25 protein-coding genes are annotated in these 41,173 nt (G+C 41.9%); 10 read left to right on the top strand and 15 right to left on the bottom strand.

All coding sequences use genetic code 11. The features are described 5' to 3' along the window. From RMY27_RS29710 to RMY27_RS29700, 3 genes are all read right to left on the bottom strand, one after another. The coding region (locus tag RMY27_RS29710; protein WP_322668427.1) for an AAA-like domain-containing protein at positions 1 to 3,534 on the bottom strand (3,534 nt) is incomplete at its 3' end. A gap of 124 nt (positions 3,535 to 3,658) precedes the next feature. After that, complete coding sequence (locus tag RMY27_RS29705; protein ID WP_322668426.1) at positions 3,659 to 4,291, bottom strand: type I restriction enzyme HsdR N-terminal domain-containing protein; 633 nt, start codon at positions 4,289 to 4,291, stop codon at positions 3,659 to 3,661. A gap of 294 nt (positions 4,292 to 4,585) precedes the next feature. Further along, on the bottom strand, positions 4,586 to 6,226 hold the full coding sequence (locus RMY27_RS29700) for an AAA-like domain-containing protein (RefSeq protein WP_322668425.1): 1,641 nt from the start codon (positions 6,224 to 6,226) through the stop codon (positions 4,586 to 4,588). Positions 6,227 to 6,325: 99 nt separating this feature from the next. Between RMY27_RS29700 and RMY27_RS29695 the strand changes: the two genes are divergently transcribed. Beyond that, complete coding sequence (locus RMY27_RS29695) at positions 6,326 to 6,628, top strand: hypothetical protein (RefSeq protein ID WP_322668424.1); 303 nt, start codon at positions 6,326 to 6,328, stop codon at positions 6,626 to 6,628. Positions 6,629 to 6,719: 91 nt separating this feature from the next. Here RMY27_RS29695 and RMY27_RS29690 read toward each other — a convergent pair whose 3' ends face one another. Next, positions 6,720 to 7,778: a serine/threonine-protein kinase gene (locus RMY27_RS29690; RefSeq protein WP_322668428.1), complete on the bottom strand. Its 1,059-nt coding sequence runs from the start codon at positions 7,776 to 7,778 to the stop codon at positions 6,720 to 6,722. A 128-nt stretch (positions 7,779 to 7,906) separates the two neighbouring features. Further along, the gene (locus RMY27_RS29685) at positions 7,907 to 8,800 is read right to left on the bottom strand and encodes an alpha/beta fold hydrolase (protein ID WP_322668423.1); all 894 of its coding nucleotides are present in this window, start codon (positions 8,798 to 8,800) and stop codon (positions 7,907 to 7,909) included. Positions 8,801 to 9,057: 257 nt separating this feature from the next. Between RMY27_RS29685 and RMY27_RS29680 the strand changes: the two genes are divergently transcribed. Further along, positions 9,058 to 10,743 (top strand): S-layer homology domain-containing protein, encoded by a 1,686-nt coding sequence (locus tag RMY27_RS29680; protein WP_322668422.1) that lies wholly within the window; start codon positions 9,058 to 9,060, stop codon positions 10,741 to 10,743. A 7-nt stretch (positions 10,744 to 10,750) separates the two neighbouring features. Here the strand turns inward: RMY27_RS29680 and RMY27_RS29675 are convergent, their stop codons facing one another. After that, positions 10,751 to 11,188, bottom strand: a complete 438-nt coding sequence (locus tag RMY27_RS29675; protein ID WP_322668421.1) for a VOC family protein — start codon at positions 11,186 to 11,188, stop codon at positions 10,751 to 10,753. A 110-nt stretch (positions 11,189 to 11,298) separates the two neighbouring features. Between RMY27_RS29675 and RMY27_RS29670 the strand changes: the two genes are divergently transcribed. Beyond that, complete coding sequence (locus RMY27_RS29670) at positions 11,299 to 12,078, top strand: MBL fold metallo-hydrolase (protein ID WP_322668420.1); 780 nt, start codon at positions 11,299 to 11,301, stop codon at positions 12,076 to 12,078. A 90-nt stretch (positions 12,079 to 12,168) separates the two neighbouring features. Here RMY27_RS29670 and RMY27_RS29665 read toward each other — a convergent pair whose 3' ends face one another. Then, entirely contained in the window at positions 12,169 to 13,194 is a 1,026-nt protein-coding gene (locus RMY27_RS29665; RefSeq protein WP_322668419.1) for a mechanosensitive ion channel family protein, read from the bottom strand. A gap of 107 nt (positions 13,195 to 13,301) precedes the next feature. Between RMY27_RS29665 and RMY27_RS29660 the strand changes: the two genes are divergently transcribed. Next, positions 13,302 to 14,219 carry a histone deacetylase gene (locus RMY27_RS29660; RefSeq protein ID WP_322668418.1) on the top strand — a complete coding sequence of 306 codons (918 nt, stop codon included), beginning with the start codon at positions 13,302 to 13,304 and terminating at the stop codon, positions 14,217 to 14,219. Positions 14,220 to 14,350: 131 nt separating this feature from the next. Here the strand turns inward: RMY27_RS29660 and RMY27_RS29655 are convergent, their stop codons facing one another. The 3 genes from RMY27_RS29655 to RMY27_RS29645 all read right to left on the bottom strand — a co-directional run bounded on the left by RMY27_RS29655 (position 14,351) and on the right by RMY27_RS29645 (position 26,789). Further along, positions 14,351 to 19,069: a non-ribosomal peptide synthetase gene (locus RMY27_RS29655; protein ID WP_322668417.1), complete on the bottom strand. Its 4,719-nt coding sequence runs from the start codon at positions 19,067 to 19,069 to the stop codon at positions 14,351 to 14,353. A gap of 293 nt (positions 19,070 to 19,362) precedes the next feature. Continuing rightward, entirely contained in the window at positions 19,363 to 22,635 is a 3,273-nt protein-coding gene (locus RMY27_RS29650) for an amino acid adenylation domain-containing protein (protein WP_322668416.1), read from the bottom strand. Positions 22,636 to 22,643: 8 nt separating this feature from the next. Then, entirely contained in the window at positions 22,644 to 26,789 is a 4,146-nt protein-coding gene (locus tag RMY27_RS29645) for an amino acid adenylation domain-containing protein (RefSeq protein WP_322668415.1), read from the bottom strand. Between the two features lie 539 nt (positions 26,790 to 27,328). On the opposite strand from RMY27_RS29645, the gene recR reads away from it, so the two are divergent. Continuing rightward, on the top strand, positions 27,329 to 27,886 hold the full coding sequence (gene recR, locus RMY27_RS29640; RefSeq protein WP_322638705.1) for a recombination mediator RecR: 558 nt from the start codon (positions 27,329 to 27,331) through the stop codon (positions 27,884 to 27,886). 35 nt (positions 27,887 to 27,921) lie between these two features. Here the strand turns inward: recR and RMY27_RS29635 are convergent, their stop codons facing one another. Both RMY27_RS29635 and RMY27_RS29630 read right to left on the bottom strand, forming a co-directional pair. Next, on the bottom strand, positions 27,922 to 28,494 hold the full coding sequence (locus tag RMY27_RS29635; protein ID WP_094347476.1) for a prolyl hydroxylase family protein: 573 nt from the start codon (positions 28,492 to 28,494) through the stop codon (positions 27,922 to 27,924). Between the two features lie 97 nt (positions 28,495 to 28,591). Further along, positions 28,592 to 31,834, bottom strand: coding sequence for a PAS domain-containing protein (locus RMY27_RS29630; protein WP_322668414.1), 3,243 nt, complete (start codon positions 31,832 to 31,834; stop codon positions 28,592 to 28,594). A 229-nt stretch (positions 31,835 to 32,063) separates the two neighbouring features. Between RMY27_RS29630 and RMY27_RS29625 the strand changes: the two genes are divergently transcribed. Then, the gene (locus RMY27_RS29625; RefSeq protein WP_322668413.1) at positions 32,064 to 32,270 is read left to right on the top strand and encodes a hypothetical protein; all 207 of its coding nucleotides are present in this window, start codon (positions 32,064 to 32,066) and stop codon (positions 32,268 to 32,270) included. Here the strand turns inward: RMY27_RS29625 and RMY27_RS29620 are convergent. Then, positions 32,255 to 34,204: an amino acid transporter gene (locus RMY27_RS29620; protein WP_322668412.1), complete on the bottom strand. Its 1,950-nt coding sequence runs from the start codon at positions 34,202 to 34,204 to the stop codon at positions 32,255 to 32,257. The genes RMY27_RS29625 and RMY27_RS29620 overlap by 16 nt on opposite strands. A gap of 479 nt (positions 34,205 to 34,683) precedes the next feature. On the opposite strand from RMY27_RS29620, the gene RMY27_RS29615 reads away from it, so the two are divergent. Together RMY27_RS29615 and RMY27_RS29610 are read left to right on the top strand one after the other, a co-directional pair. Then, complete coding sequence (locus RMY27_RS29615) at positions 34,684 to 34,869, top strand: hypothetical protein (protein ID WP_322668411.1); 186 nt, start codon at positions 34,684 to 34,686, stop codon at positions 34,867 to 34,869. Then, positions 34,862 to 35,683 (top strand): Rpn family recombination-promoting nuclease/putative transposase, encoded by an 822-nt coding sequence (locus RMY27_RS29610; protein ID WP_322668410.1) that lies wholly within the window; start codon positions 34,862 to 34,864, stop codon positions 35,681 to 35,683. Before RMY27_RS29615 ends, RMY27_RS29610 begins: the two co-directional genes overlap by 8 nt. A gap of 63 nt (positions 35,684 to 35,746) precedes the next feature. Here the strand turns inward: RMY27_RS29610 and RMY27_RS29605 are convergent, their stop codons facing one another. After that, positions 35,747 to 36,823: a PIN/TRAM domain-containing protein gene (locus RMY27_RS29605; protein WP_322668409.1), complete on the bottom strand. Its 1,077-nt coding sequence runs from the start codon at positions 36,821 to 36,823 to the stop codon at positions 35,747 to 35,749. 405 nt (positions 36,824 to 37,228) lie between these two features. Here RMY27_RS29605 and hemW point away from each other — a divergent pair, with 405 nt between their 5' ends. Next, positions 37,229 to 38,410 (top strand): radical SAM family heme chaperone HemW, encoded by a 1,182-nt coding sequence (gene hemW / locus RMY27_RS29600; RefSeq protein ID WP_322668408.1) that lies wholly within the window; start codon positions 37,229 to 37,231, stop codon positions 38,408 to 38,410. Positions 38,411 to 38,420: 10 nt separating this feature from the next. Next, positions 38,421 to 39,308, top strand: a complete 888-nt coding sequence (locus RMY27_RS29595; RefSeq protein WP_322668407.1) for a UTP--glucose-1-phosphate uridylyltransferase — start codon at positions 38,421 to 38,423, stop codon at positions 39,306 to 39,308. A gap of 245 nt (positions 39,309 to 39,553) precedes the next feature. Here RMY27_RS29595 and RMY27_RS29590 read toward each other — a convergent pair whose 3' ends face one another. After that, a complete protein-coding gene (locus RMY27_RS29590; RefSeq protein WP_322668406.1) occupies positions 39,554 to 40,948 on the bottom strand; it encodes a hypothetical protein in 1,395 nt (464 codons plus the stop codon). Between the last annotated feature and the right edge of the window lie 225 nt (positions 40,949 to 41,173).

Raw genomic sequence — 41,173 nt, 5'->3', positions numbered from 1 at the left:
GCTGAAGACGACGCTGTTGACCGAATTGCTATGCCCAGTCAGGGTGGAAATCTCTTTGCCCGTGTCCCGATTCCACAATTTGATGGTGTTGTCAGCACTGGCGGAAGCTAAAGTTTTGCCATCCGGGCTGAAGACGACGCTGGTGACCAAACTTCTATGGCCACTCAGGGTGGTAATTTCTTTGCCCGTCTCCCGATTCCACAATTTGATGGTTTTGTCATGACTTGCGGAAGCTAAAGTTTTGCCATCCGGGCTGAAGACGACGCTGATGACCGAACTTCTATGGCCACTCAGGGTGGAAATTTCTTTGCCCGTGTCCCAATTCCACAATTTGATGGTGTTGTCACCACTGGCAGAAGCTAAAGTTTTGCCATCCGGACTGAAGACAACGCTATGGCCACTCAGGGTGGAAATTTCTTTGCCCGTGTCCCAATTCCACAATTTGATGGTGTTGTCACGATTGGCGGAAGCTAAAGTTTTGCCATCCGGGCTTAAGACGACGCTGATGACCGAATCGCTATACCCACTGAGGGTGGTAATTTCTTTGCCTGTGTCCCGATTCCACAATTTGATGGTCTTGTCAGCACTGGCGGAAGCTAAAGTTTTGCCATCCGGGCTGAAGACGACGCTGATGACCAAATCGCTATGCCCACTGAGGGTGGAAATCTCTTTGCCTGTGTCTCGATTCCACAATTTGATGGTCTTGTCAGCACTGGCGGAAGCTAAAGTTTTGCCATCCGGGCTGAAGACGACGCTGATGACCAAATCGCTATGCCCACTGAGGGTGGAAATTTCTTTGCCTGTGTCCCGATTCCACAATTTGATGGTCTTGTCAAAACTGGCGGAAGCTAAAGTTTTGCCATCCGGGCTGAAGACAATGCTGAAGACCGAATCGCTATGCCCACTGAGGGTGGAAATTTCTTTGTCTGTGTCCCGATTCCACAATTTGATGGTCTTGTCACGACTGGCGGAAGCTAAAGTTTTGCCATCCGGGCTGAAGACAATGCTGTTGACTGAACTGCTATGCCCACTGAGGGTGGAAATTTCTTTGCCTGTGTCCCGATTCCACAATTTGATGGTGTTGTCACGATTGGCGGAAGCTAAAGTTTTGCCATCTGGGCTGAAGACGACGCTGAAGACCGAATCGCTATACCCACTGAGGGTGGAAATTTCTTTGCCTGTGTCCCGATTCCACAATTTGATGGTCTTGTCAAAACTGGCGGAAGCTAAAGTTTTGCCATCCGGGCTGAAGACGACGCTGATGACCAAATCGCTATGCCCACTGAGGGTGGAAATTTCTTTGCCTGTGTCCCGATTCCACAATTTGATGGTCTTGTCAAAACTGGCGGAAGCTAAAGTTTTGCCATCCGGGCTGAAGACGACGCTGATGACCGGAGCGCTATGCCCTTCGAGGCGATTTTGTTCACGAATGTTTAGCAGAATAGTCTGTAAACTAAACAAAGGGCTGTAAGCGGGATATTCTGCTAAAGATTGTTTATCCTTGACCAGAGTTTTTAGTTCTTCCGCACTCTGCACTGCTAACAGCAGCCCCTCTATTTGCCTTGAAGGTACAAACTCCCGCAATGCAGCAGTTCCGTCTTGTTCCAATCGCGTAACCGTTAAAGCAACTTTTCTGTCTGCATCTGCCTTTTTTAGTTCCTCAAGAGAAGTTTTACGGGCATTGACAGCCGCATTTAAATCAATTTGAGCTTTTTGTAATTGTTGTCGCGCCTGCTGTTGTTCTTGCCTTGCCCGATTTAATTCTGCAACAGCTTTTTCACGCTGCTGTTGTGCTTCTTGTCGTTGTCGAATTGCTTGGTTTGCCTGTCCTTCAGCTTGACTAGCTTTTGCGCTAGCTGCTACCACTTTGTTTTGAGCTAGTTTCAGGTTTTGCTGTGCCTGATTCACTTTGTCATTTGCAACATTCAGTTTTGAAGTTGCGTTACTAAGATTCCGTTTTACCTGTGCAGCTTGTTCGGATATTTTTTTATTGTCTGCCGATATTTGCTGATTATCTTGCTTAGTTGCTACGGTTTCTGTTTTTGCTTTTATTAATTCTGTTTGGGCATTATCTCTTTCTGCCTTTGCTGTTCCTGCTTGTCCCAATTGATATTGAGCAAATATTAATGATGCAACAGCCCCCAGCACAGTCAGTCCTAACACCAAAGAACCAATACGAATTCGTTGATTAGCTTTGTGGTTCGCCTCTGCTAATACTTGCTTTGCCTGTTCCTCTGCTTCCAACCTTTTCTGCACATCGCGCTTTTCTAACTCTTGGCTAGCAGCTAAAAACTGATAGTCTAAGTCACTTAAACTTTTACCTACTGCCCATTCTTGGGCATCATGCAAAGTCTTTCCCCGCAACAAGCGCGACTCATCTTGACGTTCCGACTCAGCCCAGGCATTAAATGTATCGGAGTATGGACGCAAGTTTGCTAAAATCTTTTCGCACCATTCCTGCTTAAACACCTCTGCGTAAATCCGGTTATAAATTCGCAGCTTCCCATCCCGCTTCACCACCAAACCCGTCAGCCGCAATTCCGTTTGTTCAACACTATCATCAGTTGCTATCTCTCCCTGCTGCAAAATCTGCTGATACAACCCCAACAATCGTCCAGTCCTCTGTTCTCCACTCTGCAAAATTCTGTCTCGAATCGTCTTCAAATGCTCCGGCTCATCTTGCGTCTCCCAATTCTTAATAATCCCCTCGCGTACCAACTCTTCCACCCAGTCCGCATCCCCTAGTCCCCAGTTTCTAGTCTCCAGTCCCCCCTGCACCAGTAACTTACAAACTTTTTGTGTCAAAAACGGCTGTCCTCCTGTCCAGTCCAGCACCACTTGCATCAATTCTTGAGAATCACCCAGTTCTGCCAATCCCTGTGCCAAGGGTTGCGCCTCTTGGAGTTGAAAGCCAGTTAAATCAATTGCCTGTCCAATATTAAAAGGTGTCCGGCGTTTGTCTTGAATCAAGTCTGAAGGCGTAGACACCCCAATCAAAGCAAAGGTGAGGCGATTATATTCAGGATGGTCTGCTCGTCGGTTATAGCAATCGCGGATAACTGCAAAAAAGTCATCTAAGTTGAATGAAAGACTCAAAACGCTATCAATTTCATCAATAAAAATAACAATCTTTTCAGTAATTGTTTTTAGTAAAATTGTTTCAATAAACTTGCTCAAGCGCTGTACTGGTGAAAGCAACCCGTTATCAGTCCACCAAGTATCTAAATCAAAAGTCGTATAAATATTCAAACTTCCCACCAGAGTATCAATCACCCCGGCATACCACTGTTCTGGGGTAATATCTGCCGTCCCAATAGCTGTAATATCAACAACAGCACAAGCAAATCCCTCAGTTTGCAAACGCTGCATTACCTGCACCCGCAAGCTAGATTTCCCCATCTGCCGGGAATTGAGTACATAACAAAAATCCCCAGCCTTCAAGCCTTCATAGAGGTCATGGTCAGCTTGCCGTCTAACATAAGTTAGGGCATTTTTAGGCAGACTACCACCGACTTGATACTGGTATTGAGTCATAAACAATTAAAAATTCAGCGCGAGTTAAACAAACCTCTCCCTGCCTTGAACTAAAGTTCAAGTCTGTCCCTCTCCGAATCGGAGAGGGACGGTTTTGCGTAGTAAAACCAGGGAGAGGTCATAATTACAAATTACTAATTAAACGAGCTAGATGTTTTAACACTTTTACGACAGTATATAAGTCATCCCCACGATTAAGCGACAGTGTATAAGATAAGGCATATCTCGGTGTACTCTGTTTAGTCAACTTAATAAATTGAAATTCACTACCATTGGTGATAAACCCAAAAACAGGTTTAGCCGAAGTTGCATCTGCCAACATATAAGCCAATGCTTGTGGAATTGCTGGCACTAAGGAGTAATCTGCTCGTTTCGCCTCAATTACGAGAACCCAAAGTGGAGGATGAAACACCAAAATATCAATACGTCCTCTAATAATTGTGCCTTCGTCTTCAGAAGAAATTTTTACCTCTTCTTCCGACGCAATGTAAAAAGGCGGTTGATAAAAACCTGCTAGACGCAATAGTGGAGATAGCACCACCATTTTGACTACAGGTTCTAAAATAGGATATTTCGATAGATGAAAATATTCTGTCTTGACTTCGTTGAGAGATTGCTTTTCTAAATCACTCAACTCAGGTAAATCTTGCTGCCACTCTGAAAAAAACTGTTCGTCGTCTGCAAGGTGTAAACCAAATTCATCGATGAGTTGGGCTAAGGTGATATCTTTATCTCTTCCTTGAATAAGTTGAACCATTGTTGAACCTTTTTGTTATAGCGATTCAAAAAATGTTTGCGATAGATTACCCCACCCTAACCCTCCCCGTATGTATTGGGGAGGGAACTAGATTCTCTTGTTTCCCCCCAATGCATCGGGGGGATTAAGGGGGGTAATTCGACTTGTGTGTACACCGTTAGCCTTAATAAGGGGAGATTAACGGGGGATACCTGGATAAGCGGAGGGTTTTGTCTATGTGTCGCATTCTTTTTTCAAATTGGTATTAAATGGTAATTGTAGAGAAAAGTTCTATTGCACTCCTAATGTACTTTCTTAATTTTTAATTCCCAAGCGATGCCCAAAATATTGACGATACAATTTACACAGTGGCACTACTTCATTGCCTTGAAACTTAACTAACCCCATACTGCGGAGTTTAAACGCTTCATTTGTGCCTACATCCACGGCGCGATTTGCTGTCATTGCTTGTTTAACCGCCGTTAGCAATTCTGTATCTTCTTGCAAGTTCAGCCAGTGGCGGCGCAGATGGTCACTATAAGGCCCTTCCTCGGTTGCCGCCATTTTTTGCAGATTTTCCAGCGTCATCCGACCACGGGCAATTTCATAAAGCGCTACCCGCACTAAATAAGGATGACCACCGACGAGTGTCATTAATTCTTCAATTTGTGAATCAGACCAATTGAGTCCGTGACGCTGTACCAAGTCTTGTACTTGTATTTGATGTAAGTCTGGTAACTCAATGGGTAAGCCGACATTAAAAGGCGACTGATTAATATTGAGCGGAATATAAACTTCCTTAGAATGCACAATTACCAACCGGAGATTTTTCCAAACTGTCTCATTCTTTGACCGCTCATGCCAAGCTCGTAGCAATCCAAAAAAGTCAGCAGCAATTATCGGATGCTTAAAGACTTCATCGACTTCATCCAAACCTATAGCTACAGGGCTATTAATGGCGGGTAATAAATACCGTTGAAAGTAATTTGTACATTTATTCTTGCTACCTAAAACACCTTTCCAATACTCATCTAATTTATCGGGTAGATTCAATTCGTAGGTAATGCTGGCGCAGAACCACTGCAAAAACTGATCTAAATTAGCGAGAAATTCTGCATCGGCTGACTGGAAATTTACAGGTGCTATCTGATAGCCATGTTGACTAGCATGATGGAGAACCCGCGACATGAGCGAAGTTTTGCCCATCTGCCGGGGAGCTTTGATGCGAATTAAGGCCCCTGGTTGAAGAATCGTTTCATAACAGTCTACCTCAATAAGCGATCGCTCGACATAGAAAGCAGAGTTTAGAGATACCTGCCCTTCTGGATTTTCTAAGGAGACTGCTGATTTTATATCGGTATCTGGAATCGTTTCGTTAGTAGAGTTAGCACCTTGGAGATTGTTCCGACTTTTCAGCACTGGGGTGGAAGACTCTGGAATACTTTCTAAATCAATAGCGCTACAGCCAAACTCATAAGCATCCTCATAAGACCTGTCAGCGCCTAGTGCATCATAAAAGCCTACCGCAAATTTAATTGCCGCCCTGTCCCCAATTGCCCGATTCATCCCAACTACGCAGTTAATGTGTTGGTAAATAGCCTCAGCTTGCACCTCGCTATAGCAGGCATTTAATAAGATACACTCAATTTTGTCTTTAAATAATTTAAATAGCCTTGCCAGTGACTCCGTACTCACCAGCTGCATTTGCCCTGTATTATTTTCTAAGGCTAAACCTTGATTTCCACCCCCATGCCCAGAAAAATGGATGATATGAGGATTATGATCTAAAAGCGCACGCCGCAAATCGTCAGGCCGCACCGCCCATTTAGTAATCAGTTCAAACTTATCTCGGCTGCGAGAGCGTTGCAACCCTTCCTGAATTTCCCTTACTTCTTCATCCAAGCGGAGTTTGTCTGTCGTTGTGGGATTAGCTGACACAATCAGGATTTTTTTCACAGCGCTATCAACTATTGAGTGCAGTCTTCTGGCTTAGATGTAGTTTACTACAGCAGATAACTACACAATTACTGATAGTGCATTACCGTTAACGAGTATTTGAACTGGATTAATCCACCTTTTATCTCCGTTGACGAGTATTTGAACTGGATGAATCCACCTTTTATCTCCGTTAACGAGTATTTGAACTGGATGAATCCACCTTTTATCTCCGTTGACGAGTGTTTGAACTGGATGAATCCACCTTTTATCTCCGTTGACGAGTATTTGAACTGGATTAATCCACCTTTTATCTCCGTTGACGAGTGTTTGAACTGGATGAATCCACCTTTTATCTCCGTTGACGAGTATTGGATACTCATGCAAATTCCAGCAATTTTTACAAGCGTGGAATACACATAATTTTAGGGACACAATATATTGTGTCCCTATGCGTGTAGTCTATTCAATTGAAAACCGTTGTAACTCTAAGCCAGATGCAACCTAATTAATCTTAATTTCCGATTTTTTCTTGGCAATCTGAGCTTAAATCAAAACTTTGACATTCTCTAGCTTCCGACAATTGCCTAACCGTATTACCAGGCTGATAACTTATCAAAGTTCCTGCAACCGCAGTCAGTGTAACAACAGTAGCTAGTCCCAGCAAAGTGGCTCGTTTTCTAGGTTTGATTGTACTGATGAAATTATCTAACCCAGTCGCACTACCAACAACCTCAATTGTCCCAAGTGCTTTTAAAGCAATAGCCGCATTAGCATAGCGGCGTTTTCGGTTACGTTCCACCATTTTCATCAACCACCATCGGAAACGCGGACTAATTTGAGGAACTAATTGCTGGAAATTAAAGCGATAGTTATCATCAATTAATTTGCCAATCTCAACAGAACGGGTATTAGTAAGTAAGCAAATTAGTGTTGCTCCTAAACTATATAAATCTGATGCCTCAGTCAGGGAATGACCAAACTGTTCCTCTGGTGGCATAAAACCTGGAGTTCCGGCTATAAAGCTGCTCAGAGCTACTTTCTCACTCTGTATTCTAGCCAACCCAAAATCAACCAGGTAAGCATTTAGTTCTTCATCAACCAAAATATTGTCTGGCTTAATATCCCGATGAATAATTGGGGAAACTTGCTTTTGCAGATAAACCAAAATTTCTAAGATTGAAAGAGCAATTTGCTTAATTTCTTCAGGATTAAAGCTACGTTTTAATCCCAAGGATGGGGCATTTTTATATTCTTGTACCAGATAAAAAGCCCCTGGCATTTCAAAGGAATCTATATAACGAGGAATGCGGGGATGATTGAGTTGTTGCAAGATTTCTATTTCGCGCTGATATGCTTTCACACCTGATAAATCAGCACCTGCACGAGCAAAACAAAACTCTTTAATCACCACCTGCTGATTAGATTTAAAAACATTAGCTAGATAAATAATCCGTCCCCCTTCTCGGTTGCGTCCTAGTTCGCTGATGACTTGATAGCCAAGTTCTGAAAAATCTGGATGGTGATTTAAGAGAATTACCCCTTTATCTCCATTACGCACATCAAGCTCCATTTCTTCACACACCATACGAGTTTGATTATGTCAAGGCGCAATTAAAAGATTAAGATCCACTCACCCAGATTGTTAGCCCCATTTTTACCTTGCTTGGGCTAATACATATCGGCAGAAAGGCAAAATGATTACCTTTGCGCTAGCCAATCGACAATCTGGGCATTGACAACCTCTGGAACCTCATCGTGAGGACAATGACCGGCATTGGGAATGGGAACAATTTTGATATCTTTGCCATTCTCCCGTGCCTTTTCGTAAATCTTGGCCCCGGTAATTGGTGTCCAGGGATCGTCAGCACCCCAAATTACTAATAAGGGACGTTCTACTTTGGGCAAAAGTTCCTCTGGGCTAGGGCCAGGAGGGGCTGTGAGTATAGATGCGAAGACTTGTTGCGCTCCTGGATCGCAAGAGGGAGTATAAAGTAAATCGACTAATTCATCGGTGACAGCTTCACGATTCCGGTACACTTGGTATAGAGTGCGGCGAATTTGAGCTTTTTGGCGGATGCGGTTATAGACAAATTTACCTGTAATTGGCGATCGCACAAACTGATTAAAAGTTGACATCACAATCCGTAGTGGCGGGTTCAGTTCATGGGGACGATGACTCAAACCACCCGCAGAATTAATTAGAATACCACCAGCAGCAATTTCTGGATGTTCTACCAGTACTATTAAGCTCAAAAGTGCGCCGATGGAGTTGCCAATAAATACAGCAGGTTCTTGGATGTGTGCTGTGCAGAAATCTTTTAGCAGTTCCACCCAAACTTCCACACTGTAATCAATGGGCGCTTTATCAGAACCACCAAAACCCAAAAGGTCTATGGCAAATACCTGGTAGCCAGCATTAGCTAAAACTGGGATATTTTTGCGCCAGTGTCCAATGGAAGCACCGAAGCCGTGAACTAATACCAAAGGGCGTCCTGTGCCCATGACAGTGTACTGAATTTTGTAGCCCTGCCAATTCCAAATGAATTTTTCAAAGGCATCTTGGGTTGCAAGCTGTTGTGTCGTTACAGTCATTATTAAGATTAATAAAGTGTTTCTTTAATATAGTAATGTTCTCTGACCAAAACAGTGCTGAGTGCTGAGTAACGAGTGCTGAGTAAAAAAAGCAATAATAATCACACTCCTAACTCCTAACTCCTAACTCAGCACTCAGCACTCAGCACTCAGCACTGATTAAATGTTAGTTCCATCTACCCCAAGGGATTAATAAGTCAAGGGATACCAAATACCCCTGTGACTTTTTAGACGAATGGTAGTGTGAGATGAAATACATGAATCAAAGTTACTTGGCTCAAATGAGCAAGTTTGTTCTGGCTGCAACCTCTGTGGCAATATTTTCACCAATAGCTTCTGCATCTGCAACTTCAGGGTTCTCTACCATCGTCGCCCAAATATCTGATAATTCCACAGGTCAACAACTTTTAGCCGATAAAAAAGTAGAAACAAGGAGTCGTACTACTATTGAGCGGCAAACTATCACTACAGAAAGCCGCAATAGTAGTGTTTCTACAAAAGGGAAAAAAACAGGTTTTAGCCTTGCCATTTGGGAACCATCGGGTAACTTGTCAGAGGTGATTGCTCGCATTTCTGTCAAAAGTAAAGGTAGCAAGGGCTATTTAAAAGAGCGGTTTTTGGGTGATTACAAATACAAGATTAAGCAAAAAGCAAAATTTGCTAAGGGTTTAAAAGCTAGCGATCGCATCGTCGTGCGATTGTATGATGTTCAAAACCGCTTTATTGGCTACAGCGAATTTGAATGTTTATCGGCAAATACCACAGTTAACCTGATTTTGTCAGCCAAGCCTACAGAATACCAAGTCATTCGCACTGTTTATGGTGTTGATGCTGACCAAAACGGCACTATTGACGCAAGTACCACCACCTACGACTACTTCACCCAAGTCAGCGACCAACGTGTTAGTTTCCTCAGCAGTTCCCAAACCTTCCAAGGTAGTCAGTTCCAAGTAGAAGGTTTGTCAAAAATTGCAGCAACCAGCGTTTATCCTGCCTCTTTCACTCAGGGTGAGTATGCTTTAGTGCGTCAGTCGTTCGTGAACGTCTTTAGTTCCGAATTGGCAGAGGCTTTGCAAGCTACTCCTGGCAGCTTGGTGCAGGTGATTGAAGTCAGAGATAACTCTAGCTATGATGTCAGCCAAATGCTGATGAATTATCGCCAAGTCGGGATGTCTCGCGCTCTCCAAGTTGGGTTTTCTGATGTTTCTACAGACTACTGGGCTAAAGATTTTATTGCCGAGTTGGCCTCGATGGAAATTCTCGAAGGTTTTCCTGATGGGACTTTCCGCCCGGATGCACCAGTAACTCGTGCCCAATTTGCGGCAATGCTGCAAAAAGCCTTTACCAAGGGGAAAATTCGTCGAGCGATCGCATTTAAAGATGTCTCAACTCAATATTGGGCTTACAATGCCATTAGCGAAGCTTATCAAATGGGCTTTTTAAACGCTGTTATTGGCAAAGGTTTCAACCCCAGTCAAAGCCTTTCTCGCCTTGACATTTTGGTAGCATTAGCGCGGGGATTAAATTATCAAACCAGTGGTTCCACAGATACAATCTTATCTGTTTACAGCGATGCAACTACTATTCGTAGTGAATATCGTAGTCTGATTGCAGCTCTGACACAACGCGGTATAGTCGTCAACTATCCCAATGCGAACTTGCTAAATGTTGAACGGGTAGCAACCAGGTCTGAAGTATCTGCTTTGCTATACCAGGCTCTGTCTAGCACCGGACAGGTAGCAAACATTTCCTCGCAGTACGTCGTTGGACAACAACAACAAGTTGCAGTTGAAGAACAGATTGAAACTTCAACGGAGGGCGTAAAACCGCGTCGCCATTGCAACCAAGGAATTGGTAATGGTTCTGAGGGATGTGACCCAGGCAATTCACACCCTCACGGCGGCAGCAACGATGAAGGTGGACGCACCCCTGGTAATAAGTAACCATTTTTTAAGAGACGCGATTAATCGCGTCTCTAGCTTGCTCAACTGTAAAATTCACTACCTGACCATAAGAAATTTCCAGGGTATGACCATCTGGGTCTCGAAGATAAGCCCAGTAACCAACGGGAGGGCCCCAGTCATTTGGCCCAGCCAGCAGTATTCCTTCAGTGCGTGCCTCATTGCACAGGCGATCGATTTCCCCACGATTCTGATAAGCTACCCCAAGATGGGATTGTGGTAAAAGTGCGCCTTCTACTTTAGGTACTTTAATTAGGACAATCACAAAAGGTCTAGTCAGGTCACTAATCCAAGCAACATCTGATTGAGTCGCTTGATCAATGCGATGATGCACGACTGTCATTTGGGCGTACTTTGCATAAAATGAGATACTTGCATCAACATCACTGACTGCAAGTGCAATGTGAGTAAAACCAAGATCAGACATAAAAAAACTCCGTGTAGACTCGACCGCACGAATGTAGGTGTTGGCATCAGTGCTTACTAAGAAAGGTGACACCATTGATAATGAAGGTAGGCGTTATCTTCACAAAATTTATGTTTTTAACTTGGTTCGACAGCAACTCTTGGTTACTGGAAATCGGCGGGAAACGAATACTAATTGACCCTTGGCTGGTTGGTTCGTTAATTTTCAGCAATTTGGATTGGTTATTTAAAGGGTCGCGATCGCAAAATCGCCCAATTCCAGATAATATTGATTTGATCTTGCTATCTCAGGGTTTAGAAGACCATGCTCACCCACCAACGCTCAAGCTGTTAGATCGCAGCATCAAGGTTGTAGCTTCTCCCAATGCAGCTAAGGTAGTACAGCAGTTAGATTACACCCAAGTAACAGTATTAGCTCATGGTGAAACTTTCACTTTAAATAATCAAGTAGAAATCAAGGCTTTCCCCGGCTCGCCCATTGGCCCGACTCTGGTAGAAAATAGTTATCTTCTCAAAGAATTGGCGAGTGGTTTAACTGTATACTATGAGCCTCACGGGTATCATTGTCCACAACTTCAGCAATCTGCACCTATCGATGTAGTGATTACGCCGTTTATTGACATGACGCTACCTTTGCTTGGGCCGATTATTAAAGGACAAAATAGTGCTTTAGAAGTCGTCAAATCATTACAGCCTCAAGTAATAATACCTACTGCCGCTGGTGGAGATGTGTCCTTTGAGGGCTTGCTGATGAAACTCATTCAAACTAAAGGAAGTGCTGAGGAATTTCGTTCGTTATTAGAAAAGAACAATCTTTCGACGCAAGTACTTGAGCCGAAACCAGGCGATCGCTTTGAACTACCATTAGAAAAACGAGCATTAGCAATCTAAGTTGCACCTAGCCCTAGCTATTACAAATCGAGGTTTTCAACCCGCGCAGGCGGGTTTCGTCTGTATAGCCGCGACTTCTAGTCGCCAGGGCTAATTTTTTTCCATAGCTGAATTATCTTGCATATACACTTCCCTAATCGGAAAAGGAATTTGAATTCCTGCTTGCTGATAGCGTTTGTGTAATTTTTTGATAAATAGATGTTTCCCAATCCGTTGATCGAAGTACTCACTTACCCGCATATAAAGCGTAAAATCTATACTAAAATCATTAAAAGTATGAAATCTGATATATGGTTCATTTTCTTTTAAATCCGGTGCAATTTCTTGCATAACTTCTTTAGCAACTTCTACAGTCACTTTTTCAACTTGTTCCAAATCGCTATCATAACTTACGCCCACATCCATTGTTAAAGTAATTTCTTTTGCAGGTAAATGATAGTTGGTGAAAATAGCCGAAGACAACTTAGAATTGGGAACAATGACGATATTATTGGAAATTTCTTTAATCGTCGTATTCCGCCAAGAAATATCTATAACATATCCCTCATGCCCAGCATCTAATTTTACATAGTCACCGGTTCTAACTTGCTTAGAAATAATTAAGTAAAACCCAGAAAATAAATTTGCAAGTGTGTCTTGAAGTGCCAAACCAACTGCTAGACCACCAATACCTAAAGTTGTGACGATCGGAGTAATTTGAATACCCACAGTTTGCAATATGATTAATGTTCCCAAAACTAAAACAGTAATTTTAGCCAGATTAGAAATTAGTGATGTGGGAACCCCTTCTGCTCTGCGAATAAATAAATTCACAAAACCAGCAGTCAATCTGGCTAAAACTAGAGTTACTGAATATAGCAGTGCGATCGTCAGAACTTTTTGCAGTACTAATGCAATATCTGGTTTGAGGGGAGAACTCAGAACTGCCCAGAAAAAACCGCCAATGACAAACCAAATAAAAGTCATGCGGTGCAGAGAGTGAAATATAATATTACCCCCGGCGATTCGTTTATTATTAACAAATCTTTCCAGTTTCTTAAAGATAACTTTTTCACCAATTAGTCCAGCTAGTAAGCCAGCTAGAATAAATGCTATGGGCGGAATCCATTCGATCATATTAATTTAGATTTGGAATTTTAGATTTACAATAACAGCATTTTGACTGTAATTATGGCTAAATTTTACCTTGTTGTCGGATTAGCTGCTTGAAATTTTCTTTACTTATGGATTTGCCAATTATTTACCACCCAGATTACATTGCTCCACTACCTGAAGGACATCGTTTCCCGATGTCTAAGTTCCGACAACTCTACGAATTGCTGTTAGCTGATGGTGTAGCGAATCAAGAACAATTTCACACTCCCGAACGTCCGCTACTAGAATTGATAGAGTTAGTCCATACTCCAAGCTACGTTCAAGCTTATTGCGAAGGAACCCTAGATGCGAAAGCACAACGTCGTATTGGTTTGCCTTGGAGTCCAGCACTAGCAAATCGTACTTGTGTAGCGGTAGGTGGTACGATACTTACTGCAAAACTGGCACTAAGTCAGGGTTTAGCTTGTAATACGGCTGGTGGAACTCATCACGCCTTTCCCAGTTATGGATCTGGTTTTTGTATTTTCAACGATTTAGCGATCGCCTGTCGCGTTTTACAAAAATTTGGACTCGTTCAAAAAATCCTGATTGTCGATTTGGATGTCCATCAAGGAGACGGCACAGCTTTTATCTTCCAAGACGACGACAGCGTTTTTACTTTCTCTATGCACTGCGAAGTCAATTTCCCCGGTACGAAACAAAACAGCGATTTGGATGTTCCTTTGCCGATGGGAATGGAAGATGACGCTTATTTACAAACCTTGGCGAATTATTTGTCAGATTTGTTGTCTAAAGTCAAGCCAGATTTAGTATTTTATGATGCAGGTGTTGACCCTCATATAGGCGATCGCTTGGGCAAATTAGCCCTTACAGATGCTGGCATTTTCCGCCGAGAAATGCAGGTATTGAGTACCTGTATGAGTAGTGGTTATCCAGTGGCCTGCGTCATTGGCGGCGGTTATGCCGATGATATGAAATCTTTAGTATGGCGACACTCCCTGCTACATCGCGCCGCCAGTCAAATTTATCAGCAGTATAAACTATAGTCATTTAATGGGTAATAGTAACCGAAATCGTAAAGTTTTTATACACATAGGTTTTTGGCTTTTTCAACCCGTCGAACTCACGTTAAAATTGATTCTTAATGTAACAATTCAATCTAGTGCCTGATCTTTTTTTAAAATTTTACGCTCTCTTCGTTTAAGGAAGATAACTTAATCCGCCGACTTTCACGCGATAGGGGCATTAAAATCGGAGCTTGACTTTCAGCATTGCTTTCTTTCAAGCTTTCTATCACCTGAGATAATTCTGCAATTGTCGGTGCTTCAAATACGCTACGCAAAGGCAACTCCACGTGTAAGGCGTCGCGTACTCTAGAGACAAGCTGAGTTGCCAGTAATGAATGACCGCCTAATTCAAAGAAATTATCATAAATTCCTATGCGCTTAAGTCCCAAAACCTCAGCAAAAATTTTCACCAGCACTTGTTCAACAGGAGTCCGAGGTGCGATGTAATTTTCAGGCAATTGGAGCTTAATTGCATCATGGAATGCTTTTAAGGCGCGGCGATTGACTTTACCATTAGCTGTTAGAGGTAATGACTCCAATACTACAAAAGCTGATGGCATCATGTACTCAGGCAGTTTTTGTGTTATGTAAGTCTGCAACTGTGGCACTAACTTACGCGCAGCTTTGGCTTGTAGGGGATTATTGGCGTAAGATTGCCAGGGACGAGAATGAGCCGTGCTATGGGGAAAAATAGTTTTCTTACTTACTGCATCTTGCCGTACAAAAACTACATCATAATATCCTTCAATGCTTGAAAGTGACCAGGTGATCTCAACCCTATAAGGTAGATTTAGCGCATAAAAATCTTCTGGGTCTACTCCAAAATTTTCAAGTTCTTGCAAAGCTTTACGTATTTGACCTACAGTTTTAAAACTTTCTGCGTCTGATAGCCATTCTGCTGTTTTAACTGCTGACATTACCCGTGCATTAGGTACATTGATAATGCTTAATATTTCTAGTTGATTCTCAATTAATAACTGACGCACTGCTGAGACTGTGAGATTATCTTCAGACCAGTTCAGCACTGAATGATTTTCAGTATGATTAACAATTTCGGTACTAATATGAAGAATCACATTGTAACGAAACTGAGTTAATTCATTGTGATATTTTCCACGCATCAGTTGAATTTGCACATGATTAATCTGCGGAAAGCGTTGCTTGATAACACTAAAAAAAGCTGGATCAATAACTAACTCTGTTTCTTGAAATATTTGCGTTTGTACCCGTTGCTGCAACTCGAAGCAGGTAAGGGAAGGTTCAGCTTGATGCAGTTGCACTGACGCATGGAAAGCTTGCAAGAGTGGCAAACTACGCACATCCCCTATGAAAATAAAGCCACCCGGAGCAGTTGCCTTCACAGCACCTTCTAATACACTAATCAGATAATCAATAGTAGGGAAATATTGTACAACTGAGTTCAGAATTACTGCATCAAAAGCTGCTGTTTCTACTTTCTCGAAGTCAGTAGCCATCTGCTGATACAGTGATACCTGCGGCATTTCTTGTTTTTGTAGCTGTTGGTGAATGCAGTTAAGTGAAACTGAGGAAAAGTCTGTTCCCCAATATTTAGTGCAGTGAGGTGCAATTCTAAATAGAATCAAGCCTGTTCCACAACCAATTTCTAACACTCGTTTGGGTTGCAAAGCCAAAATCTGCTCAACTTGGTTATCCACCCACTCACGCATTTGCTCTGCTGGAATAGGCTGATTTGTGTAACTGCTATTCCAGCCGACAAAATTGAATGTAGGATCTGAATCAGTAGATTGATTATAAGTTTCGTTATACAACATCTGCCATTGCAAAACCTGCTCATTCTGCAATTGCATTAATTGCAAATTCTCCTGTTCGTTACTATAGTTACTGTATTCAGTTTCTAGTACTACATAAGCTACTAGGCACTTTTCCTTTTCATCCTCACGAGTTATTACTACAGTTTGCTGCACTGCTGGATGCTGACTCAGTACCGCTTCAATTTCTCCCAACTCAATACGATAGCCACGAATTTTTATCTGATCGTCGAGGCGACCTAAAAATTCAATGTTGCCATCTACTCGATAGCGAACTAAATCACCTGTTTTATAAAGTCGTGCTTTTAACTTATTAGTAAAAGAATGATAAATGAAGGATTCAGCACTTAATTCAGGATGGTTTAAATAACCTCGTGCTAACCCATCACCACTTATGTACAACTCTCCCGGAACGCCAATAGGTACTGGTTGTAAATGTTTATCTAATATATAAAGTTTTATATTGGCGATCGCACATCCAATTACAGGTGCTAAATTATCTTTGTTCTTAACAGAAACATATCCTGAAGTTGTAACAACTGTGTTCTCAGTTGGGCCGTAATTATTAAATACTTGAAAAGAGTGGGAAGCTAAAGGATATTGATTTAGTTTGTCTCCACCGGTGAGCAATATTCGTAAAGCTGCGTTCTTAGGAAAATCTAATAATAAAACTTTCTCTGCTAAAGGTGTTGGTATGAAACAAATTGTTATCGCTTTTGATACTAGCCAATCTCGGAGATAGTTAGGCGATCGCCTGGTTTCATCCTCTACAAAATAAATGCTTGCCCCAATGCTAAGATAAGGCCAAATTTCCCAACCGCAAGCGTCAAAGGCAACTCCAGAAATCTGCGTTGCTCGGTCAAGGGGTGAAACTACAAACGCTTTTTGATGCCAAAATACTAAATTTAATAATCCTCTATGTTCAATTTTAACCCCTTTAGGTTTTCCAGTTGAGCCAGAAGTATAAATGATATAAGCGAGGTTATCTACTGTAACTTTACTAGTAAGGTTATCTTCAATCTCTTGAGAAATAATCTCCCAATCTTTATCTAAACAGATTATTTGTAAATCAGAGTTTTTTAGACGTTCAAGCCATCGCTCCTGAGTTAATAAAACTGAGACTTGAGCATCTTCGAGCATAAAATTTAAACGCTCAGATAGATAGCTTGCATCTAAAGGTACATAAGCTCCACCTGCTTTCAGTATGCCCAACATCCCGATTACCAGATCAAAAGAGCGTTCTACACAAAGTCCTACTAAAACTTCGCTTTTAACTCCTAATTTTTTTAGATAATGTGCAAGTTGATTACTGCGTATATTTAACTCTTTGTAGCTAAGTTGCTCATCGCCAAATACTAGCGCAGTTGCCTCACTATTCTGCTCTGCTACACTCTGAATTAACTGATGAATACACTTATCTTGAGGATAAATTGCTTGGGTATTGTTCCATTCAACTAACAATTGATGTAGCTCAGATTCGCTTAAAAGTGGTAAATGTGTAATTCGGTCTTCTGGATTTGCAACTATACCCTCCAGTAATATTTGGAAGTGTCCTAGCATCCTGGTGATAGTAGCGTCATCGAATAAATCTGTGCTATAAATTACAAAACCACTAATTCCTTCTGAGCTATCTGCCCATAACCCATTTTCAGTATTTGGCTCCCACAAGTGGAACTCCAAATCAAAGCGCGTTGTTTCCGTTTCAAATGGTAGCGGACTTAAAGTTAAACTAGGTAATTCTAAGGCTGTCATCGGCGCATTTTGGAGCGCAAAAACAACTTGAAATAGCGGATTTTGATTCAAATTACGCTCTGGATGCAGTTCTTCTACAAGTTTTTCAAAAGGTAAATCTTGATGGCTGTATGCTCCTAAAGCTACCTCTTTAACTCGACTCAATAATTCCCGAAAAGTTGGGTTTCCTGATAGATCGGTACGCAGTACTAAGCTATTGACAAAAAAACCAATTAATCCCTCAATTTCACTACGGTTGCGATTGGCAATAGGTGAACCAATAGCAATATCTTCTTGTTGTGTGTAGCGGTAAAGTAAAACTTGAAATGCTGCTAGTAGAGTTATGAATAAAGTCACCCCTTCTTGTTGTCCGAGAGTTAAAAGTGCTTTGCTCAAACTTTTTGATAATTGCAAAGGTTGTCTTGCACCCTGGTAAGTTTGCACAGCTAGTCTTGGTCTGTCAGTTGGCAGATTTAGTATAGAAATGCCGTCTAATTGCTTCTGCCAGTAACTCAGTTGCTTTTCTAATACTTCCCCTTGCAACCATTGGCGTTGCCAGTATGCAAAATCTGCATATTGGACTGTAAGTTTCGCTAGAGGAGAAGGCTGATTGCTGGCAAAGGCTGTGTAAAGCGCTGCTATCTCTTGAATCAGCACCCCAATAGACCAACCATCAGAGACAATGTGGTGCATAGTTAGCAGCAGGATGTATTGTGTCTCATCCAACCACAGCAGTTTTACTTGCAACAACGAATCAGTTGATAAATTAAAAGGACGTTGAGCTTCTTGTGTAGTGAGTCGTCGTGCTTGTATTTCTCGTTCGGCTTGTGGCAGTTGCCGTAAATCTATTATTGGTAAAGGTATTGTTAGGGTAGGATTAATTACCTGAACTGGTTGCCCTTTCTGTACGACAATAGTGGTGCGTAAAGCTTCATGTCGCCGCACAATTTCGTTAAAAGTTTGCTCTAGTACGGCTAATTTCAGCGAACCTGTTAAATGTAGTGCTAGTGGAATGTTATAGAAAGGATTATTAGGGATTAATTGGTCAAGAAACCACAGCCGTTGTTGAGCGAAGGAGAGGGGAAGATTTCCTGAGCGCAAAATGGGTATGAGAGGTTTAAAACTGTGGTTATTAGTACGATTAGATGCTTCTAAAAATTCAATAATTTCTGCTTTACGCTCTTGAATTTCTGCACGCAGTTCTGGTGTAATAATTCCTTCAGGGGCGTTACAGCGAAACTTTTCACCATCAATAAAAACTTGAATATCTAAGCTGCGAAGATAAGATAAAAACTCAACGGTATTCAAAATTACACCCCTTCGCAACAGTTATTACTTATTAGTTATTAACTAACCCAGCATTTTTATCACACTTACAACACCCTATAAATCATTCTTGGGAGTGAAAGTTAGATGATTTTAACTATGGTATGAAGCTAAAAGCAGTTAACAAAATATTACAAGGTTTAGGCTGATAATATTCATGCCTCATAATTTTCTACTTGTATGGCTGGTTCAACTGCTGTCGGTTGGGGTACTTGGTAGGGGGATCTATATTTAGGAAGTCGGGTGGCTAACTGCTCAAACTCAAGCGTTTTTACTTAAAATTCCACGTCTTCTCGATCTTGACTCGTAGTTCCAACTTTATCTAAACTTTTTTTCGCCCAATATGTTGTTTCAATGTACTTAGTAAGTTGTTCAATAGTTGGCGCTTCAAACAAATTGCTTACAGGCAAATCTATTTGGAAGGTGTCACGGATACGGGAAGTTAGCACAGTCGCTAAGAGAGAATGACCGCCCAATTCAAAGAAATTGTCATGGACACCTACTTGCTCTTTCCCCAAGACTTTAGCCCAAATTTGGGCAAGTAACTCTTCAACCTGCGATCGCGGTGCCACATAATCTTGATTATTGAAAGAAATTGTATCAGGCATGGGTAAAGCACGCCGATCCACTTTGCCATTATGTGTAAGAGGTAGAGATTCCAGTATCACGTAGGCGCTTGGCACCATGTATTCTGGTAACTTTTCTTTGAGAAATTGACGAAGTAAGGATGCAAAGGCTTGCACCTCTTGCATCGCTATCTGTTCCTGGTTGAAAACAACATAAGCTACCAAGTACTTATCATCAGGTACATCCTCACCAACAATGACAACAGTTTCTCTCACTGCTGGATGTTGATTCAACACCGCTTCAATCTCTGACAACTCAATGCGGAAGCCACGAATCTTTACTTGATTGTCAATGCGACCTAAAAATTCAATATTGCCATCTGGTAGATAGCGGGCTAAATCACCCGTTTTATAAAGGCGTGTTTTGGGATTATTACTAAAAGGATGAGGAATAAAGTGTTTAGTAGTGAGTTCAGGGCGATTGAGATATTCTCGCGCCAGCCCCTCCCCACCCATATATAATTCGCCAGTAACGCCAATAGGCACTAGTTGTAAATGGGGATCTAATATATAGATTTGGGTATTTGTAATAGGGCGACCAATAGGCAAAGATGTAGCTGATGAAAACTCTTGAACATAATAATAAGAAGAGAATGTTGTATTTTCTGTAGGTCCATAAACATGAATTAAATGCTTTGGCGCACCATTTTTAAGAATCTTTTTAACCCATCTTGTATCAACAGCCTCGCCACCAAAAAGCAAATATTTCAAGGTCGTAAAAGCTTGCGGAACATTTCTAGCAATCTGTTGAAACAAGGCGGTAGTCAAAAACAGAATATTGATACCTTTTTCTCGTAGCTGTAATGCAAATTCGTGAGGTGAGAGGGTTACATCTTTACTAACTCCCACAAGTTGAGCGCCGTTAAGTAGCGCTCCCCATATCTCGAATGTCGCTGCATCAAAAGAAGCGTTTGAGGCTTGGGCGACTTTATCAGATGGTAATAATTTTATATAGTTCGTATCGCACACTAACCGATTTACAGCTTTGTGAGGTACAGCAACTCCCTTGGGTTTTCCTGTAGAACCAGAGGTGTAAATAATATATGCTAAATTATCACTATTTAAATCACTTTTAAGATTATCTTCCTTTTCTTGGGTAATAATTTCCCAGTCTTTATCTATAGAAATAATTGGTTTTGAGAAATATTCAAAATGCTTGAACAAGTTTTTTTGTGTCAGCAACACTGAAACTTGTGCATCTTCAAGCATAAAATTTAGACGCTCTTGAGGATAGCTGGGGTCTAATGGAACATACGCTCCCCCAGCTTTCAGAATACCCAACAACCCGACGATCATTTCTATAGATTGTGAGATACAAATGCCGACTAAAACTTCTGAACCTACTCCGATTTTTTGTAAATGGTGTGCTAGTTTATTGCTACGAGTATTCAACTCTTGATAAGTCAGTTGCTCGTTAGCAAAGTTTACTGCTATAGAATCAGGATACTGCTGTACCTTTTTTTCAAACAATTGATGGATACATTTATCTTGAGGATAATAGGCTTGGGTGTTATTCCATTTCACCAATACCTGATGTAACTCCGCTTCACTTAATAACGGTAAATTTGCAATTCGTTCTTCTGGATTTGCAACAATAGCTGACAACAGAGTTTTAAAATGTTCTACCATCCGGCTAATAGTAGCTTGATCAAATAAATCTGTGTTATAAACCATTACACCTCGGAGACCTTCAGAATACTCCCAGTTTCCGCCCCATAAGCTCCTAAAATCCTCAGAACACTTCCACAGATGCAGTTCTAAATCAAAACGTGTTTTTTTCAAGTCAATATTCAGAAAGCTAGGTATTAATCCAGGCAGTTCTAGCGCTGACATTGGTGCATTCTGAAAACCAAACACCACTTGAAATAGGGGATGATGGCTCAAGTTACGCTCTGGATGTAGTTCTTCAACTAACTTTTCAAAGGGTAAATCTTGGTGGCTGTATGCTCCTAAAGTTACCTCCCGTACTCTGCCTAGTAGTTCTCGAAAAGTTGGGTTTCCAGATAAGTTGCTATGTAGCACCAAACTATTGACAAAAAAACCAATTATTCCTTCAACTTCGCTGCGGTTACGATTAGCAATTGGGGAACCTACCGCGATATTTTCTTGATGGGTGTAGCGGTAAAGTAATGTTTGAAATGCTGCCACCAGTGTCATAAATAAGGTTGCAGCTTCTTGCTGTGACAGCTTTTCTAGTGCATCAATTAGCTTGAGCGGTAACTCTAGAAATTGGGTTGCTCCTTGATAGCTTTGTATAGCTGGCCTTGCTTTATCAGTAGGCAGATGCAGTATGGAAATATTGTTTAATTGCTCCCGCCAGTAAGCTAACTGGGTTTGAAGTACTTCTCCTTGCAGCCACTCGCGCTGCCAGTGAGCAAAATCGGCGTACTGAAGAGGCAGTTCTAATAGAGGAGAAGGCTGGTTTTGTGCAAAAGCTGTATACAGCGTTCCCAGTTCCCGAATTAATACCCCCATAGACCAATCGTCGCAGATAATATGGTGCATATTCAGTAATAGAATATGTTCTGTCTCAGAAAGGACGAGGAGTATTACTCGCAGCAATGGCCCGGAGGATAAATCGAAGGGATGTTCTATCTCTGCGGTAATAATGCACTTTGCTTTAACTTCTTGTTCGTCAGCTGGCAATTGTTGGAGGTCTAATACAGAAAGAGGTATTGTTAAGCTGGGTGCGATCGCCTGTAAAGGTTGCCCATCCGACACAATAAAAGTGGTGCGTAAGGTTTCGTGGCGACGCACGATTTCGTTAAAAGTCTGTTCTAGTGCGGCTAATTTCAGCGAACCTGTAAAGCGAATTACTGTCGGCACATTGTAGATAGGATTGCCGGGGATCAAGCGATCGAGGAACCATAGGCGCTGTTGAGCAAAAGATGCTGGAAAAACGAAGACTTCTTCAGAAGACATAACGATCCTTATTTTAGATTTTGTGCTTTCTCAATACAAGCTCTTAGCTGTGCGGCGAGAACTTGGATATGGGGTTTTCTCAGCATGGTTAAGTGATTGCCAGGAATATGATGAATTTCCGTTCCTCCTACAGTTAGCCGATCCCAGCCCATACTCGGATCTTCTTTAGCAATGCTTGATTGAACCTTTGTTCTGAAAAGATTAATTCGTTTAGGATAGGCTTGCGGAACGTAGTTAAGAACTGCTTGGCTATTGGCATAAAAAACACGAAGCATTGGACGAATTGCTAACTCGCTTAAAAGTCTTAACTTGGATTCTTCAGGTATAACGTTAGCTGTAGCATCCTCTTTTAGGATGAGGTGAGAGAAGAGATTTGTTTGGAGCCGCACAATTTTATTAAAATTAGCCCATCGAGAAGTTAAACTGTTAATTCTGTTATTAGCGATCGCAATAATTAGATAAAAATAATCGAGGAAAAAGGGCCATATATATCGCGCCACTGTCGTCAGCATAAACTTGAAACCACTAGCCAAAGAAGGTACATTGCCCGGAATTGGTGCTAAAGTGTCAAGCACAGCAAGTAGAGCCACTTCTTCCCCAGACTTTTGGAGTTGTTGAGCCATCTCAAAAGCAACCCAACCTCCAAAAGACCAACCTCCTAAAAAATAAGGGCCTTTGGGTTGCACTGAGCGCAATGCTTCAATGTAGTGGGTAGCCATATCCTCAATGCGAGTTAATGGAGAACTTTTTCCATCAAGTCCAATAGGTTGTAGCCCATAAAATGGTTGATTTTTTCCCAAATTATGAGCTAATTCGTAATAAGGAAAAACAACACCAAAGACCGGATGTATACAAAAGAAAACTGGATTTGCACCAGCAGGTTGAATTGGAACTAAGGGAGACCACGGAAGAGAATCTGCTTTTGAGGATAGAGCAGTTGCTAAACTTTCAATCGTTGGATTTAAAAATAAGGTAGATAACAGTAATTCGTTCTCAAACTGTTTGTGTATTTGTTTCAGGAGGCGTACAGTTAACAGCGAATCTCCTCCCAAGTCAAAGAAGTTATCGTAAATTCCCACACGCTCAATATTAAGCACTTCAGCCCAAATTTTTGCCAAGTTTGACTCGGTTGGAGTCCGAGGAGCAATAAATGTTTTATCTATTGAGTGGCTATTTGGAGTGTTGAGTTGTGTTAGCGCCAAACGATCTACTTTACCATTAGCTGTTAGCGGCAGAGAATCTAGTACTACAAAAGCTTTTGGGATCATGTATTCTGGTAATTTTTCTTTTAAGAATTTACGTAGTAGTGACAAGAAATTTTGCGTCTCTATATTGGGAACAATATAAGGCACCAAATACTTATCACCAGATATGTTCTCTTTAACAATTACTACTGCTTTTTGCACACTCTGATGCTGACTCAAAACTGTTTCAATTTCTGACAACTCAATGCGGAATCCACGAATTTTTACTTGATTATCAATACGGTCTAAAAATTCAATATCACCGTCTGGGCGATACCGAGCTAAATCACCCGTCTTGTAAAGTCGCGCTCCCTTTTTATCGTTAAAAGGATTGGGAATGAACTTTTCGGTAGTTAATTCAGGGCGATTAACATAACCTTGCGCCAATCCATCTCCACTTATGTATAATTCCCCAGAAATTCCAATTGGTAAAGGTTGCAAATCTTTATCTAATATATAAATTTGAGTATTAGCAATAGGGCGACCAATAGGCGGTTTTTCACTGATAGTACTAATCTCTGCAACGGTTGACCAAACTGTTGCTTCAGTAGGGCCGTAAGCGTTAAAAAACCGACGCTGAGAGTTACACCAACGTTTTACAATATCATCGGTGCAGGATTCGCCTGCACAAATAATAGTTTGCAATGCCGGAAGTGATTCTGTAGATAAGACTGCTAAGACTGCTGGCGGAAGGGTGACGTGAGTAATAGCTTTTTCGCGCAATAATTTGAGCAAAGATTGTCCGGGTAAAAGAGATTCTTTGTTTGCTAAATAAAGAGTTGCTCCTGTTTGCAGTGCCATGACAATCTCAAAAATTGAGGCATCGAAACTTAATGAGGCGAATTGCAGAATATGGTTACTCGGTTGTAAATTGAAAATTTCAATCTGAGCTTTTGCTAAGTTGGATAATCCTCGATGCTGGAGCAAAACACCTTTAGGTTTTCCTGTTGAACCAGAGGTGTAGATAATATAAGCTAGGTTGTCAGATGTTACGCAGGTGGTTGGGTTTTCTTGACTGTGTTGTGTAATAGTTGCCCAATCTTTATCTATGTAAACTATAGACAAGAGATCCCCCCAACCCTCCTTAAAAAGGGGGGCTAAAGAGCAATGAGTGAGCAAGATTGAAACTTGTGCATCTTCTAGGATGAAGTTAAGACGTTCTTGAGGTAGGCTAGGATCTAAAGGTAGGTATGCTCCACCTGCTTTAAGGATGGCTAACAGGGCAATGATCATCTGTGGCGAACGCTCTACGCAAATACCTACTAAAACATCAGGGACTACCCCCAATTTTTTCAGATAATGTGCAAGTTGATTAGCTTGGATATTTAGTTCCCTGTAGGTTAATTGTTGCTTGTCAAAGACTAGTGCAATCGCATTGGGAGTTTTCTCTACCTGCGCTTCAAATAATTGATGAAAACACTTGTTCTCTGGATAGTCTCGTTTCGTGTCATTCCAATCAATTAATAACTCTTGTCGTTCTTGCACAGTAAGCAAAGACAAATCTGAAATCTGCTGTTCTGGATTGGCAACAATGCTTTCTAGCAGCGTTTGGAAATGTCCCAGCATTCGCGTAATGGTGCTTTGATCAAATAAATCGGTGCTATACACCACTTGTCCTTTCAGAGTTTCCAAGTCTTGCCACACATGGAACTCTAAATCAAACTTTGCAGTTTTGCTGTCGAACTCGAATAGCGAAAGCTTTAACCCAGGTAAGTCTAACGCTTCAATGGGAGTATTTTGAAGGCTAAATACAACCTGAAATAAGGGATGGTGGCTTAAATCTCGCTCTGGGTGAAGTTCCTCCACCAGCTTTTCAAAGGGCAAATCCTGATGGGCATATGCTCCCAAAGTTACCTCTCGCACTCGATTTAATAATTCTCGAAACGTCGGGTTCCCTGAGAAATCTGTACGTAACACCAAGCTATTGACAAAAAAACCAATTAATCCTTCTAGTTCGCTACGATTGCGATTAGCAATAGGTGAACCGACTGCAATATCCTCTTGCTGTGTGTAGCGGTAGAGCAAAGTTTGAAACGCTGCCAGCATTGTCATGAACAAGGTAACGCCTTCTTGGTAACTCAGTGCCTCTAGCGCTTGAGTTAAGGAGTGTGGTAGCTCTAAAAATTGTTTTGCACCCCTGTAGCTAGGAACTGCTGGTCTTAGTCGGTCGGTGGGGAGATTCAATACCGAAATCCTGTTTAATTGCTTTTGCCAATAAACTAACTGGCTTTGTAGGGGGGAAGTGCCGTTTGCTGTCACTTTTTGTAGCCACTCCCGTTGCCATTGAGCGAAATCTGCATATTGAATGGGTAGTTCTGGTAGGAGCGTAGATACGGAGTAGCTAGTCGTCAGACATCGCTTATCCTCTGCCAAGGCTTTGTATAATACCCCCAATTCTTTAATAAGCACTCCAATTGACCAACCATCGGCAACTATGTGATGTAGATTTAGCAGCAGCAGATATTCTGCTTCATCCAGTTGCAGCAGCTTTACTCGTAGTAATGGCCCAGTGGTGAGATTGAAAGGATGTTGAGCCTCTTGGGTTACGATTTGCTGCACTCGGGTGTTGCGTTCTGGGCTGTCGAAATTGCGTAGGTCTATTAAGGGAAGAGGTATGGTTAAGCTAGGTGCAATCGCCTGTACTGGTTGCTGTACCATAACAAATCTAGTACGTAACGTTTCGTGGCGACGTACAATTTCGTTGAATGTCTGCTTTAAAGCAGTGAAGTTGAGGGAACCTGTCAGGTGAAGTGCTGTTGACACGTTGTAAAATGGATTCCCCGGTGCTAATTGGTCGAGAAACCACAATCGCTGCTGGGCGAAAGAAGTGGGAAAAACGAAAACCTCTGCTTCTTCAGAAAAATTAAGTTCTTCATCATCTGTGAGACTGCTGTAAATATACTGGCTCATAAGTTAATGGCAAACAGTTGTGGTGGAATTTGTGGAAACTTTTGGCGTTGCATAATAAAGGGATGGATTGAGGTGATCTACGGCATATGCAACAATGTCCCATAGTTTTCATATCCCGGCAGATAAACTCCCACCCGATGACCCGGTTGGAGGATAGTTTCCAGGTTGTCCAAAACCAGCAAACAACGATGGGTTCGCAACCAGTGCAGTAGGCGTTCTGGGGTCGCCTGGACATCTTATTGGCGGGAGAGAAACGGCACGATATCCCCTAGTAGTTCTTTCAGTTGCGGGGCATTGTCTAGCGATCGCCAGATCATAAACTCAAACTCGTCTTGCAAATCTTGAACCAGTTTAGCAGCTAGGGAAGTTTTGCCAATGCCCCCATCCCCAACATTTTAGTGAAATGGTATGAGCGATCGCGAGTTGGAAGTGTTGCGCCTGATGGAAGTACTCAAAAAATGTCATCATAGTTAAAGTGAAAACATTCTGGAGACAAGACAACGGTTTACGCACGCCCTTTAGCACGGTTAATTGAACAATTGCAACGCCTACCGGGAGTTGGCCCCAAAAGTGCCCAAAGACTGGCTTTGCATATTTTAAAGCGACCAGAAGCAGAAGTAGAAGCTTTGGCGCAAGCTTTAGTTGAGGCAAAAAAACAGATAGGCTTGTGTTCTGTTTGCTTTCACTTATCTGCTGAACCTGTTTGTGAAATTTGCCGCAATGCCAACCGTGACAATAACACTATCTGTGTTGTTGCAGATCCTCGCGATGTGATTGCGCTGGAAAAAACCCGCGAATACAAAGGCAAGTATCACGTTTTGGGCGGGGTGATTTCGCCAATTGATGGAATTGGCCCAGATCAGTTGAATATACTAGCTTTGCAGCGCCGAGTGAGCCAGCAAAAACCTCAAGAAGTAATTCTGGCAATTAGTCCGAGTGTAGAAGGGGAGACAACAACCTTGTATATAGGTCAGCTATTGAAACCATTTACCAAAGTGACGCGGATTGCTTTTGGTTTACCTGTAGGTGGCGATTTAGAGTACGCAGATGAAGTTACTTTGGCGAGGGCGTTGGAAGGACGCCGAGAGTTAGATTAAATTTTGGTGATTTTGCTGGTTAATCATTTTCTTGACTATTGACTGTACATAACATCCGATCGCAAAACGTACTTTCGCCCCTGGATAATAGTAGCGCCCTCATGTACTAGTTCGTGGACAAAACACAAAGCCATACCTGTTACTGGAAGCACAGCTAGATTAGATAAATCTATGTAGTATTCAGGAAGATAAAAGCGGGTTTCGCCGCCTTCAAAGCCTTCATTCAGATAAATCATAAAAGTCAATAAACTTTCCTCACCGTTAGTTCGTCGATAAGAACCATCATGGTGAGGTGCAAACCTCTGACCTGGATCGTAGCGATAGAAACGAAAACGCTCATTCAGCCCAACTGGATGCCATCTACCAATGGTCTTAGGAATATAATTTGACACACGCTGCCATAAATCAAAAGCACGCTCTCGGTCATCCAGAATAACGCGCTGATTATTGCGGATGTCGGGACGCATTTTAAAACCTCGATGGGTAGTAATAGGAGCATCTGTATAGCCGATGTTTTCTGTTAAAGTAATATACTCAGCGCATTCTGCTGGCGAAAGAATATTTTCCAGCGTGAAAATTTGGTTGCGAAGCAAATCTTTCTTGGTCATGGTTAAGCCGATTGAGATTTAAGCCTGATGAGAATGTATTCCTTATAACTCAATACGATTCAGTTGAGCCTAAAATCTAATGAAAAGAAATAGAGTTTTAGCGGTGATTTGACCCTAACAATTCTGTAATTGAGGTGAGTAATTCAGTCGGTTGTACTGGTTTGGCAATGTGTTTCTGAAAACCAGCTGCTAAAACTCGATCGCGATCGCCTTCTCCTGCATAGGCGGTAAGAGCGATCGCCGGAATTTCCCCGCCCTCTTCTTTGGGCATAGCTCTGAGCATCTTAATCAGGCTGTAGCCATCTATTTCTGGCATTCCTAAATCACTGATTAATAAATTAGGTACAGTTTGTGCTAGAATTTTAAGTGCCTCATTTACCGATGCAGCGGCAGTTATTAACGCTCCATTCTGTTGTAGCAAGAAGTGCAAAAACTCCCGTGTGTCAACATCATCATCGACAATTAATACCCGTAGTCCACGGAGAACTGACGAGTTAAATTTATCCCCTGCTCCTGCTGCTTCCCCTGCACCCTCACTTTCCTTCATAATCGGCAGTCTGACAGTAAAAATTGCTCCCTGTCCAATTCCTGGACTGGCTGCTCTTACAGTGCCACCATGCAACTCTACTAAGTGACGAACTATTGCCAATCCTAGCCCCAGTCCGCCAAATTTCCTGGTTGTGCTGCTATCAGCTTGACGAAAATATTCAAATACGTGGGGTAGGAATTCAGGGGAAATACCTTGACCTGTGTCTTTAACTTGAATTAGTGCTGAGGGGGAGATTAATTCACGACTCAATGACAAGCTAACTTCCACTGAACCACGAGAGGGAGTGAACTTAACTGCGTTCGAGAGTAAATTCCCTACAACTTGCTGTAAGCGATTATAATCGCCTAACACTTTGCCAACATTGGGATCGAGCTGTACTTTAATCTGGATAGATTTGGTTTCGGCAATTAGCCGGACTGTTTCTAATGCAGCATCAATTACAGCTACCAGGTTAACAGTGGCAAAAGTCAAGTTCAACTTACCACGAATAATTCGGGAAACATCCAGCAACTCATCAATTAATTGAATCTGCAATTGAGCATTTCTTTCAATGGTTTCCAAAGCCCGATTTGTAGTAGCTTCATCAAATTTGCGGCTTTTGAGTAGCGATGACCACCCTAAAATCGGGTTGAGGGGCGATCGCAATTCGTGAGAGAGAATAGCGAGAAACTCATCTTTATTCCGGTTTGCCTGTTTGAGTTCTTCTGCTTGTTGCCTGAGTGCCTTTTCTAATTGCTTTCTAGGGGTTAAGTCAAGAATAAAACAGATCCAAGATGCGGGATCTCGCTCCACCAAAGCACCACCAATTAGTATGGGAATACGGGAACCATCCTTGCGGATGTATTCTTTTTCAAAAGGAGTAAATAGCCCAACCGTTAAAAGTTGCTCTAGCCCCTGCCGATCGAGAGCATGATATTCAGGTGGAGTGATGTGTTGTCTGCGTATCTTACCCTCTAATAGTTCCTCTCGCGTATAACCTACCATTTCTAAAAAAGCTTCGTTCGCCTCAGTAATGTAATCGGGAGTGGCGAACATAATGCCAATAATGTTGGAATCAACTAAGCGCCTTAATTGAGTTTCGCGGTGGCGCAAATCATTTTCTACCTGTTTCCGTTGGGTAATATCTTGGGTAGTACCCATCATCCGTACTGGCTTACCCTCGGCATCATAAAAGACGCGACCTTTAGCAGCAATCCAATGAATGCTACCATCAGACCAAAGAGTGCGGTATTCGATATCACAGTCAACCTGTTCTTCAAGAGAGCGGGCGATCGCTTCATGAATGCATTGGCGATCTTCTGCATATATACAGTTGAGGAAAATCTCAAAGCTGATTTCGGCTTCTAGGGACAGTCCAAACAGCTGTCTACATTTGTCTGTCCAAATTACCTCGTTGGTGGTGATATTCCAAAACCACATACCCAGTTCAGCAGCATTCGTGGCCAACCGAATCCGTTCTTCACTCTCGCGCAGATTTGTTTCAATTTTTTGACGTTCCCATAGAGCAGCTTGCTGTTCGGTAATATCAGTACTCGCACCAACTACCCTAACTACCTGACCATTTGCATCTCGAACTGCAAACCCCTGGTCTACCACCCACAAATAGCGGCCATCCTGGTGACGCACTCGATATTCGATGCGATAACGGTTTCCATTGGCCATACTAGCCATGAATTGGTCATTAACTCTTTGTTGGTCATCGGGATGGATGCGTTCTTGCCACCACTGGAAAGTAGGTTCCGTTTCTTGTTGTGTGTAGCCAAAAACCTGGGTTAGACCCTGAGTTCTTTCCACAGTATTTCTCCCAATCTCCCAGTCATAGATTAGGCAATTAACCGCCGCCGCTGCTAGCTCAAATCTTTCGTTACTTTGCCGTAGGGAAATTTCTATGTGTCGTCGCTCTGTAATATCAAAAGCAATCCCCAAAAGATATTGCGGCAATCCATCAGCAGTTCTGCTGTGTAAAGTGTCATAGCTACAAAACCAGCGCCACTCTCCATTAGCGTGTCGAATTCGGTATTCAAAGCTGAGGACTTCACCCTGACGAACAGAATTAAATTTTTCCAAATAGCTAGGGAGTCGAGCCAAATCTTCAGCGTGTAGAAGTTGAGTAGATAACTCCTTTCCCATTGCCTGGATTTCTGCTGGTGTATAGCCCCAACCTTGAGCAATTTCGTAATTAACGTAAGCATTTCGCTGTTCAATTAGGTCATAAATGTAGAGTATCCCTGGAAGAGTCCCAGCAACTTGTTGAAACAGACGGTGACTATCCCACAATGCCTGAAATTCATCTGCATCAACTTGTTGAGTATCTTGTTCACAACTACAGTCATCCTGGAACTGGGCGTGCTTAGATGCCGTAATATCTGAAAAAGTTGTCACGATCGCATACAGATTACTTCCTTCAGTTTGAAACAGAGGTTGCGAGGATAACAAGAGCCAGACTAGCTCACCATTTGGCTTATAAAAGCCACACACCACATTTAAGCAAGGTTTACCTGTATTTTGAGTAACGATCGCAGGGTGAGTTTCACTGAGTAAAGGAGAGCCATCTTCATGAATGAATTGCCACTTGGGATCGAGCAAGTTTTGCCCTACAAGCTGTTGTGGGGTCAGTCCCAAAATGCGATCGCTAGCAGCATTGCAAGCCTGAATAGTGCCATCAGGCAACTGAAGCACCATTCCTTCTTCTTGACTGGCTACTAGCGAAGAATTTGCCTTTTTACTAACTTGCCGATGCAGCAGCTTGTGATTAGCCAGCTGGTTGTGGAACTTTTCCGCGTCTGGCATTCTAAAAAGTTAAATAATTTTAGTTAAATAATTTTAAAGTTAATCTAAAATTGAGCGACTCATATTTACATAAATTTTAAGGCAATTTCTTCAAACTTGAGGTACAAGCTGCGATCGCTACTTCTATCACCGAAACAGTGCTGAGTGCTGAGTAACGAGTGCTGAGTAAAAAAAGTAATAATGGCACTGCGCACTCAGCACTCTTAAATCTTATAGACTTAGGGAACCTATGCAGAAAATTAAACTCAGCACTCAAAACTCAGCACTCAGCACTCATCACTCAGCACTCATCACTCAGCACTCAGCACTCAAAACTCAGCACTCAAAACTCAGCACTCAGCACTCAGCACTCATCACTCATCACTCAGCACTCAGCACTCAAAACTCAGCACTCAGCACTCAGCACTCAGCACTCCCAAATCACCCCCCAACATGAATACCAGGTCGTATGTGGGGATTCTTTTCAGCCCGACGCAGTACTTCACGGGTAACTACAGCAATGTCACCTTCGCCAAACAAGATAAAACGCAATAGGTATTGTATGGGATTTCCCTCAGCCCAGCCGAAGTAAGCATGGGGAATCTTACCTGTTTGGTCACGAATGTAAAGTAGTAAAGCTGCGATCGCATTTGGTACTGCTGCACTTTCAGCCCGGAGGATGCGATAATCGCCAACTTGTACCCCTTTTACTTTGATCACATCTGCAAATTCCGAAGCATCGGATACATGAATTTCTAGAAACAGAATTGGAGTGTTGGCTGGAATATGGTTGTCTTCGCGTACCTCTTTCTCTTTCAGAAAATACTCTAGAACATCGCCCGTATTCAACCGATTTGCAATCAGTCGTATTGTTCCCTGGCTATCTTCAGCAAGGAATTGGCTAGCAAGTTCGTCAACTTCAATTCGCTCTGCTCGCAGTTCCGTTGAACGCCAAACACGAGAAACCAGTGAGGTAAAAATGATTGCACCAATGAAAAACCCAGCAATTCTAATGCCTTCTGGTCTTTCAATGATATTGACAATGGTGGTATATACAAATAACAGTGCAATGAGGCCAAAAACGAATCTTGCTCGCTTCTGTCTGTGACGATGGGCTGATAAGGTGACGGCAAAGGCGGCTGAGGTGATCAACACAAGCACACCAGTTGCGTAAGCCCCACCTTGGGCTTCTACATTTGCTTTGAAGATAACTGTGACAACAAAAGCGATCGCTGTGTAGACTAACACCAAAGGCCGCGTTGCCCGTGCCCAATTGGGTGCCATACCATAGCGTGGTAGGTAGCGAGGCACGATATTTAACAGCCCTGCCATTGCAGATGCACCTGCAAACCACAAAATGGAAATAGTACTTAAATCATAAATTGTGCCAAAGCCATCGCCTAAATACAGATGTGCTAAATAAGCAAGGGCGCGTCCGTTGGCTTTGCCCCCCGATGCAAATTCTGCGGTTGGAATCAGTAGAGTGGTTATAAAGCTGGTGGTAAGCAAAAAGAAGCTCATAATCAGAGCAGCAGTGGTGAGCAGCTTGCGTGTATTCCGAATCCGCCCTTTGGGATGCTGCGAAGTGCTGTTACTGCTACCTTTAACCAGAGGCATAACGGTAACACCAGTCTCAAAACCTGATAATCCCAGCGCTAATTTGGGGAAGATGAGGAGAGAGATGCCGATTAGGAGCAAAGGGTTGGAATGGCGAGCAAAAATTGCAGTTTGCCAGTTAGCGATCGCTTCTGTGTGAGTTAATATTTGGTACACACCGACGCCAACGACAATAAAGTTTAACAGCAGATAAGCTGCCACCAAAACTACTGCAATCCCAATGGCTTCTCGGAAACCTCTCAAGAAAACTGCACCTAGTAATGCAACTAATATCAGGGTAATTGCGATCGTCTGATTGTGAAGCCAAATAGGTGTCAGCGGATTTTCGATGATATGGGCTGTGGCATCAGCTGCTGACAAGGTAATGGTAATAATAAAGTCAGTTGCCACAAAACCAAGTAAGCACAGTACAAGTAATTTGCCTTGCCACCAGGGAAGTAAACGCTCTAACATTGCGATCGACCCTTCACCATAAGGGCTTTCGGCAGCAATGCGCCGATAAATTGGCAACGCTCCAAAGAGCGTCAGCAAAACCAGAACCAGGGTAGCTATAGGAGAAAGAGCGCCAGCCGCTAGTGCTGCAATCCCTGGTTGATAGCCAAGGGTCGAGAAATAATCTACACCAGTCAAGCACATCACCTGCCACCAAGGATGCTGGCGATGTGGTTCTTCTTTGCGGTAAGGGCCTTCTTTCTCTCGTCGTCGGTCTTCTTCAAGCAACCAATGGATTAACTGGTTGCCGAGCCGTTTTGTTGAAACAATTGATTTAGTCATCAAATACGGTTGTGTTGCAAAAGTCGGCTTTGTGATTTTTTAAGCCTTCGTGGTTTATTAAAATTTTTAACTACAAAGGCATAGCACTATTATTGTATGTTAAGCATCCTGTCCGATTTACAAAATATATAGTAGCTGTTTGTAGTCGTCTACCATATCAAGATCGGTTGCAGCTTTTGGTATAGGAAGACTCAACACTGTAACCGTATATTTTGGGTTTAACGCTTTCGTATCCTTAGCACCTTCAAGCTGTATTAGTTAAAAAAACGGCGCTGCTAAACAAGGTATGTACGCAATTAACAAATCAGCCCCAAAACAAAAATCGCTTTTAGTTATATGATGTTTGTGTAATTGACCATAAAATAAGCTAACGCGCCTACATATTGCACTATTTTCTGTGTAGACCGTCATTAGTCATTAGTCGTTTGTGTTTACCAAGGACAAAGGACAATTGACTTAGGAAAACCTCACCAGTTGATGTGCAATCTTATTTGCGTAACGGCTTAATTAACCTGCTAATCTATAACTCTATTTGTGTAGCCGCAGATTTTAGTTTGATGGAATTATGGAGATATAGTCGTACACCATATACAGGCAATCTGTTAGGTAGGCTCGTAGCATCACGCGAACCAATCTACACCAACTACATTAATTCAAATGTTTGACAATATCTGCAAATTCTTAGTTGAGAACTTCTCCAGTGACTTCGCTACATGGTTATTAGGCGAATCTATTAATTTAACAGAACTAAGTCCAAAAGAATTATCTCTGGAACCCATTCGGGCTGATGCTCTAATTCTGTTGCAGTCGGAGCAAAGCATATTGCATTTAGAATTTCAAACCCAAGTCGATCCGGAAATTCCTTTTCGGATGATTGACTATCGATTACGAGCATATCGCCGCTTTCCAGATAAAGCAATGCATCAAGTCGTAATTTACCTCAAGCAGACAAATTCAAATTTGGTGCAACAAAATACATTTACAATTACTGGGACACGACATGAATTTGCAGTTATCAGACTTTGGGAACAACCAACTGAAGTATTTTTGAGAACACCTGGACTTTTACCTTTGGCAGTGTTAAGCAATACAATTGATCCAGAAGTTATACTTAATGAAGTGGCACGCGAAATTAACGGTATTACAGAATTAAGAACTCAAAGTAATATTGCTGCTTCTACAGCGATTTTAGCTGGTTTAGTATTAGATAAAGAGGTTATTAAACGAGTTTTGAGGTCAGATATTATGCGCGAGTCAGCGATTTATCAAGACATTCTACAAGAAGGCAAGGCTGAAGGCAAGGCTGAAGGCAAGGCTGAAGGCAAGGCTGAAGGCAAGGCTGAAGGCAAGGCTGAAGCGTTACTTGAAGTGGCAAAAAATCTATTTAGTACTGGTATGTCATTAGAACAGATCGGCAGAGTCACAGGGTTATCAATTGAGCAGTTACAGTATTTACAGGCAAGTGAGTCCAATCAATAAATAATCGGTGCAGTCAACCTGCACCGATTAATAAGTGTCACTCTAATTGAACATCCCATTGTTTCACGCCAATGCTGAAGCTTGGGGTTTGGCAAAAATCATTCTTCCTGCTGTAGTTTGCAAAGCACTGGTAACTACTACTCGCAGTTCACCACCCACATAACTGCTACCTTCTTCAACAACTACCATTGTGCCGTCATCTAAGTAGCCAATGCCTTGACTGGGTTCTTTGCCTTCCTTGAGGATTTTTAAATCCAGGTTGTCGCCAGGTAAATAACTGGGGCGGACGGCATTCACTAAATCATTCACATTCAAAACAGGTACTTTCTGAACACTGGCAACTTTAGACAAGTTGTAGTCGTTGGTTAGCAGTGTGCCGCTGATTTCTTGGGCGAAGCGTACTAACTTGGCATCCACTGTGGGAATATCTTCGTAGTCAACTGTATTAATCAGGATGCGATCGGGATAATCTTCCTTAATACGGTTGAGAATTTCTAGTCCTCTCCTTCCCCGCACCCGCTTTTGGTCTTTGCTAGCATCTGCTACTTGTTGAAGTTCTTGCAAGACAAACTGTGGTACGAGAATTTGCCCTTCTAAAAACCCTGTTTCTAGTAAGGCTTCAATACGACCATCAATAATACAGCTAGTATCTAGAACTTTGGTATTGGCTGGTTTTAATGTTCCTTCCACTACCATCGATTCAACGGTGTTGGGATTAATGAATCGCAATAAGCCTCGCCCGTGGGTGTCTGCCAAATTCATGCCAGTGACGGAGAGGATAATACTACCGACAACTGCCACCAATGGCTTAATAAATCCAAAATCTGCCGGGATCGGAAGCAAAAATAGTGGGGCTAGCATCAAGTTGGCTAGTAATAGCCCAATCACTAAGCCAATGGCACGAGTTAAGATCATTTCCAGAGGCATTTCTTTGACTTGTGATTCCAGGCGACGATATGTCGTCTGGAAACTCAGCCCGATCGCACCACCAATAATAGCGGCAAAGACGGCAACAACTAAGCGTAAAGCTTCTAGATTCGTTACCTGATCTAGCGCCCCATTGGGTAGTAGTTCAATGCTGTAGAACCCTATTCCCGACGCTGCTAAGATAAATGAGAAAATAATAATGGCGTCAAGCATGGTTGTCTTGTTTTCCTGCAACTGTGTTAACCGATAAAGTTAAGTATTTTTTATTTCATCGGTAAGATAAACTGATCGATATTGATTTACACTAAGGGTTTAGGCTAACAATATCTGCAATTATTATAACTAAAGGCTTTTATCTTAATATTTTTCATTGTTTTGTTGTAAAAAGACAAAAACTTGTAAATAAACTACTCATTTTCTAAGAATTCAGAATCCAGAATCCAGAAGTCAGAATTAAGAAGACTTTGATACCCAAAGTTAATAATTTTAAGAAAATCAAGAAGTTATTGCACGCTTGCTTTTACGATTATTCTGGCTCCTGATTCCTGACTCCTGAATTCTTTCCTCATTTTCATTGTCTCTAATTAGCAGTTGTGTTAACTTAAAAATTTTCTCAAAATGAGTAAAAAATTTAGTATTTCGGGAATTGCGAGTTCTGCTTATGTGCATATTCCCTTTTGCAGGCGGCGATGTTTTTATTGTGATTTCCCGGTGTCTGTTGTGGGCGATCGCTTGCGGGGCGAAACATCTGGTACTATCTCCCAATATGTTGAGGTGCTATGTCAAGAAATTGCCATTACACCAGCATTTGGTCAACCCCTAAAGACAATTTTCTTCGGTGGTGGTACTCCTTCGTTGCTCTCAATAGAGCAGCTACAACGGATACTGACAGAGCTACAAAAACATTTTGGGATTGCGTCTGGGGCAGAGATTTCTATGGAAATTGACCCAGGCACCTTTGATTTAGCCCATATAGCAGGCTATCGCAGTGCAGGCGTGAACCGGGTAAGTTTGGGCGTACAAGCCTTTCAAGAAGAATTATTGCAAAGGGCGGGGCGATCGCACTCAGTTGAAGATATTTTTGCAGCTGTGGAACTAATCCACCAAGTCGAGATTCCCGTATTTAGCTTAGACTTAATTTCTGGATTGCCGCATCAGTCTTTAGATCAATGGCAGGATTCCTTAGAAAAGACGGTGGCGATCGCACCCACTCACATTTCCATTTACGATCTCACCATCGAGCCAGGTACAGCCTTTGGTCGTTATTACAAACCTGGCGATACTCCTTTGCCTACGGATGAAGCCACAGTCAAAATGTACCAGATGGGTCAGCAGGTTTTAACTAGTGCAGGTTATGAGCATTATGAAATTTCTAATTATGCTCAACCTGGCCATCAATGTCGGCATAATCGAGTGTATTGGGAAAACCGCCCTTATTATGGCTTCGGTATGGGTGCGGCGAGTTATGTTGAGGGGAAGCGGTTCACTCGTTTGCGTAAAACTAAAGAGTATTACCAGTGGGTACAAGCTGGCGCTGTCATTGATTGTAATGTGACTCCCCCAAAGGAAGTATTGTTAGAAACGTTAATGTTGGGGTTGCGTTTGGCAGAGGGTTTGAGTTTGGCAGCGTTGGGGGAAGTATTTGGGGAAGAGAAGGTGGAGGAAATTTGCAAGTGTTTGCAATTGTATTTTGAGAAAGGTTGGGTGGAAATTGTAAAGGGAAGATTGCGTTTGGTTGATCCCCAAGGGTTTTTATTTTCTAATGTGGTATTGGCGGAATTGTTTGAGAAGTTGGGGTGATGAACTGCTTATGCAAAAAAATAAAGTTAAAAAAGCTGTGATTCCGGTAGCTGGTTTCGGTACTCGTTTGTTTCCAGCTACCAAAGTTGTCAAAAAAGAACTTTTCCCAATTATCGATCGAGATGGTAGGGCAAAACCTGTGATTCTTGCAATTATTGAAGAGGCAATTAGTGCTGGAATTACAGAAGTGGGGATTGTGGTGCAGCCAGATGACAAAGAAATATTTGCAGATTTCTTGAAAAAACCACCTAAAAAAGAACTTTTAGAAAAACTTTCACCACAAAATCAAGAATATAGCCGATATCTTGAAGATTTAGGTAGCAGAATTACCATTTTGTTACAAGAGGAACAATTAGGCTATGGTCATGCGGTATTTTGTGCCAAGGATTGGGTACAAAATGAGCCATTTTTGCTCATGTTGGGCGACCACATTTATGCATCTGACATTGAAAAATCTTGTGCTAGCCAAGTTTTAGATGTTTACGAACAAGTTAATCAAAATGTTGTTAGCTTAACTACAATGCCAGCAGAAATTATTCATAAAGCTGGGTGTATCACAGGAGTTTGGCAAGAGTTAAACTCGATTTTGTCAGTTACCCAACTCTATGAAAAACCTACTATTGAGTATGCACAACAGCATTTACGTGTAGAGGGAATGTCAGAAAATGAGTTTTTAGGTATATTTGGCTTATATTTACTAACGCCGAAAATTTTTGACTTTTTAGCAGAACATATCAACCAAAATTTCCGAGAACGAGGTGAATTTCAGTTAACATCTTGCCTTGAAAAATTGCGTCAGGAAGAGGGAATGACAGGATATGTTGTTAAAGGCAAGTGTTTTGATACAGGTTTGCCAGATGCTTATCGTCAGACAATGATTGATTTTAGAAAAATATAGATTAATCTTTAGTTCAATTCGTTTGTCTGCAAGGATCTCACTTTTTAAGATGATTTAAGCAGACTGTAATCCATTGAAGTAAACAGAGTGATGAGCAAAAACTTGAGGCGTCTTAAAACTATACCGTTTAGTTTGCCCTGGTGGCAACCTCCTTTTTTGTTCAAGCAGTTTTCAGGTAGATGAGTTACAAAATGCCAAACTCAAAATCAGACACAAAGAATTTCTACTTCCTTCCTACTGCCTCTTTAAAAAACTACCTCAAAACTAGCGGTAGTTAGAGCAGGGAAAGAGATAGCATCCAATTGTGCAAATTTACCCCCAGAATTAATCTCAGCAAAATCATCTGCCGAACCATTAGGATTATAAAAGAGACTACCATTTGCGCTATTATAAACAATCACCGCACTACTACTAGCAGCTAAAGTATCGTTCGTAACGGTGGCAAAGTCTGCGGAATTTAATTGAGTCGGGAAGACTGAGTTACTTAGAGCTGTAAAGGTAGATTTGGATAGTTGGATATTGTCTTGCTCAGGAGTGAAGTCACTAATAGTATCAACTCCGAGTTCCCTAATATTAAACTTTGATCCTGTTGCAAATGCAAACTTATCTGAACCAAGGCCTCCTTCTAGTAAGTCGTCCCCACTATCTCCCTGTAGGTAATCGTTGCCTTGATTCCCGCTCAGAATATCTTTGCCACTACTGCCAAAAAGAGTATCATTACCTCTGCCCCCTAGGAGGTTGTCGTCATCACTACCCCCATCTATGATGTCTGCACCCGCTCCACCAAAAAGGATGTCAAAACCTGCCCCCCCATCAATGTAATGATTACCAACAACACCAGAAAGCGAAATACTGTCATCACCATCCTCAGCAAAAATAACTTTATCGCCAGCCGAAAAATCCGCTCTACTAAAGGTATCGTCCCCCTTGGTTGTAGTGACATCAGTACTGATCGCATTTGTGGCTCGAGCAACTGCCTCTTTTATGAGATCAGCAAGATTCTCACTTTCAGAACCAAGAGTCAGTACACTACCTCGACCAAGCTGGGTAACTAGCGTCTCGTAATCGGCTGCAACATCACTCGTAGTTAGAAAAATTGGAATAATGTTATTTGCTTCTAGCGCAGTTTTTACTTGTCCGATCTGTGGATAATCTTCAAAAGCATCAGCTATCCCATCTCCATTATTGGCAATAGTATCACTGGGAATAACTGCTGCGCGATCGCCGGCAACATGATAAATACTATCGGTGGCTATTATCACAACACGAAATGAACCTACTCTGTAACCAAGACTGGCACTATCTAAAGCTGCGAACAAGAGTGCAAATAATTGTGATTCTGACCCATCATTGCCACCAAAAGCTTGAAAGTCAAAGATTTTGTCTTTAATTGTTGTGACATTATTTGTCAAAGCGACTTCTGTTTGATATACATAGTCAGCGTAACCTCCAAAAGGCGCAAGTGGCTTATCCTTGAAAGAGGCCATACCAAATTTCAGGTCATTACCAAATATCTTTGCTAACGTCGGGTTGGTTAAGTGATTTACCGTCGCAGGAAGTACAGCTTTAAGCTGGATTAAATTCTCATCAGATGACGATGTTAAGTCTTGCAGCAGAACAATATCAGATACTAAACTCACAGTTTTTCCTTCTGACTATTTTTATTAATGGGTTGTATTTGGAAAGTGCCTGAATGCTATTTCAGCTTGATATTAGCAGGGTTAATTGATTTAAGATAGTACTTAAATTGAAGAAAATATAATCTCTTTCAAAAAATATTTGCTGTGTCCTGACTCCTGCCTCTACCCTACTAATACCAATTTAATATGAAGCTGCATAGAAAAGAGCTTCTAGGATAAAGTTAT

The organism is Nostoc sp. DedQUE09 (genome assembly GCF_034530915.1).
Taxonomy (GTDB): domain Bacteria; phylum Cyanobacteriota; class Cyanobacteriia; order Cyanobacteriales; family Nostocaceae; genus Nostoc.
This window is presented reverse-complemented; position numbering and strand designations above follow the sequence as displayed.

What these genes read in the sequence shown, in the direction of transcription:
- RMY27_RS29680 (WP_322668422.1), top strand. Translation starts at nt 9,058, where the DNA reads ATGAATCAAAGTTACTTGGCTCAAATGAGCAAGTTTGTTCTGGCTGCA.
- RMY27_RS29660 (WP_322668418.1), top strand. Translation starts at nt 13,302, where the DNA reads ATGGATTTGCCAATTATTTACCACCCAGATTACATTGCTCCACTACCT.
- RMY27_RS29685 (WP_322668423.1), bottom strand. Translation starts at nt 8,800, where the DNA reads ATGACTGTAACGACACAACAGCTTGCAACCCAAGATGCCTTTGAAAAA.
- RMY27_RS29690 (WP_322668428.1), bottom strand. Translation starts at nt 7,778, where the DNA reads ATGGAGCTTGATGTGCGTAATGGAGATAAAGGGGTAATTCTCTTAAAT.
- hemW (WP_322668408.1), top strand. Translation starts at nt 37,229, where the DNA reads ATGAGTAAAAAATTTAGTATTTCGGGAATTGCGAGTTCTGCTTATGTG.
- RMY27_RS29650 (WP_322668416.1), bottom strand. Translation starts at nt 22,635, where the DNA reads ATGTCTTCTGAAGAAGTCTTCGTTTTTCCAGCATCTTTTGCTCAACAG.
- RMY27_RS29605 (WP_322668409.1), bottom strand. Translation starts at nt 36,823, where the DNA reads ATGCTTGACGCCATTATTATTTTCTCATTTATCTTAGCAGCGTCGGGA.
- RMY27_RS29670 (WP_322668420.1), top strand. Translation starts at nt 11,299, where the DNA reads ATGTTTTTAACTTGGTTCGACAGCAACTCTTGGTTACTGGAAATCGGC.
- RMY27_RS29625 (WP_322668413.1), top strand. Translation starts at nt 32,064, where the DNA reads ATGCAGAAAATTAAACTCAGCACTCAAAACTCAGCACTCAGCACTCAT.
- RMY27_RS29630 (WP_322668414.1), bottom strand. Translation starts at nt 31,834, where the DNA reads ATGCCAGACGCGGAAAAGTTCCACAACCAGCTGGCTAATCACAAGCTG.
- RMY27_RS29705 (WP_322668426.1), bottom strand. Translation starts at nt 4,291, where the DNA reads ATGGTTCAACTTATTCAAGGAAGAGATAAAGATATCACCTTAGCCCAA.
- RMY27_RS29645 (WP_322668415.1), bottom strand. Translation starts at nt 26,789, where the DNA reads ATGAGCCAGTATATTTACAGCAGTCTCACAGATGATGAAGAACTTAAT.
- RMY27_RS29635 (WP_094347476.1), bottom strand. Translation starts at nt 28,494, where the DNA reads ATGACCAAGAAAGATTTGCTTCGCAACCAAATTTTCACGCTGGAAAAT.
- RMY27_RS29610 (WP_322668410.1), top strand. Translation starts at nt 34,862, where the DNA reads ATGTTTGACAATATCTGCAAATTCTTAGTTGAGAACTTCTCCAGTGAC.
- RMY27_RS29675 (WP_322668421.1), bottom strand. Translation starts at nt 11,188, where the DNA reads ATGTCTGATCTTGGTTTTACTCACATTGCACTTGCAGTCAGTGATGTT.
- RMY27_RS29595 (WP_322668407.1), top strand. Translation starts at nt 38,421, where the DNA reads ATGCAAAAAAATAAAGTTAAAAAAGCTGTGATTCCGGTAGCTGGTTTC.
- RMY27_RS29665 (WP_322668419.1), bottom strand. Translation starts at nt 13,194, where the DNA reads ATGATCGAATGGATTCCGCCCATAGCATTTATTCTAGCTGGCTTACTA.
- RMY27_RS29620 (WP_322668412.1), bottom strand. Translation starts at nt 34,204, where the DNA reads ATGACTAAATCAATTGTTTCAACAAAACGGCTCGGCAACCAGTTAATC.